Source organism: Variovorax paradoxus (assembly GCF_030811855.1).
Lineage (GTDB): Bacteria > Pseudomonadota > Gammaproteobacteria > Burkholderiales > Burkholderiaceae_C > Variovorax > Variovorax paradoxus_L.
Genome location: NZ_JAUSRN010000019.1, coordinates 1 through 56145, shown reverse-complemented (window position 1 = coordinate 56145; position 56145 = coordinate 1). Strand labels below are relative to the sequence as shown.

Genomic DNA, 56145 nt, shown 5'->3' with positions numbered 1-56145 from the left:
GTTCGGACGTTTCAAGGACTTCATCGTGGGGAACTTCTAACCATGAATCACTCCCCACTCTGGCTCGCACGCGGCGGTCCGCCCTTGCATTTCAACGAGCGATGGCGGCGCACAGGTCCACCACCGCGACGACAGCCTCGTTGAACTCGTCAAGACACTAAAAAGATTCACAGATACACAACGGCAACTGCAAATTCAAGGAGTTAGTAATGACCATCGAAATGATCGAAGTCGAAGAATTCAATCAAGGCACTCAGATCAAGGTGATCGGAGTCGGCGGCGGCGGCGGCAATGCCGTCGCGCACATGATGGAGCGTGGCGTGCAGGGTGTGCAGTTCGTTTGCGCCAATACCGACGCGCAGGCGCTCCAGCGCAGCAATGCCCACAAGATCATCCAGCTTGGCACCAGCGGCCTCGGCGCGGGCAGCAAGCCCGACAAGGGTCGTGACGCAGCCGAGGCCGCGGTGGACGACATCCGCGCCGCCATCGACGGCGCGCACATGCTGTTCATCACCGCCGGCATGGGCGGCGGCACCGGCACCGGCGCCGCACCCGTGATTGCGCGCGTTGCCAAGGAGATGGGCATCCTCACCGTGGGCGTGGTGACCAAGCCCTTCGACTGGGAAGGCGGCCGCCGCATGACCAACGCCGACAACGGCCTGGCCGAACTCGAGGCGAATGTCGATTCGCTGATCGTGGTGCTCAACGAGAAGCTGCTCGACGTGCTGGGCGAAGACATCACCCAGGACGAAGCCTTCGCACATGCGAACGACGTGCTCAAGAACGCAGTGGGCGGCATCTCGGAAATCATCAACGAGTACGGCGGCGTGAACGTCGACTTCGAAGACGTGCGCACCGTGATGGGCGAGCCCGGCAAGGCCATGATGGGCACGGCCGCCGCCGCCGGCCCGGACCGTGCGCGCATCGCCGCCGAACAGGCCGTGGCCTGCCCGCTGCTCGAAGGCATCGACCTCTCGGGCGCCAAGGGCGTGCTGGTGCTGGTGACCGCCTCGAAGGGTTCGCTGAAGCTGAACGAGTCGAAGCTGGCGATGAACACCATCCGCGCCTATGCCTCGCCCGACGCGCACGTGATCTACGGCGCCGCCTACGACGAAAGCCTGGGCGACCAGATGCGCGTGACGGTGGTCGCCACCGGCCTCTCGCGCGCCGATGCGCGCCGCCAGGCACCGACGCTCGAAGTGATCCGTACCGGCACCGACAACATCCCGTTCAACGTGCCGACGCTTGGCACGGGCCATGCAGGCCACGGCGGCCACAGCGTGAGCCAGCCGAACTACGACGGCATGGCGGTGCCCAGCGTGTGGCGCACCAACCGCACGATGGCTGCCGCCAAGGTAGACGCGCTGTCTTCGGGCGGCATGGACGACTTCGAGATTCCCGCATTCCTGCGCCGTCAAGCTGATTGACGCCAGGCCACCGAACGCAGAGGGCACGAAGGTTCGCAAGGGGTACGGGGAAGACCTGAAAGGGACTTCTGCCGGCTCTAGGCGCTGCGTCCGCTTCGTGCCCTTTGCGTCCATCATCGGGCGCTTGAAATAGAACCTATGTCTATCGGTGCCATAGCGAGGGGAATAGGCCGCCATTCGCGTGGCGCGCCTAAAATCCTTCGCGTGCTGCAACAACGAACCCTCAAGTCGATCAGCCGCGCCGTGGGCGTGGGGCTTCACAGCGGACAACGCGTGGAGCTGACGCTGCGCCCCGCTCCCGCGGACACTGGCATCGTGTTCCGGCGCGTCGACCTGTCCGAGCCGGTCGACATCCGCATGACCGCCGAAGCGGTGACCGACACGCGCCTGGCTTCCACGGTCTCGACCGGCGGCGCAAAGGTGCAGACAGTCGAACACCTGATGTCGGCCTGCGCGGGCCTGGGCATCGACAACCTCTACATCGACATCACGGCCGACGAAGTGCCGATCCTCGACGGATCGGCCTCGTCCTTCGTATTCCTGCTCCAAAGCGCGGGCATCGAGCTGCAGAAGGCACCCCGCCGCTTCATCCGCGTGACCCGCAAGGTCGAGGTGCGCGAGGGCGAAGGCGCCAACGAGAAGTGGGCGAGCCTGGAGCCGTACCACGGCTACAAGCTGAGCTTCGAGATCGACTTCGATCATCGCGTGGTCAATTCCACCGGCCAGCGCGTGGAGTTCGATCTCGGCAAGGATTCCTACAGCCGCGACATTGCACGCGCGCGCACCTTCGGCTTCACCAAAGAGGTCGAGTACATGCGCAGCAAGGGCCTGGCGCTCGGCGGCGGGCTCGACAACGCCATCGTGATGGACGACACCAAGGTGCTCAATGCCGGGGGCTTGCGCTACGACGACGAGTTCGTGAAGCACAAGATCCTGGACGCCATGGGCGACCTGTACATCATCGGCAAGCCGCTGCTGGCGGCCTACACCGCCTTTCGCTCGGGCCATGCGCTCAACAACAAGCTGTTGCGCGAACTGCTGGCGAACAGCGACGCCTACGAGGTCGTGACCTTCGAAGACGAGAAGCGCGCACCGCGCGGTTTCGGCGAAGTCGCGCGGGCCTGGTAGGGCGCGTTCGGCCGATGCTTCTTTTTCGCTGGGCCATCCTGCTGCTTCTGCTGGTGGCGGGCGTGTCGTTCGCGTTCTATGCGGGAACCGGCCAGGTCAAGTACCGGCGCTTCGGCTGGATCGTGCTCAAGTGGACGCTGCTGGCGGCGTTCGGCTTCTTCGCGGTGCTGATTGCGGAGCGGGTGGTTTAGCAGCCAGGCTTCTCCGCCGAGAGCCTGGGGGCTCTCACTACCTCGAACGTCCCTGCCGGTAGGTGCCGGCGTGCGTCTTCGATAGCTCCGCAGCCTCGGCCAACCGGGCCATCGAGCGGCCCACCTGCGCATGCGTGATGGCAATGCCCAGTGCGTCGGCCGCATCGGCGCCGGGCAGCCCCGGCAGGTCGAGCAGCCGCTTCACCATCTCCTGCACCTGTGCCTTGGCGGCCTGGCCGTGGCCGGCGACCGCCTTCTTCATCTGCAGGGCCGTGTATTCGGCCACCGTGAGATTGCTGTTCACCAGCGAGGTCACGCAGGCGCCGCGCGCCTGGCCCAGCAGCAGCGTCGATTGCGGGTTGACGTTGACGAAGATGATCTCGACCGCCGAGGCATCGGGCTGGTAGCGCGCGGCGATTTCGGCGATGCCGTCGAACAGCACCTTGAGGCGCGCCGGAAGATTTCCGCTGCCCAGGTGCCGCGTGCTGATGGTGCCGCTCGCGACATAGCGCAGCGCATGGCCGTCCGCATCCACCACGCCGAAGCCGGTGGTCAGAAGGCCGGGGTCGATGCCGAGAATGCGCATGTCAGACGTTGAAGTACCAGCGGATCGAGTGAAAGAAAATGGGTGCCGCGAAGCACAGCGCATCGACACGGTCGAGCAGGCCGTTCGCACCCGTGACGCCCACGCCCTTCTTGCCCCAGTTGGGAATGCCGCGGTCACGCTTGAGCGCCTTCATCACCAAGTGGCCCATCGAGCCCGCGATGCAGGCGATGACGGACACCGCGAGGGCCTGGCCAAACTTGAAAGGCGTGATGAACGAGAACAGCGCGCCCACCAGGCTGGCCACCCCGATGCCGATGCCCCAGCTGGTCCAGTTGAAGCTGCGGCTCACGTTGGGCGCAAATGGCTTGCGCTGTGAGCGGCGCGAGATCACGTGCTGCACCAGCACCGAGGTCTGCACCACGAACACCAGGAAGAACACGAGAAAGGCGCTCTTGCCCTCGTAGCCCGGAAAGCTCAGGAGCAGCAGCGCCGGCACGTGGCTCATGCCGTAGACGCAGACCATGATGCCCCACTGCAGCTTGGCATTGCGCTCGAGAAAATGGCTGGGATCGTCGGCCAGCGCGCTCGCGACCGGGATCGCGAGGAAGACGTAGACCGGAATGAACACGGTGAACAGGTCGAAGCGCGCGGTGGCCACGAGCCAGAACTGGATCGGCAGCACCACGAAGAACGCCAGGATCAGGCTGCGGTGGTCGCCGCGCCGCGTGGGCGAGAGCGTGATGAATTCGCGCAGCGCAAAGAATGCGATGAGTGCGAACAGCACGGTGGCCACCGTTTCGCCCAGGGCCCAGCCGACCCAGAACACGATCACCATGAACCAGGTGGTGCCCAGCAGTTTGCGGTAGTGCGCCAGTTCAGCCTGCCACGCCGCGTCGTGCACGGGGTTGCGCCGCTCCCTGAAGGTCAGGAAGAAGGCGGTGGTGCTCACGATCACGAGCAGGCCGAAGACAATGAGAAAGAGGGCCGCGACCTGCTGGGTCGGGGTGAGGCTGCGCAGGAACTGGTTCATCGCAAGGTTTCGCTCAGACGTCGCGCAATGCGATCACCGCGGCACGCGCGCGATCGAGAAATGGGCGGCGTTCTTCGGCTTCTTCGACGCGGATCGGCGCACCGAAAGTGACGGAGCACAAGATCGGCACCGGCACGATCTCGCCCTTGGGCATGACGCGCTGCACGTTGTCGATCCACGCGGGCACCAGCACCACCTCGGGAAACATCGTCGCGAGCGTATAGAGGCCCGACTTGAACTTCTGCGGCTCCCCGGTGTGGCCGCGCGTGCCTTCGGGAAAGATGATGATCGAGTCGCCGCTGCGCAGCGCCTCCACCAGCGGTGCGAGTGGATCGGGCGGAGACGGCTCTGCACCCTCCATCGCGGGCGGCTGTACCGGCGGGGGAGGCATTGGTGGTGGAGGCGGCGGCGGAGCGGGAAGATCGAGCCGGCCCTGCACCTCGTCCACGGCTTCAGGGGTCACGTCGACGATCAATGTGGACAGCGGTATCAAGGGTTCCATCGAAGGCTCGATGCGCTCGGCGTGCGGTGCCGCGGCATTTCTCACGGTTGGTGGAGGCACCTCGGGCTCTGCGCGGGCCGCCGAAGCCGCGGCCGGCGCCGTGGCCGCACGCTCCACATACACCGCGTTGAACACCTCGGTCGTGATCCAGCGCTTGAACGGCGTGTTGGCCCAGTAGTCGCGCGCCGCAATCGGCCGCGTGATGCTGCGCAGCTCCTCGGGCAGCGCGGCCCAGATCATCACGAGGTCGGCGTGGCTCTGGTGGTTGGCGAAATAGATGCGCTGCTCGGCCTTCGGCGGACAGCCGTACCAGCGTGCCTGGGCCCCCGTGAGCAAGCGGACGACTCCCAACAACAACCAACCCGTGAGCTTTGCCAGCATGGGCGCGATGATACGGGGCATGCGATGGCGTTTCGATCCTCTTTCTCTGGTGTGGGCGGTGGCCCTGTTGTTTGTTCTCGTGCTGCTGGCCACCGTCGGCGCGCGCTGGGGCTGGTTGCGGAGTTTCTTCGGCGACGTGCTGGCCGTGGTGTGGGTCTATCTTCTCTTCAAGAGCTTCGTTGCCGCGCGCGTGTTGCCGCTGGCGCTGGCGGCGCTCGGCGTGGGCCTGGCGGTCGAGTTGGGGCAGTTCCTGGCATCGGCCTGGCACCTGCACATTCCGAACCGCGCGCTGCGCATCGTCCTCGGCAGCACGGCCGACTGGTGGGACGTGCTGGCCTACGTGATCGGCTTTGCGGCGGTGCTGGCCATCGAGGCGGCGTGTGGCGCCGTCAGGGCAGCTCGGCCGCAGGCATCCGCGCCACGATGGTCGAAGCCCGCCCGCTGAGATAGGACGAGCCGACCCTGCGCTCGAAGAACTTGGGGCTTGGCAGCATCACGGCCAGGCGCGCGGCCTCGGCGGCGCCGAGGCGCGAGGCGGGTTTTCTGAAGTAGTACTGCGACGCCGCCTCCGCGCCGAACACGCCTTCGCCCCATTCGACGTTGTTGAGATAGATCTCGAGAATGCGGCGCTTGTCGAGCAGCACCTCGAGCAGCGTGGCGAGCACCAGCTCCTGGCCTTTGCGAAGCAGCGTGCGCTCGCCGGAGAGCAGCAGGTTCTTTGCGAGCTGCTGCGTGATGGTGGAGCCGCCTCGCAATTGCACCGGGCGCACCGGCTTGCCGCGGGCCATGGCTCGCGCCGCGCGACGGGCCGCGAGCTCCTCGGCCTTGGCGTTGCGCTGCCGCGCGCGCTCGATGGCTTCCCATTCCACCCCGTTGTGGTCGATGAAGTCGGCATCCTCGCTGGCGATGACGGCACGCTTGAGGTTGTCGCTGATCTGCGCGTAGGGCACCCACTCCTGGCGCCAAGCGCCTTTGCTGCCCTGGTGAATGGCGATCTGCCAGGCTTCGGAGCGCTGGAACGCGGTGCTTTGCGGAGCGACAACTGCCATGGCCGCGATGCGCGTCACGAAGAAAAGCTCCAGCGCCACGGCCGCCAGCAGCAGGCAGCCGACGAGTCGCAGCAGGCCCTTCATTGGCCTGCGGCGAGCGAGGCGCGCAGCTCGGCCAGCACCTGCGCGGCCGGCGGGCGCACGCCGCGCCAGATCTCGAAAGCCTCGGCCGCCTGCTCGACCAGCATGCCGAGCCCGTCGCGCGGCACGCCGCCGTGCGCTTCTGCCCAGGCCATGAAGCCGGCGGCCGCAGGCCCGTACATCAGGTCGACCGCGAGCGCACCCGTACGCAGTACCTGCGCGCGAACCGGCACCCCATCGCCTGCGAGGCTGGATGCCGTGGCGTTGACTACCACGTCGAAATTGCCCGGCACTTCGTCGAGCGCCCAAGCTTCGAGCGCGGCGCCGTGGCGCAGTGCCAGCGCGGCATGGCGCTGCACCAGGGCCATCGCCTTGCCGACGGTCCGGTTGGCCACCACGATGCGCGAGACGCCCGCATCGAGCAACGGCCCCAGCACGCCGGCAGCCGCGCCGCCCGCGCCGATGAGCAGCAGTTCGCAGCCTGCGAGTGGTACGGCCGCGTTGTGCACGATGTCGTTGACGAGACCGATGCCGTCGGTGTTGTCGGCGTGAATGCTGCCGTCGGGCTCGAAGCGCAGCGTGTTGACCGCTTGCGCGAGCAGCGCCCGCTCGCTGGTGTGCTGTGCAATGGCGGCGGCGTCGAACTTGAAAGGCACGGTGACGTTGCAGCCGCGTGCGGTGTCGCCGCGCTCGGCGGCCTCGCGCCTGAAGCTTGCAACGCTTTCGGCAAAAGCGCCAATCGGCACGAGCCGGCGGCTGTAATCCACCTGCTGGCCGCAGAGCTCGGCAAACCGGGCATGAATGCGGGGCGAGCGGCTGTGCTCGACGGGGTTGCCCATTACGCAGTACAGGTCCATGGCGCCGTGATTCGCTGTTGTCGCGGTTGCTTCTGCCGCTTATTGGGAGGAGAGTTCGATGGTCTCGTCGCGTGTGAACTTGAAGCGCGACTGCAGCACGATCTGGTCGGTTTCTTTTCGCATCGCGTCGGTGAACTTGCCGAAGTTGCCGATGCTGTGCACGATGGCCTTGGCGCGACGGTCCAGGGTGGTGTCGCCAGAGCTTTCATCCACCGCGGTGTCGAGCAGCTTGCCGTCGTGGTTGATGGTGATCGTCATCTTGAGTTCGCCGTAGAGCTTCTTGCCGGCCGCGGTGGGGAAGTTTTCGGTGCCTCGCAGCTCGATGCGGCGGCGCAGCGAGTCCACGTAGATGGCGTAGGCCGCTTCGCGCGTGGAGGGGCTCAGGTAGCGCTTCTTGGGGCGTGCGTTTTCTTCGTTCACGCGCCGTTCGATCTCTGCGAGCAGCTCCACCATCTGGCGCCGCTTTTCTTCGCGCGCCACGGCTTCCTTCGGATCACCCGAGGCGCGTGGGTCTGGCGCGGGCATGGCGGCGAGGTCGCGCTTGAGTTGCGCGAGCAATTGCATCTGCTGGGCCTGCATGGCCTCGACCTGGCGACGCGCGTCTTCGACGGAATCGCCCACGGCGGTGAAGCTCGACGGCGGCAGCGGGCTTGTGGCGCGCCCTCGTTCGAGGTCGCCGCCGCCCGCGAGCGAGGTCTGCGCCACCACGCGCGTCTTGGCGTCGGGCTTGTCGTGGGTCTTGCTGTTGACCAGGATCACCTCGAGCGGCGTTTCGCTGAAGACCCGGTTGAACGATTCAGGGTCGACAAAGCGCACCGCAAGAAGCGCGGCATGCACGATGACCGAAGCACCGAGCGCGATCTGCAGCGTGCTCAGATCCTTGAAGTTCATAGACGGCGCTCCTGCGGTCTCATTGGATGACCTTCGCCCTGCGGGCTTCGGTGCCAAGCACTTCGGGCGGCCGGGTGCTCATTGGGTAACCTCCGTGCTGCGCACTGCGGTGCGCGCCCCCTTCGGAACGGCCGGGCGGGGGCTCATGCCGGCGTGTTCTCGGGTGCCGCCTCGCTGTCGCTGAGGTCGACGGCAATGGCAATGGGGCCTGCAACTTCTTCGAGTTCTTCGTCGCCGCCTTCTTCTTCCTCTGCGGCGGTATCGGCCTTGGGTGCATCGAGGCGTTCGAGCACCGTGCCGTGCACGTCGAGGGCAATTTCATCAATCTCGCCGAGCTTCACGCGCAGGCGCGCGCCGCGCTCCTGCTGGCCCGCGACCGGAAACACCAGCGGCAGCGTGTCGGCACGCACCAGCGCGCCGTTCTGGATGTCCTTGATGACGGTGGCCTCGAGCTCGGTAATGCCTTGCTGCTGCAGGTACTTGAGCGTCCAGAAGCGTTCCATGCCGCCCTGGTAGGCGTTGTAGGTCGCGTACGCGGCGTCGAAGCCCGAGAGGATCGAGAACAGGTCGGCGTCCTTCGGCTTGAAGGGCGCGGCCAGCGCGGCAGTCTTGCCGTGGCGCGCGGCCGCAATGATCTGCCACTGGTTCACGAGATCGGTGTAGCGGCGCAGCGGCGAGGTGCTCCAGGCATAGCTCTTCACGCCAAGGCCCGCGTGCGGCAGGGCCCGCGTGCCCATGCGCACCTTGATGCCGGGCGCCAGGCTGGCCTGGCTGCGGTAAAGCCCGGGCACGCCGAGCTCGCCGAGCCAGCCGCCCCAGCTGCTGTTGGCCAGGATCATTGCTTCGGACACGATCAAGTCGAGCGGCGCGCCGCGCTGGCGCGTGGTGATCTGCACCTGCTCGCTGCCGTTCGGCTCGCCTTCGTTGCCGACGAGGCGGAAGTTGTAGTCGGGCCGGTTGAAATTTTCGGGCTTGCCGCGCACCACTTCGCGCTGGGCCTTGAGCTGCTTCGCGAGGCGGAACAGGAAAGAGAGCGGGGCGCGCAGCTTCGCGGCGGCTTCGGGCGTGTTCTCACTCGTGAACGAGGCGTCTTCGAGCCAGGGCTGCGTGACGACGCTGTCCAGCTGGTCGTGCCGCAGGTTGGCCACGATGGGCACGCGCTCGAGCTTCGTCTCGCTCGATTGCAGCTCCAGCGTGGCTTCGTCGAAGCGCACATAGAGCGACACCGCGGGCCGGTCCCCGCCTTCGAGCAGTGTGTAGGCGTTGACGACCTCGTCGGGCAGCATCGTGATCTTGTAGCCCGGCATGTAGACCGTGGACATGCGATTGCGCGCCACCTGGTCGATAGGGCTGCCCGGCGTCAGCGCCAGGCCGGGCGCCGCGATGTGGATGCCCACAGTGACGGTGCCGCTGCCCAGGCCTTGCACCGACAGCGCGTCGTCGATTTCAGTCGTTTGCGAATCGTCGATCGAGAATGCCTCGACACCCGCGGCAAGCGGCAGATCGTCCACGACGGCCGGAGCTGCGAGCGCCGGAAACCCGGTGCCCTTGGGGAAGTTCTCGAACAGGAACCGCCGCCAGTGGAACTGGTAGGGCGAATCGATGGCGCCGGCGCGCTCCAGCAAATCGAGCGGCGGGCGCTGCGTGGCGCGCGCGGCATCGACCACCGCCTTGTATTCGGGCGCGTTCTTGTCCGGCTTGAACAAGATCTTGTAGAGCTGTTCGCGGATTGGCGGCGGGCACACGCCCTCGGCCAGCTGACCGGCCCATTCGACGATCTGCGCCTGGATGACCTTTTTCTTCTCGATGGCGGCCAGCGCCTGCTGCAGGATCTCGGCGGGAGCCTTCTTGAAGCGCCCCTTGCCCGCGCGGCGAAAGTAGTGCGGCGCCTCGAAAAGCGCGAACAGTGCGGCCGCCTGCTGCGCGAGCGTGGGCTTGTCGCTGAAATAGTCGGATGCAAGATCGCCGAAGCCGAACTCCCCCTCCGGCGCAAATTCCCAGGCCAGGTCGAGGTCCATCGCGGCGGCGAGAGCGCGCGCTTCGACGATCAACTCGGCTGGCGCCGGCTTCTCGAAACGCAGGACGATGTTGGCGCCTTTGACCTTGACGCGCTTGCCGGTGTCGAGCTCGACCTGCGCCGATGCTTCGGCCTCCGACAGCACGCGGCCGCCGAGGTACTTGCCGGCTTCTTCAAACAATACAAACATGCCCGGATTGTCCCAGACTTGGACACCCCCAGGCCTGGCCGCTTACGCGGCGTCTCGCAGGGGCGTCAGATGGGATTGATGAACGCCATCACGTCGTCGAGGTGGTTTTCCTCGAAATCCGACAACGCATGGTCACCGCCCTCGAGCAGCTTGATGTTGCTGTCGGGGTAGCGCGCCGAGGTTTCATGCCAGTCGAGCGCTTCGTCGCCCTTGGCGATGATGGCCAGCACGCGCTCGGGTCGCGTGAGTGCGCCGACTTCCATGGTGCGCAGCTCCTGGATGTACTCGGGGCGGAAATAGAAATGCTCGGCCGGGTCTTGCCACGTGGTCTGGTCGCCGATGTAGAGGGCGAGGTCGCGCGCCGGATGTACCGCCGGATTCAGCAGCACGGTGCGGCATCGCGTCATGCCCGCCACGTAGGTGGCATAGAAGCCGCCCAGCGAGGAGCCCACCACCGCCATCGACTTGCGCGGCCAATCTGCAATGCCCTTCATGATCATGTCGATGGCTTCGCGCGGAGAAGGAGGCAGCTGCGGGCACCACCACTGCAGGTTGGGATGCTCCCGTGCCACGCGCTGCGCCATGAGCCGCGCCTTGGTCGAACGCGGCGAGGAGCGGAATCCGTGCAGGTACAACAGATGAGTGGTTTGCTGGTCCATGCGTGGTAGAGACTGAAGGTGGTGCAATCGACCCAACTCCGTCATTGAAGGAGCCGGGTAATTTTGCATGAGGTCCGTACGCGCAAAATGCCCTCCGGAGCCCAGGGCTCCGGAATGCGGGCTGCTTGCGGGAAGGTGACGGTGTACCACTGTGATCTCCGGATCGCCGAAATTTTCGCTGCTGAATTTGCTAGCAACCTGACCTCCAGAAATCGAAAGTATTAACTTGCGCCTGCATCAATTTCTGGGCCAAGCCGCATGCGTGGCGAGCCAGCCGCAGTTTCGCGGCCCGCAGTGGGCGGGGGCATCCCATGAAAACGGGAGGTTTCGGGGCTTTTTGAGCGTGCCCCTAAGCTTATGCTCACGCCAATGAACACAGAGGCTCTGGATGCGGGAACGACACGCCGTTGGGGCGTGCTCGTCGTCGAAGACGACAGCCGTGCGCGCGCCTTCTTCGAGGCCAGCGTGCAGCGCAGCCCGCATCTGTTCTGGCTTGGAAGCGCAGGCACGGTGCAGGAGGCGCTGACCTGGCTGGCCCAGACCGCCACCATTCCCGACGTGCTGCTGGTCGATCTCGGCATGCCCGACGGCAGCGGGCTGGACGTGATCCGCGAGGCCGTGGCTCGTTTTCCCGGCTGCGAGCCGCTGGTGATCTCCGTCTTCGGCGATGAGGAAAACGTGCTCTCCAGCATCGAGGCCGGGGCCGTGGGCTATATCCACAAGGACGCAGCGCCCGAGGACATTGCACAAACAATCGTCGAGATGAAGGCCGGCGCATCGCCCATCTCGCCCATGATCGCGCGCCGGGTGCTCGCCAAATACCGCAGCCTGCAGCTCGCGGGTGCGCCCACCGCCGTGGCGGCCATCGAGGCGGCCACCGAGGCGGCCGCCGACAGCGCGGCGCCGAGCCTGCTCTCGGCTCGCGAGCACGAGGTGCTCACGCTGATTGCGCGCGGCTTCTCCTATGCGGAAATTGCCCGGCTCAAGGGGCTGAGCGTTCACACGGTGCAGACGCACATCAAGAATCTCTACGGCAAGCTGGCGGTGCACTCCAAGAGCGAAGCCGTGTTCGAGGCCACGCGCCTCGGCCTGCTGTCTCACCCGGGCTGAACGGCGTGGCCGGGCGCATGTTCGCAGGCCCGGCGCGGGCGCTATTGGCCATGTGGCTCGCGCTGGTCGCGATGGCCGCGGCGGCTGCGCCGGCGGAAAACCCGATCGAACTGTGGCGCGGCACCGTCACCACCACCATCGACGCCGTCACGCACCAGGCGCCAGTCGAGCTGTCGTACCACTGGGATCGACGGCACGCCGGACGCCCCGGCCTGGCGGACTTCGAGCTGCCCTTCACCCTGGCAGGGGAGCCGTCGACACCCTGGGGCATCTTCATTCCCCGCGCCGGCAACGTTCTCGAGGTGCGGCTCAACGACGCCTTGCTGCAGGCCTATGGTGACCTGGCGCGCGGCAACGGCGCCGACTACGCGAAGGCGCCCACCTATGTGCCGGTGCCGGGGCACCTGCTGAAGGCGGGCGACAACCGCCTTCAGATCCGCATCCGCGCCGACAGCGCCCGCCGCGCAGGGTTGTCGCGCGTGACCATCGGACCTGCGATGCCGGTGCGAACCGAGCTTTTCGAGAGCGCTTATGCCTGGCGCTTCACGGGATCGGTGCTGCTGACGGCCTTCAGCCTCATCGTCGGCGGCATCGCGTTGGCCCTGTGGCTCACGCAAGTCGATCCCGATGCCAATGGACGGCGGCGGCGCGACGGCATCTATTTCTGGGCCGCATTGGCCGAATTCTGCTGGGCCTTGCGGGTGGCCGACAGCGTGATCGCCGAGCCGCCTCTTTCCTGGGGGCCCTGGGGCGTGTTCATGGCCACTTGCTATGCCGGCTGGGCCGCCTCCGCCATGATGTTCTGCTATCACCTGGCCGGCTGGAACGGCAATCCGCGCATGCGCTGGCTGCGCTGGCCGATGGCAACCGTGGTGGCCGGTACCTTCGCCTCGAGTGCGATGGCGCTGCACTGGGAGCAGCCCTATTGGCTCACCGGGTGGCTCGCGCTGGAAATCGTGTTCGTTGCGCTGTTCGTCGGCGCCTTCGCGGTAGCAACCTTCAAGCGCCCGACCCTCGGCCGCCTGCTGGTGGCCGCCGCCGCGCTGGTGACTCTGGGCTTCGGCACACGCGACTGGCTCGTGATCCGCTTGAGCGACGCCTACGGCGAAACCACCTGGGTGCGGTATTCGTCGGTGTTCTTCGGCATTGCGCTGCTCTTGATCGTGCTGCGGCGCTTCCGTGCCGCGAGCATCGAGGCGCGCGGATGGGTCACGACCCTGGCCGAGCGCGTGGCACAGCGCGAGCGCGAACTCGCGTCTACCTTCGCCGCGCTGGAGCAGGTGGCGCGCGACCAGGCGCGCACCCATGAGCGCGAGCGCATCCTGCGCGACATGCACGACGGCGTGGGTTCGCACATCAGCTCGGCCATCCGCCAGCTGCAATCGGGCCAGGCGAGTTCCGACGAACTGCTGCGCACGCTGCGCGACTCGCTCGACAAGCTCAAGCTGTCGATCGATTCCATCCATCTGCCGCCGGGCGACGTCGGCGCCCTGCTGGCGGCCTTGCGTTACAGGCTGGAGCCGCGGCTGGCGGCCGCTGGCATTGCGTTCGAATGGGCGGTGGACGAGGTGCCCACGGTGGAGCGGCTCGACGCGCAGGGCATGCGGCAGTTGCAGTTCCTGCTGTTCGAGGCCATTTCCAATGTGTTGCAGCACGCTCAGGCGAAAACGCTCCGGATCGAGGCCGAAAACGTGAACGGCGCCGTGCAACTGCGCGTGATCGATGACGGGCAGGGCTTCGACGCATCGCGCGTCCCTAGGGCGCTTTCGGAGCGCGCCGCCACGGTCGGCGCACAGCTCGCGCTTGAAAGCCGACTGGGGCGCACGGTCGTTCAGCTTGATTTCGGCTGAAACGCTCCGCGGGGCGCGGATAATCCGCCCCCATGTCCGCCGTGTTCAATCAGCCCTCCCTGGCGCGCCGCATCGCGCCCATCTTCCAGGGCTTCGACGGCTTTCTGGCCTTTGCCGTGCTGTTGCTGGCCTTCGCCGGACTGCTCACCATGTATTCGTCGGGCTATGACCATGGCTCGCGTTTTTCCGACCATGGCCGCAACATGCTGCTGGCCGGCTTCATCATGTTCGTGGTGGCCCAGGTGCCGCCGCAGCGGCTGATGATCTTCGCGGTGCCGCTCTATGCCACGGGGGTCGCGCTGCTGGTGGCGGTGGCGCTCTTCGGCATCACCAAGAAAGGCGCCACGCGCTGGATCAACATCGGCGTGGTGATTCAGCCCAGCGAAATCCTCAAGATCGCGATGCCGCTGATGCTGGCCTGGTGGTTCCAGCGGCGGGAAGGCCAGTTGCGGCCGCTCGACTTCGTGGTGGCCACGGTGCTGCTCGCAGTGCCGGTGGGGCTCATCATGAAACAGCCGGACCTGGGCACCTCGCTCCTGGTGCTCGCGGCCGGCATGGCGGTCATCTTTTTTGCCGGCTTGTCGTGGAAGCTGATCGTTCCACCAGTGGTGATCGGCGCCATTGCCGTAACGCTGATCGTCGGCTTCGAGTCGCAGCTGTGCGCCGACGGCGTTGATTGGCGCGTGCTGCACGACTACCAGAAGCAGCGCGTCTGCACGCTGCTCGACCCGAGCAAGGACCCGCTGGGCAAGGGCTTCCACATCATCCAGGGGATGATCGCCATCGGCTCGGGCGGCGTGGGTGGCAAGGGCTTCATGCAGGGCACGCAGACGCACCTCGAATTCATTCCCGAGCGCACCACCGACTTCATCTTTGCGGCTTATTCCGAGGAGTTCGGCCTGGTGGGCAACCTCACGCTGATTGCAGCCTTCATCCTGCTGATCTTCCGCGGGCTGGCCATCGCAGCCAACGCCACCACTTTGTTCTCGCGGCTCCTGGCCGGGGCGGTGACGATGATTTTCTTCACCTATGCCTTTGTGAACATGGGCATGGTGAGTGGCATCCTGCCCGTGGTGGGCGTGCCGCTGCCGTTCATCAGCTACGGCGGCACCGCCATGGTCACGCTAGGCCTGGGCCTGGGCATCCTGATGTCCGTCGCCAGGGCCCGCAAGCTCGCCCAGAACTAGCGCAGTACGCAAAGCGTGGGGGCGAGCAATAATCCCCTTCATGATCTCTCGCGAACCCACCATCGAGCGCCTTGCCACGGCGCAACAGCTTCTTCTCACGCCATTCGGCCTCGACGAATCGCACCTGGGCAAGGCCCTGGCCGAGATCACCGCGCACAAGGTGGACGACGCCGACCTGTACTTCCAGTACACGCGCAGCGAAGGCTGGAGCCTCGAAGAGGGCATCGTCAAGACCGGCAGCTTCAGCATCGACCAGGGCGTCGGCGTGCGTGCGGTCAGCGGCGAAAAAACGGCTTTCGCCTATTCGGACGACATTTCCGAGGCGTCGCTGCTCGATGCCGCGCGCACCGTGCGCTCCATTTCTTCGGCGGGCCGCACCGGCCGGGTGAAGACGGCCACGCGCAAGATCGCGTCGAGCCGGTCGCTCTACAGCGGCATCGACCCCATTTCCACGCTCGACAGCACGGCCAAGGTCAAGCTGCTCGAAAAGGTCGAGAAGCTCGCCCGTTCGCGCGATCCGCGCGTGGCGCAGGTCATGGCGGGCCTCGCGAGCGAGTACGACGTGGTGCTGGTGGCGCGCGCCGACGGCACCCTGGCGGCCGACGTGCGGCCGCTGGTGCGCCTGTCGGTCACCGTGATCGCCGAGCAGAACGGCCGGCGCGAAGTCGGTTCGGGCGGCGGCGGCGGGCGTTTCGGGCTGGCCTACTTCACCGACGAGCAGATCGCCGAATACGTCGACCATGCCGTGAAGGCCGCGCTGACCAACCTCGATGCCCGTCCGGCCCCGGCCGGCGAAATGACGGTGGTCCTCGGTTCCGGCTGGCCCGGCATCCTGCTGCACGAGGCCATCGGCCACGGCCTGGAGGGCGACTTCAACCGCAAGGGCTCGAGCGCGTTCTCGGGCCGCATCGGCCAGCGCGTGGCGGCCAAGGGCGTGACCGTGCTCGACGACGGCACCATTGCCGACCGCCGCGGTTCGCTCAATGTCGACGACGAAGGCAATGCGAGCCAGCGCAACGTGCTCATCGAGGACGGCATTCTCAAGGGCTACATCCAGGATTCGCTCAACGCGCGCCTCATGAAGGTCAAGCCCACGGGCAACGGCCGCCGCGAGAGCTACGCGCACGTGCCGATGCCGCGCATGACCAACACCTACATGCTGGGCGGCGATAAGGACCCGAAGGAAATCGTCGCGAGCATCAAGAAGGGCCTCTACGCCACCAACTTCGGCGGCGGGCAGGTCGACATCACGAGCGGCAAGTTCGTGTTCTCCGCAAGCGAAGCCTACTGGGTCGAGAACGGAAAGATCCAGTACCCGGTGAAGGGCGCGACCATCGTGGGCAATGGCCCGGACGCGCTCACCCGCGTGACGATGATCGGCAACGACATGGCACTCGATTCCGGCGTGGGCACCTGCGGCAAGGAAGGCCAGAGCGTGCCGGTCGGGGTGGGCCAGCCCACCTTGCGCATCGATGGTTTGACCGTAGGCGGCACGGCCTGAGAGCTTGCTAAGCTCCGCTCCTCAAATTTTTACAAAGAGGAGCATTCGATGAGGATCAGGATCAATTCGTCTGCGGCCCTGTGGGCTGCGACCGTTGCCGCGGCATTGCTGGCAACCGCCGGCTGCGCATCGCGCGGCGGTTCGGCCGCCACTCCATCCGCGGCCGCGCCTGCGCCTGCCGCCGCACCGGCGGCACCAGCCCGTGGCGGCGCGAAGGCTGGCATGGATGCCCAGGGCAACGTGATCGATTCTTCCAAGGTCGAAGCCGGCAGCGGCCGCACCATCAAAGGCCTGAACGGCTACGAAGGCGAGATCACCGGCAACCCGACGCGCAACAGCAGGTTCAATCGGCTGCAGATCGGCATGAGCGCCAGGCAGGTCACCGACATTGCCGGCCAGCCGACCGGCCAGGGCGCCTACGTCACGGGCAAGGCCTTCATCCCGTTCTATTTCGGAGGCGACCGCCACCGCTACGAGATGACCTACAAGGGCCAGGGCCGGCTGGTTTTCGCGGGTGGCGGCATGGGCGACTACTCGGGCGGCAACCTGATCTGGATCATCCACAACCCCAACGAATCCGGCTACCGCTGACCTTCGGAAGCCCTGGCTTTTGCCGGGCTTCCTGTTTTCCATGCTACATTTCGCCCACATGTCCGCCCTCCGCGCTTATTTTTTTGCCTTCTTTTGGTTCCCGGTTTCCGGCGGACGAGAGGCGAGCGCGTAAAGCAAACGAACACCCTCCCAAAACCGCCGGCGCCTCCAGCCCCGGCGGTTTTTTTATGCCCTGACGATCTTCACACCCACAAGGAAAACACCATGAGCACGAACACTGCCCCGACCAGCGACAGCTGGTATGCGAGCGTCGAAAAAACCAGCAAGACCGACGACGAACGCATCAAGGACATCAACGTGCTGCCCCCTCCTGAACACCTGATCCGCTTCTTCCCGATTCGCGGCACGCCGGTCGAAACGCTGATCGAAGGCACCCGTCGCAGCATCCACAACATCATGGCCGGCAAGGACGACCGGTTGCTGGTGGTCATGGGACCCTGCTCGATCCACGACCCGGCCGCGGCGCTCGAATATGCCCGCCGCCTGAAGGTCGAGCGCGAAAAATACGCCGGCACGCTCGAGATCGTGATGCGCGTGTATTTCGAGAAGCCACGCACCACGGTCGGCTGGAAGGGCCTCATCAACGACCCGTACCTCGACGAGAGCTTTCGCATCGACGAGGGCCTGCGCATCGCGCGCCAGCTGTTGATTGACATCAACCGCCTGGGCCTGCCGGCGGGCAGCGAGTTTCTCGACGTGATCTCGCCGCAATACATCGGCGACCTGATCGCCTGGGGCGCCATCGGCGCGCGCACCACCGAAAGCCAGGTGCACCGCGAGCTGGCCTCTGGCCTCTCGGCCCCGATCGGCTTCAAGAACGGCACCGATGGCAACATTCGCATCGCGACCGACGCCATCCAGGCGGCGGCACGCGGGCACCACTTCCTGTCGGTGCACAAGAACGGCCAGGTCGCGATCGTGCAGACCAACGGCAACCGTGACTGCCACGTGATCCTGCGCGGCGGCAAGGCGCCGAACTACGACGCCGCGAGTGTCGAAGCTGCCTGCAAGGATCTCGAAGCCGCCAAGCTGCCGCCCACGCTGATGGTCGATTGCAGCCATGCGAACAGCTCCAAGCAGCACCAGAAGCAGATCGACGTAGCGAAGGACATCGCCAACCAGATCGCCGGGGGCTCGAACCGCGTCTTCGGCGTGATGGTCGAAAGCCATCTGCAGGCCGGCGCCCAGAAGTTCTCGCCGGGCAAGGACCAGCTCTCGGGCCTCGAATACGGCAAGAGCATCACCGATGCATGCATCGGCTGGGATGATTCAGTGCAGGTGCTCGACACCCTGTCGCAGGCCATCAAGCAGCGCAGGGGTTAAACGGGGTCAAAGCATCCCGGCCAGCTCGGGCCAGTGGTGCCGCATGGCGGTGGCTTCATCGCTGTCGGGCGGCACCAGCGAAAAGTCGGCAAAGTCGAAGCCCGGCCCGACCATGCAGGCGACCAGCGTGTAGTCGCCGCTGGTATGGCCCTGGATCGGGCGGGCAGCCTGCCATTGGCCGGCCGACACCACGTGCTGCGGCCGCGTGCCGTGCGCATCGAGCGGGCCCAGCCGCACGTGGGCCGGCGCGGTGCGCAGCGCGGCATCGCAGGTCCACAGCGCCAGCGGTACGCCTTCCAGGTGCACCCAGACTTCGTCCGACAGCACCCGGTGCCAGCGCGAATGCTGCCCCGCTTCGAGCAGAAAGTAGATGCTGGTGAGCGCGCTGCGCGGCGCGCGGCCGTCGGTGGGGACCACGGTCGCCGCGGAACGGAACACCTCGCTGTACCAGCCACCCTCGGGGTGGGGCTGCAGCTTCAGGCTCTCGATCAGTTCCCGCGCGCGCATGGCGGTCATGATGCCGGCGCGCTGCGAAGTGCCGCAAGCAATTTGTCGTGCACGCCGCCGAAGCCTCCGTTGCTCATGCAGACGATGTGGTCGCCGGGCCGGGCCGCAGCGACGATCTGCGCGACCAGCGGCTCGATGGCACCGGCCACCTGAGCGCGGTCACCCATCGGCGCCAGGGCCGCGGCGGCGTCCCAGTCGAGCCCGGCCGTGTGGCAGAACGACCGGTCGGCCGACTCCAGGCTCCACGGCAGCTGCGCGGCCATGACACCCAGCTTCATCGTGTTGCTGCGCGGCTCGAAGGCGGCCAGGATGCGTTCGTCCTGTTTGCCGCCGGCATCGAGCTTCTTGCGCAGGCCGTCCAGCGTGGTGCGGATAGCGGTCGGGTGATGGGCGAAATCGTCATAGACGGTGATTGCGCCGCCGCTGCGTTCGATGGTGCCGCGCAGTTCCATCCGGCGGCGCACGTTCCTGAAGGTGCCGAGCGCTCGGGCCGCGTCGGCCGGCGCCACGCCCACATGCTCGGCGGCCGCGATGGCGGCCAGCGCGTTCATCTGGTTGTGCAGGCCTGAGAGTTCCCATTCGACCCGTCCGACCGTTTCGCCCCGGCGACGCACGTCGAACGCATCGTGCGAACCGGCGGCCTGCCATTCGCCGCCCGCGCCAAAGCGCGCGAGCTCGCTCCAGCAGCCCTGGGCCAGTACGCGCTGCAGGCTTTCTTCGGTGGCGTTCACCACCAGCCGGCCGGTGCCCGGCACTGTACGCACCAAATGGTGAAACTGGCGTTCGATGGCGGCAAGGTCGTCGAAGATGTCTGCGTGGTCGAACTCGAGGTTGTTGAGAATCGCGGTGCGCGGGCGGTAGTGGACGAACTTGCTGCGCTTGTCGAAGAAAGCGGTGTCGTATTCGTCCGCCTCGATGACGAAGGCCTGCCCGCCGCCAAGCCGCGCCGAGACGCCGAAGTCGAGCGGAACGCCGCCCACGAGGAAACCCGGCGCCTTGCCGCCCTGTTCGAGCACCCAGGCCAGCATCGAGGTGGTGGTCGTCTTGCCGTGGGTTCCGGCCACCGCCATGACGTGGCGGCCCAGCAGCACGTGCTCGGCCAGCCACTGCGGACCGCTGGTGTATGGCTTGCCGGCATCGAGGATGGCTTCCATCAGCGGAAACTTGGGCGTGCCGTCGGGAAGCCGCGCCCTCGACACCACGTTGCCAACCACGAACATGTCAGGCGAAAGTGCGAGCTGGTCGGCTGCGAAGCCTTCGATCAGGTCGATGCCGAGCGAGCGAAGCTGGTCGCTCATGGGCGGGTACACGCCGGCGTCGCAGCCGGTGACCCGGTGGCCTGCTTCGCGCGCCAGGGCGGCCAATCCGCCCATGAACGTGCCGCAGATGCCAAGAATATGAATGTGCATCCGGCGATTCTAGGGAGGCGGCCTGCGCCGCCTCGGGCTGAGGCCTGTGCTTTGTACCAATGGTCGTGTGAAGCACGCCATCTGCGGGCAAAATGTGTCGATGGACACGTCCAAGCGTGAGATTGCCGCTGCAGCAGCCCGCCTCGTGGTTGAAGAGGGGCTGGAGTATGGCCCGGCCAAGCGCAGGGCGCTGCGCGACCTGGGGCTGTCGTCGCGCACTTCGCTGCCCAACAACGACGAGGTGGAAGCCGAGGTCCGCGACTACATCGCGCTCTATTGCGCCGACACACAGCCGCAGGAACTGCATGCCTTGAGGCTGTTGGCGCTGGAGTGGATGGAGCGCATGGCTGCGTTCCGACCGCACATCGGAGGCGCCGTCTGGCACGGTACCGCCACCCGGTTGTCAGACATTTATATTCAGTTGTTCTGCGATGATTCCAAGTCGGCCGAGATTGCCCTGATCGACCATCACGTGGACTACGAGCCGCGGATGGTTACCGGCTTTCATGGCGAGCAGGTCGAAGCCCTCAGCGTGCACGCCGCTAGCCGAGCACTCGGCGAAGAGATCGGAGTGCATCTTCTGGTGTACGACCTCGACGACTTGCGCGGAGCGCTCCGGCCCGACGCCCAGGGCCGCGTGCCGCGCGGCGACCTGGCAGCGTTGCGACGGCTGATTGAAAAAGAAAAGGACAAGTGAATGATTTCTTCGCCCACTCGGCGCCGCCTTCTTTACGGCGGCGTGGCAGTCGCGGCCGCCGCGGCGGGCCTGGGCGGTGCATGGTGGCGTGAGCGCGGCAGCAGCAGCAAGGGGGAAGCGCTGGATGCGGCCTTCTGGGCCCAGCGCTTCGAACGTCCCGAAGGTGGCGAACTGGTGTTTGCCGATCTGCGCGGCAAGCCGCTGCTGCTGAATTTCTGGGCGACCTGGTGCCCTCCCTGCGTGGAGGAAATGCCGATGATCGACCGCTTCTTTCGCGAAAATGGCGGCAACGGGTGGCAAGTGATCGGTTTGGCCATCGACCAGCCCAGCGCCGTTCGCAAATTCCTGCAGAAAACGCCCGTCAGTTACCCGACCGGATTGGCTGGCCTGCAAGGAACTGAACTGGTGAAAAGTCTGGGAAATACCGCGGGCGGGCTCCCCTTTACGCTGGTTTTGAACGGCAGCGGGACTGTGGCGGCACGTAAAATGGGCAAGCTTGAATCCGCTGATCTGGACACTTGGCGGCGTGAACTGGTTCACGGTTAGAATCAGATACACCTCGGCATTCGCCGCCAATCGCTAAAGATCACCGATTTTTAGCCCAGTTACATCCTAATGACCGGCAAAGTCGGCACTGGAGCCTCATGGATCTGCGCAAACTCAAGACACTGATCGATTTGGTGTCTGAATCCAATATTTCCGAACTGGAAATTACCGAAACCGAAGGCAAGGTTCGCATTGTCAAGGGCGGCGGCGCTGCCCCCGTGCAATATGTGCAGACCGTCGCCGCACCGGCTGCAGCAGCACCCGCCGCCGGTGCCCCGGCAGTTCCCGCAATTGCCAGCGCACCGGCACCCGAGGCTGCGCCCGCAGGGCACGCCGTCAAGTCCCCCATGGTGGGTACTTTCTATCGCTCGTCCAGCCCGGGCGCGCCCGCTTTTGTCGAGATCGGCAGCAAAGTGAACGAGGGCGACACCATCTGCATCATCGAAGCGATGAAGATCCTCAACGAAATCGAAGCTGACAAGTCCGGCACGATCACCCAGATCCTCGGCGAAAACGGCCAGGCGGTCGAATACGGCCAGCCGCTGTTCATCATCGAGTGACCATGTTCAAGAAGATCCTGGTTGCAAACCGGGGGGAAATCGCCCTCCGGATCCAGCGCGCTTGCAGTGAGCTCGGCATCAAGGCCGTGATGGTCTATTCGGAAGCCGACCGCGACGCGAAGTACGTCAAGCTCGCGCAAGAGGCCGTTTGCATCGGCCCGGCGCCGTCGTCGCTCAGCTATCTCAATATGCCGGCGATCATCTCGGCGGCCGAAGTGACCGACGCCGAGGCGATTCATCCCGGCTATGGTTTCCTGAGCGAGAACGCCAACTTCGCCGAGCGGGTGGAGCAGAGCGGTTTCCAGTTCATCGGCCCCACGCCGGACAACATCCGCACGATGGGCGACAAGGTCTCGGCCAAGCAGGCGATGATCAAGGCCGGCGTGCCTTGCGTGCCCGGCTCGGAAGGCGAACTCTCCGACGATGCCGCCACCAACAAGCGCATTGCCCGCGCGATCGGCTACCCGGTCATCATCAAGGCGGCGGGCGGCGGCGGTGGCCGCGGCATGCGTGTGGTGCACACCGAAGCAGCGCTGATCAACGCGATCCAGATGACCAAGGCGGAGGCCGGCGCTGCGTTCAACAATCCGGCCGTGTACATGGAGAAGTTTCTCCAGAACCCCCGCCACGTCGAGATCCAGATCCTGGCCGACAAGCACAAGAATGCGGTCTACCTGGGCGAGCGCGACTGCTCCATGCAGCGGCGTCACCAGAAGGTCATCGAGGAATCGCCGGCGCCCGGCATTCCGCGCAAACTGATCGAGAAGATCGGCGAGCGCTGCGCCGCGGCCTGCAAGAAAATCGGCTACCGCGGCGCCGGCACCTTCGAGTTCCTCTACGAAAACGGCGAGTTCTATTTCATCGAAATGAACACGCGCGTGCAGGTGGAGCACCCGGTGACCGAGTTCACCACCGGCATCGACATCGTAAAGACGCAGATCATGGTGGCGGCGGGCGAGAAGCTGCCGTTCACGCAGCGCCAGATCGAGATGCGCGGCCACGCCATCGAGTGCCGAATCAACGCCGAAGACGCCTGGAAGTTCACCCCGTCGCCGGGCCGCATCACCATGTGGCACCCGCCGGGCGGCCCTGGCGTGCGCGTCGATTCGCATGCGTACACCAACTACTTCGTGCCGCCGAATTACGACTCGATGATCGGCAAGATCATTGTCTACGGCGACACGCGTGAGCAGGCCATGGCGCGCATGCGCACGGCGCTCAATGAAACCGTCATCGAAGGCATTCAGACCAATATTCCGCTGCACCGCGAACTGATGGTTGACGCCAAGTTCATGAGCGGCGGCACCAATATCCACTATCTCGAAGAGTGGCTGGCCGCGCATAAGCGCTGAACGGCACCACGGCATGTTTGAACTACGCCTCATGGCGCCGGAAGACCGGGTCGAAATGCTCGGCGATGCGCTCGACGCACTCGATGCGCTGAGCGTGTCGGTCGAAGACGCCGATGCGCAGACAGATGCCGAGCAGGCGTTGTTCGGCGAGCCCGGCATGCCGCCGCCCAAGGAAGGCTGGCAGCGTTCGCGCGTGATCGCGCTGTTTGCCGACGAAGCGCTTGCCAACGAGGCCGCGTCGGTGCTCGCGCTGCAGGACTTCTTTGACGGCTGCGAAGTGCTCGGCGTGGCGCCGGTTCCCGAGCAAGACTGGGTGCGGCTCACGCAGTCGCAGTTTGCGCCGGTCGAAATAACGCCCGAGTTCTGGATCGTCCCCACGTGGCACGAGCCGCCCGAACAGGCGAAGCAGGTGATCCGCCTGGACCCGGGGCTCGCCTTCGGTACCGGCACGCACCCCACCACGCGCATGTGCCTGCGCTGGATCGCGAAGCAGGGCGCGTTCGCCGGCCAGCGTGTGCTCGACTACGGCTGCGGCTCCGGCATCCTTGCGATTGGCGCGGCGAAGTTCGGCGCGCCCGACGTCGATGCGGTCGACATCGACGAAGCGGCCGTTTCGTCGACTCGTCTCAACGCCGAAGCCAACGGCGTGCGCCTGAACGCAGGCCTGCCCGAAGCAGCCAAGGGCCGCTACGAAACGGTGCTGGCCAACATCCTGGCCACGCCGCTCAAGGTGCTTGCGCCGCTTTTGTGCAGCCACGTGGCGCCCGGTGGGTCGCTGGTCCTGGCCGGCATCCTCGAGCGCCAGGCCGACGAGCTGAAGCAGGCCTATGCGCCGTATGCCACGCTCGAGGTCAGCGACAGCGAGGACGGCTGGATCCTCATGACGGCGCGCTGCTGAGGACGCAGCAGGCCTTTCGTGTCGCTCTGATTCCCCTGGCGCGGCGAGGGCCCAACCCTACAATCGCCCGGTCATGAGCCTTGTCACGCGCTGCCCCGCCTGCACCACCACCTTCAAGGTGGTTCGCGACCAGCTCCGCATCTCGGATGGCTGGGTGCGTTGCGGTCGTTGCAGCCACGTGTTCGACGCCACGCTCGATCTGCACGAGGCACCCGACTCCAGTCCCACGACCGGCAAGGTGTCATCGTCGGCCGCCGCGGCTACGGCTACGGCAGCGCCCCTCGCCAAAGCCGAGCCACCTGCAGAGGAGTCCCGGCAGGCAGCCGATGACGCGGACTTCTTCGACGACGAGCCCGAGCAACGAGAGACACCCGAAGCTTCCGCCCCCGAGCCGGCCCGCGAGGAGATCGAGGCCCTGTCGACCGCGCCTGTGCCCGAGCCCGAATCACTTCCGGCATCTGCTTCCGTATCCACGTCCGCTACGGTCCTGCCGTCACACGGCATCGTCGCGGACGAGCTGTGGTCCGACTTCGAGGCCAACGAGCCCGAGTGGCGGCCGCCGCCGAGTTCGCTGCCGCCCTTTCCGAACATCGACCTGAATCTTGCGGCTCCGCCTTCGCCCCCGCCGCCGCCGGCGCCTCCCTTGCCGGCCCTGCGCCTCAAGGCCCGCGAGCTGGTGGCCTCGGCCAGCGACGAGAACGAGAAGCACGAGCCGGCGCTGGACCGCGACCAGGTGCAGATGCAGAAGGCGCTGCGCCGGGCGCGAATCAAGTCTGCCAAGATCGCGGGCGCCAAGGCGCGGGACGAGCGCAGCGCCGCCAAGGCATCGGCGTTGGTTGTGCGCGAGGCGAGCGAGGCCGATCCAAGTCTCCTGCCGCTCCCCTCGGTTCGCGACGACGCCGACGATTCCGAGCGGCTTCCTCTTTTCGATGGCGAGAAGCCGATCTCCGATGCCGCGGGATTCTGGCAGCGCGGCGCGGTGCGGCGCTGGCTCTGGATTTTTGCGGCGCTTGCCGTCCTGCTGCTGATCGTTCAGGTATTGCGCCACGAGCGCGATGGCATCGTGGCCCGCCAGCCGAACCTGCGCCCGGCCCTTGCCGCGCTGTGCGGGTTTACCGGCTGCGAGCTCACGGCGCTTCGCCAGATCGGGGACATCGTCATCGAGGGCGCGGCCTTCGCGCGCGAGAAGACCGGCAACAACGACTACCGGCTCAGCTTCACCCTTCGCAACGGCGCTACTGTTCCCCTGGCCATGCCGGCGGTCGAGCTTTCGCTGCTCGACACGCAGGAGCGCGCCGTCGTGCGCCGCGTGTTGACGGCCACGGACTATGGCGCGCCCGCGGTGCTTCCGGCGCGCGCCGACCAGGCCGCGTCATTGCCGCTGACCTTGTCAGCAACCGAGGCCGCGACGCTGCCGCCCATTGCCGGCTATCGCGTCGAAGCGTTCTATCCCTAGGTCGAACTCACGTTCGGCCTCTTATCCATTCCCAACCTACGGTCCACCCATGGCAGCAGTGATTTGCGGTTCTCTCGCGTTCGACACCATCATGACTTTCGAGGGCCGGTTCGCCGACCAGATTCTTCCGGACCAGCTGCATATCCTCAATGTGTCGTTCCTGGTGCCGGGGCTTCGGCGTGACTTTGGCGGCTGCGCCGGCAACATTGCCTACAGCCTGAACGCGCTGGGCGGCACGGCGCTGCCGATGGCAACGCTCGGCAGCGATGGCGCGGACTACCTGGAGCGCATGCGCGCGCTGGGAATCAGCACCGAGTTCGTGCGCCAGCTCGACGACACCTTCACGGCGCAGGCAATGATCATGAACGACGTCGACAACAACCAGATCACGGCGTTCCACCCCGGCGCGATGCAGCAGGCGCACCTCACGAAGATCGTCGCCCGCGAAGACATCCGCGTCGGCATCATCGCGCCCGACGGCCGCGAAGCGATGCTGCAGCACGCGGAACAGTTTGCGGCCGCTGGCATTCCGTTCGTGTTCGATCCGGGCCAGGGCCTGCCGATGTTCGACGGCGATGCGCTCAAGCATTTCGTCGAACTGGCAAGCTGGGTCGTCGTGAACGACTACGAAGGAAAGATGCTCTCGCAGCGCACCGGCTGGAGCCTGGCCGAGATCTCGAAGCGAGTGCGCGGCCTGGTGGTCACGCTGGCGGCGGAGGGCTGCGAGGTCTGGACCAACGGCGAACGCGAGCATGTGCCGGGCGTGACGCCCACCGCAGTGGTCGAGCCCACCGGTTGCGGCGATGCCTGGCGCGGCGCGCTGCTGTTCGGCCTGGAAAAGGAATGGCCGCTCGCGCAGTGCGCGGCATTGGGCAACCGCATTGGCGCGCTCAAGATCGCGCAGCGCGGGCCGCAAAACTACCAGATCGACAGGCAGGCGCTCGGCCTCTGAGCCGCTGGTTCAGGCGGCCATAAAAAAAGCCCGACACCGTGAGGTGCCGGGCTTTTTGCCGTCAAGGCCGCTGAGAGACTCAGGGCTTGCTGGCCGTCGGAAACGGCCAAGCTGCCTGCGGGTTCAGCGTCGTTTGCGCAGCAGGAGCAGGCGCTGCGGCAGGGGCTGCCTTGGCAGCCTTCTTTGCAGCAGGCTTCTTGGCAGCGGCAGGCTTGGCAGCGGGCTTTTTCGCGGCTTTCTTGGCCGCAGCCTTTTTGGCAGGAGCCTTCTTGGCGGCAGCCTTCTTCGCAGGGGCCTTCTTGGCAGCGGCCTTCTTCGCCGGAGCCTTCTTCGCCGCCGCCTTCTTGGCAGGAGCCTTCTTCGCTGCGGCCTTCTTCGCCGGCGCCTTCTTGGCAGCGGCCTTCTTTGCCGGAGCTGCCTTCTTGGCGGCTACCTTCTTCGCAGGCGCCTTCTTGGCGGCTACCTTCTTGGCTGCGACCTTCTTGGCCGGAGCCTTCTTCGCAGCTACCTTCTTGGCGGGAGCCTTCTTAGCGGCCGCGACCTTCTTTGCCGGAGCCTTCTTTGCAGCGGCTTTCTTAGCCGGCGCTTTCTTTGCAGTTGCCATTTCTATTTCTCCTTGATCAAGTTGAAAAAATCAACCTATTGAAGCACTCCGCGCACGTTGGTAGCGCAAAGCGATTCATGGCGTTGGAATCTGTGCTCCAGCACCATGAACACCTGAGCCCTCATCCATGCCGCGCTCTTCGGCGCGATCGGTGGCAAGGGCAATTCTTGAATTCATTAATTCTTGTCGGAAAGATTCAATCCCAGGAGAGCGCGCCGCCCGATTGGTACTCGATCACGCGGGTCTCGAAGAAGTTGCGCTCTTTTTTCAGGTCAATCATTTCGCTCATCCATGGGAACGGGTTTTCCTCGTTCGGGAAGAGCGTTTCGAGGCCGATCTGCTGTGCCCGCCGATTGGCGATGTAGCGCAGGTAGCCCTTGAACATGGAGGCGTTCATGCCGAGCACACCACGGGGCATGGTGTCTTCGGCGTATTTGTATTCGAGCTCGACGGCCTTCATGAAGAGGGCCTTGATTTCCGCCTTGAACTCTGGGGTCCAGAGGCCGGGGTTCTCGAGCTTGAGCTGGTTGATCAGGTCGATGCCGAAATTGCAGTGCATCGACTCGTCGCGCAGGATGTACTGGTACTGCTCGGCGGCGCCGGTCATCTTGTTCTGGCGGCCGAGCGCAAGGATCTGCGTGAAGCCGACGTAGAAGAAGAGGCCCTCCATCAGGCAGGCGAACACGATCAGCGACTTGAGCAGCGTCTGGTCGGTTTCGTGCGTGCCGGTCTTGAAGAGCGGGTCGCTGATGGCGTCGATGAACGGAATCAGGAACTGGTCCTTCTCGCGGATCGACGGCACTTCGTTGTATGCGTTGAAGATCTCGCTCTCGTCCAGGCCGAGCGACTCGACGATGTACTGGTACGCGTGCGTGTGGATCGCTTCTTCGAAAGCCTGGCGCAGCAGGAACTGGCGGCATTCAGGCGCCGTGATGTGGCGATAGGTGCCCAGCACGATGTTGTTGGCGGCCAGCGAATCGGCGGTCACGAAGAAGCCGAGGTTGCGCTTGACGATGCGGCGCTCGTCTTCGGTCAGGCCGTTCGGGTCTTTCCACAACGCGATGTCGCGCGTCATGTTCACTTCTTGCGGCATCCAGTGGTTGGCGCAAGTGGCGAGATATTTTTCCCAGGCCCACTTGTACTTGAACGGCACCAGCTGGTTGACGTCGGTCTGACCGTTGATGATGCGCTTGTCGGAAGCCTTGACGCGCTGTGCGGCGACGGGGGCTGCTGTGGGCTGCTGTGCAATCGACGAAGTCGGAGCGTCCACCGATCGGCCTGCGGTGATGCCGCTGGTCGATGCGTGGTGTTGCTGCAATCCTTGTTGCATATCCTTTGGCAAGGAGGGCTTGACTTCTTCGTCCCAGGTCAACATAGAAAAATCCAATGCTCAATTATCGGAGCAACGATGTGAGTTGCAAAGTGCTCGTTCACGTCGCGCTCCATTTATGTGGTTGTTATGTTGCTCTCATGCATCGCGCGATGTCAGTCGATGCCGTGATCGACTGAGAGTTCGCGCGTCGTGCATGCACCTCTCTGACTTCACTCACGCGTCATTGGCATGCTTCGCAAGTCGGATCGTCGACGCCGCAGAACGCGATGTCGGTCGCAGGCATCGCACTCATCTGTGCCTTCGCTGCGGCCGCTGCAGCCTCGAGCGCACTCATGCCCGACGATGCATCGCTGCCCGACGACACTGCGTTGAGGCGGCCCGATTGCACGGTCGACTTTTCGGCGTGCGTCGCACTCTGCGTGCGCAGGTAGTAGGTGGTCTTCAAGCCGCGCAGCCATGCGAGCTTGTAGGTGTCGTCGAGCTTCTTGCCCGATGCGCCGGCCATGTAGATGTTGAGCGACTGCGCCTGGTCGATCCACTTCTGGCGGCGCGCCGCGGCTTCGACCAGCCACGTCGTCTCGACTTCGAACGCGGTGGCGTAGAGCGCCTTCACGTCTTGCGGCACGCGGTCGATCGGGCGCAGCGAACCGTCGAAGTGCTTCAGGTCCATCACCATGACGTCGTCCCACAGGCCCAGGCGCTTCAGGTCGCGCACCAGGTAGTGGTTGATCACGGTGAACTCGCCCGACAGGTTCGACTTGACCGAGAGGTTGCCGAAGCAGGGCTCGATGGAGGCGTCGACGCCGATGATGTTGGAGATGGTCGCGGTCGGTGCGATGGCCACGCAGTTCGAATTGCGCATGCCGTCGGCCTTGATCTTCTGGCGCAGCGCGTCCCAGTCCAGCGTGGCCGAGCGGTCCACTTCCACGTAGCCGCCGCGGGCCTTCTCGAGCAGTTCGAGCGTGTCGATCGGCAGGATGCCCTTGTCCCAGAGCGAACCCTTGTAGCTCGAGTACTTGCCGCGTTCCTTGGCCAGCTCGGTCGATGCCCAGTAGGCGTGGTAGCAGATGGCTTCCATCGACTCATCGGCAAACTGAACGGCTTCTTGCGAGGCGTAGGGAATGCGCAGTTCGTACAGCGCGTCCTGGAAGCCCATCAGGCCCAGGCCGACCGGACGGTGGCGCAGGTTCGAGTCGCGCGCCTTCTTCACGGCGTAGTAGTTGATGTCGATCACGTTGTCGAGCATGCGCATCGCGGTGGCGATGGTCTTCTTGAGCTTGTCGTGGTCGACCTTGCCGTCCTTCAAGTGCTGCAGCAGGTTCACGGAACCCAAGTTGCAGACGGCGGTTTCGGTGTCGCTGGTGTTCAGCGTGATCTCGGTGCACAGGTTCGACGAGTGAACCACGCCGGCGTGCTGCTGCGGCGAGCGCACGTTGCAGGCGTCCTTGAAGGTGATCCAGGGATGGCCGGTCTCGAACAGCATCGTGAGCATCTTGCGCCAGAGGTCCGACGCCTGGATGGTGCGAGCGGGCTTGATCTCGCCGCGCGCGGCCTTTTCTTCGTAGGCCACGTAGGCCTTCTCGAAGTCGGCGCCGAACAGGTCGTGCAGGTCAGGCACGTTCGAGGGCGAGAACAGGGTCCAGGTGCCCTTTTCCATCACGCGGCGCATGAACAGGTCGGGGATCCAGTTGGCCGTGTTCATGTCGTGCGTGCGGCGGCGGTCGTCGCCGGTGTTCTTGCGCAGCTCCAGGAACTCCTCGATGTCGAGGTGCCAGGTTTCGAGGTACGTGCAGACGGCGCCCTTGCGCTTGCCGCCCTGGTTCACCGCCACGGCCGTGTCGTTCACCACCTTGAGGAACGGCACCACGCCCTGCGATTCGCCGTTCGTGCCCTTGATGTGGCTGCCGAGCGCGCGCACGCGGGTCCAGTCGTTGCCCAGGCCGCCGGCGAACTTCGACAGCAGCGCGTTTTCCTTGATCGACTCGTAGATGCCGTCGAGGTCGTCGGGCACGGTGGTCAGGTAGCAGCTGGACAGCTGCGAGCGCAGCGTGCCGGCGTTGAACAGCGTGGGCGTGCTCGACATGAAATCGAAGGACGACAGCACTTCGTAGAACTCGATGGCGCGCGCTTCGCGGTCGATTTCGCCGAGCGAGAGGCCCATGGCCACGCGCATGAAGAAAGCCTGCGGCAGCTCGATGCGCGACTTGCGCACGTGCAGGAAGTAGCGGTCGTACAGCGTCTGCAGGCCGAGGTAGTCGAACTGGTTGTCGCGCTCGGCCTTGAGCGCAGCGCCCAGGCGGGGCAGGTCGTACTGCAACAGCTTCTCGTCGAGCAACTCGTTCTCGACGCCCTTCTTGATGAACTGCGGGAAGTAGTCGGCGTAGGTCTGGGCGCGCTCGGCGGGCATGACTTCGCGGCCGATGATCTCCTTGAAGATCGTGTGCAGCAGCAGGCGGGCAGTCGCGAAGGTGTAGTCGGGGTCCTTCTCGATCAGCGTGCGCGCTGCCAGGATCGAGGCCTTGTAGACCTCGTCGAGCGGCACGCCGTCATACAGGTTGCGCATCGTCTCGGCGACGATGGGTGCGGCGGTGATGCCGTCGCCCAGGCCTTCGCAGGCCGATTCGATCAGGCCCTTGAGTTCGTTCAGGTCGAGCGCGATGCGTTCGCCGCCGTCCAGCACGTGGAGCAGCGGCGTGGCTGGCGCTTCCTGCGCGCCCTGCTTGGAGCGCTCTTGCGTGCGGCGTTCGCGGTACAGCACGTAGGCACGCGCGATTTCATGGTGGCCGCCACGCATCAGGCCGAGTTCGACCTGGTCTTGCACGTCTTCGATGTGGAAGGTGCCGCCGCCCGGACGCGAGCGGACCATCGCGCGAATCACGCCTTGCGTGAGGGTGTCGACCGTTTCGCGCACGCTGGCCGAAGCCGCGCCCTGGGTGCCGTGCACCGCCAGGAAGGCTTTCATCATCGCGATGGCGATCTTGTTGGGCTCGAAGGGAACCACGGCGCCGTTGCGGCGAATGATCTGGTAGTTAGCGAGGTTCTGGGCGGTGGTGGAGCCCGCGGTGTCGCGCTGCTGCTGCGGCGTGGAGGGAACGGCGCGCGGGGTCGATGGGGTGTTCAGGGCTGTTTGCATTCGCTTCCTCTCGGTATGGCAATTCTTGTTGGGTGGCAGCGCCCTGGTCGGGCGTTGCGCCGGCGTTGTTGGCCGGACGGAGGACACTATATCTAGGGTCTGGTGGGTCTACAAGCCACTACAGGTAGTGTTTCGACGAAGTTTAACCCCTACGGGTATTTCTCTACCGATCACGCACGGCCATCGGTGCCCCATGAATACTGGCCTATGGTCGCGCAGGCCGCACGGGGCGTGGCTTGCAAGCCGATTTGGGCCTGCAAGGCGCATGGTTGCTACGCTGCGCAACTGCATCGGCCGTATCGAGGCGGCGCAAACGCATCGCATCGCAGGGCGCCGCGCGATAAAAAAAAATTAGCGTGGGATCGCCTGTTCGGGAAACATTCGCGAGTCCCAGCCGAGTTGCGCGCGCAGCAAGTGCCAATCGAAGCCGGCGCCAGGGTCCTGCTTGCGGCCCGGCGCGATGTGTTCATGGCCGGCGATGTGGGCAATGGCGTAGTGCTGCGCAATGGCGGCCGAGAGGCTGGCCAGCGTCTCGTATTGCGCGTCTTCGAAACGCTCGCCTTCGAGCCCTTCAAGTTCGATGCCGATGGAATCGTCGTTGCAGTTCTGGCGGCCGCGCCATGACGACGCGCCGGCATGCCAGGCCCGGTCATCGCAGCTCACGAACTGCCACAGCTCGCCGTTGCGCCGCACATAGAAATGCGAGGAAACCTCGAGGCCACGAATGGATTGGAAGTAGGGGTGCGCATCCCAGTCGAGCTGGTTGGCAAAGAGCTGTTGCACCGCGTCGCCGCCGTATTCGCCGGGCGGCAGGCTGATCGAATGCAGCACGATCAGGTCGGTCTGCGCGCCCGCGGGCCGAAGGCCGAAATTCGGCGAGCGCAGCGCCTTGGCAAAACGATACCAGCCGGCTTGCCAGAGGCCGTCGTCGCCGCTTACCGCGCTGGCGGTTTCGTCACTCGTCGGCATGGCTGGCAGCACCTTCGTCGCCGTTGGGCGTGGTGATGCCCAGCCGCGCGATGCGGTAGCGGATCTGGCGCAGGCTCATGCCGAGCCGCGCCGCGGCCGCCGTTCGGTTGAAGCCGCTTTCGCGCAGCGCACGCACGAGAATCTCGCGCTCCTGCTGGTCCAGATAGGCCTGCAGATCGGAGGGAAGGGCGGCGGGCTTGGGCTCCGCAACCGCGCTTGCGGCCGGAGCGGGTGCGGGAGGCGATTCGCCATCGGCCACTGAAGAAGAAGACAGGGGCGAAGGCGCGGTGGCCGCAGCGGTCGAATCTGTGGGCGCCGCGGCAGGCTGCCCGCCCGCCGTCAGATCGAGGTGCAGCTCGTCGCCGTCGTTGAGTGCCACGGCGCGATGCAGCAAATTCTCGAGTTCCCGCACGTTGCCGTCGAGCGGGTGCTGCGCCAAGCGGCGCAGCAGATCGGCGGAAAGGTGGGGCACCGGCAATCCGCCGTCGTGCGCAATGCGCGCGAGCAGCGCGGCGCACAGCGCGGGCAGGTCTTCGCGCCGATCGCGCAGCGCGGGCACCGCAATCTCGATCACGTTCAGCCGGTAGAACAAATCTTGCCGGAAGCGGCCGGCCTGGACTTCGGCGTGCAGATCCTTGTGTGTGGCGCTCACGATACGCACGTCCACCGCATCTTCTTGCGTGGAACCGATCGATCGCACGCTGCGCTCCTGGATGGCGCGCAGCAGCTTGGACTGCATGGCCAGCGGCAGGTCGCCGATCTCGTCGAGGAACAGCGTACCGCCGCGCGCGGCCTGGAAATAACCGTCGCGGTCTTGCGACGATCCGGTGTAGGAGCCTTTTCGGGCGCCGAAGAATTCGGCCTCGAGCAGGTTCTCGGGAATGGCGCCGCAGTTGACCGCAATGAAAGGGCCTTCGCTGCGCTGGCTGCAGGCGTGCACGGCGCGCGCCACGAGTTCCTTGCCGGTGCCCGATTCGCCGCGCACCAGCACTGGCGCCATGCCGCGCGCCACCTTGGCGATGCGCGACTTGACGAGCCGCATCGGCTCGGAGTCGCCCACCAGCCGCTGGAGCGCCGCAATGCCGCTGCCTGGAACGGCGGGCGCATCGGTGCGTTCGCCCGTTTCCGCAGGCGCCGCGCGCACGGCCTTGGTTGGGGGCGCCTGCTGCGCCTGCACGGCGGAAGCAACAACCGCGCGGAACTGCTTCAGGTCGACCGGCTTGGTCAGGTAGTCGAAGGCGCCGGCCTTCAGCGCCTCGACCGCGTTCTCGGCCGAGCCATACGCCGTCATCACGACGCAGCGCTCGCTGCGCTGGTTCTTCTGGATGCGATGGATGATTTCCATGCCCTGCCCATCGGGCAGCCGCATGTCGGTGATCACCGCATCGAAGTGCGCGGCTTCGAGGTGCTGCCAGGCTTCCGAGACGCTGCCGGCGGCCTCGACGCGATAGCCCTCGCGCAGCAAGGTCAGCTCGTACAGCGTGCGCAAGTCGGGTTCGTCGTCAATGACCAGGATGTTGGCCGGACGCTGCAGGTTAGAAGGAGGAGTGCTCACGGCGCTATTGTGTCAGCCGGTTTTCGCTCGGTGCAAAGCTGACGAAGAATTCGTTGCCTTCGGGGCCGCCCGCCACCAGCGCACGCCGTTCGTAGCCAATGGTGGCGCCATGGCGCCGGCACAGCTCCCGGCACAGGAAAAGGCCGAGCCCGCTTGAGCGGCTCTCGGATGAGAAAAAAGGTTCAAACAGGTGGCGCTGCACGGCGGGCTCCAGCGGCGCGCCGTCGCTCCACACCTGCAGGCTGGGTCGTCCGGATGTGCCGCGCTGCATGGTGGTGACGACCTGGATCGAGCCTTCCCGGTTGCCGGCGTAGCGCGCCGCGTTGTCCAGCAGGTTCACAAGCAGGCGGCGCAGGTGCTCGACGTCGAAGCGCACTTCGCTGTCGACGGCATCGAGCGTGATCAGCACGCCCTGGCGGTGCGTCTGGCGCACCCATTCTTCGGCCAGCGCACGCACCGCAGGGTCGAGCGCGACCTGCTCGCCGAGCGAGAGCACGCGCTGCTGGCGCGCGCGTGAAACATCGAGCACGTCGTCCACGATGCGGGCGAGCCGCTGCGCGTTGTGCTGGACCATGCTGGTCAACTTGCGGTGCGCGGGATCGGTGAGGTCTTCGTTGAGCAGGGCGCTGGCCTGCGTGATCGCGGCCAGCGGGTTGCGGATTTCGTGCGCCACGGCGGCCGACATGCGGCCCATTGCGGCGAGCTTCTCGGTTCGGATGCGGGCTTCGAGTTCGCGCAGGTCCTGCAGGAACATCACGCACAGGCTGTCGACGCGCTGGTCGCTGGTAGGCGTGAGCCGCGTGCGCACCCGCACTTCACGCGCGGCGCCGCGCGCTTGCGCCACTGGAATTTCTTCGCTTTGCGGCGCGCGGCGCGCAAAGGTTTGGCGTGCAAGTGCCCCCAGGGCATGCCAGGCTGGCTGCGCATGCAGCGCAAAGGGCAGGGTGAGGCGGGCCAGGCCTTGTCCGAGGATGGCGTCGGCCGCCGGATTGGCCGCATGCACCATGCCTTCGGCGTCGATCACCAGCACGCCCTCGCTCAGCGTCTCGATCACCAGGTCGTTGACCTGCGCCTGCATCTGCGCGCTGCTGCGGTTGCGCAGCGCGGTTTCTTCTTCGCGCGCAAGCCGGCGAGCCAGCTCATGCGCCAGCAGGGCCACCACGAAGAGGCCGGTTCCCGTGAGCGCCGCCTGCACGAAGCGGGTGGAGGAATCGCCGGGCTGCTGCAGCCAGTGCCAGCCCGCATCGGCGAGCAACAACAGCGTGACAGTGGCGGTGGTGCCCAGGCCCACGGTCACCGTGCCGAGCACAGCGCTCATCAGCACGGGAAGCGCGAACAGCGGCGTGTAGTTGATGTTGCCGCCCTGGAGCACCTGGAGCGCGGTGAAGGTGCCAAGGTCAATGCCGATGGTGACGAACCACAGCGCAGCGAAGCCACGGATGGGAGGCGTGAAATGCGCGTAGCGGGCGCCCAGCCAGCTCGCGACCAGGTAGCCGGCCGACAGCGCGATGGCCAGCGGCTGCATCGTCTGGCCAAGCGCCATGGCGATGCCTTGCAGCAGCACCAGAATGAGCGCAACGAAGCAGCGTGCCGCCATGAAGCCGCGCCACAACCGCAGCAGCGCGGCGCTCTCGCTGCCGCCCGGCTCGAGCGCGTCCCAGTCGGTGGCGGCCTCGCCTCGCGGCCAGAGGGAAGAGCTCATGGATGCGCGGTGTTCCGTCAGCCGCGCTCGGCGGCCTGGCGGTGCGCGGCGCTGCAGTAGACCGTCTCGCCCGGACCTGCGATGGCATCGCTTGCGGGCAGGTGCACGCCGCAATGGGCACAGCGCAGCATGGCCTGCGGAGCCGAGGGCGCGGCGGTCGGGCGCTGGGCGCGGGCCGCTGCCTGCTCGCGCTCGGCCTCGCGCATTTCCTCCCGGCGGTTCTTGCGCCAGAGCCAGATGGCCACCCAGAGCACCGCCAAAACGAGCAGGTATTTCATGACGTGCCGCGCGCCAGCACCACTTCGAGTACGAAGCGCGAGCCCACATAGGCCAGCAGCAATAGAACGGAGCCGGCGTAGAGCACGCGCCGCGCTGTGCGGCCGCGCCAGCCGAAGCGCACACGGCCGATCAGCAGCACCGCAAAGCTGATCCAGGCCAGCACCGAGAACACCGTCTTGTGATCCCACTTCCAGCCGCGGAACGACGCGCCATAAAGCGTTTCGCTGAACAGCAAGCCAGCGAGCAGCGTGGCCGAAAGCAGTACGAAGCCCGCCATTACGAAGCGGAAGGTGAGCCGCTCGAGCGTGAGCAGCGGAAGGCCGGCCTGCGGTTCGGTGGCCAGGCGGATCTGCTTTTCGGCCCGCGTGATCAGCCACGCATGGACCACGGCGGCGCCGAACAAGCCATAGGACGCAATGCCGAGCGCAAGGTGCAGCGGCAGCCACGGCGATGCCGAGACATGCAGCGGCGTGCCCGGAAACAGCACGCCGAGCAACACGGCGGCCGCGCCCAGCAAGGCCAACGCACGGCGCACCTTCATCTGCGGGTACATGCTGCTTTCGACCGCATAGACGGTGAGCACCAGCCAGGCGGTGACGGAGAGCGCGGGCGCAAAGCCGAAGTGCGGCTGGCTGCCGACCAGGCCGTGGCCCAGCACCGCGGCATGCAGCAGCCACGCCAGCCCGAGGGCCCATTGGGTTGTTTTTCGGCTCAGCCGGGCACCTGCGGCAGCGGCAAATCCGTAGGCAGCCGCGGTGGCGATGCCCAGCGCCACCGCGAGGGGGGAGGGGATCGCTAAAATCATCGGTAGAGTTTATCTCCCCCAGGCGTGCGCACTTTCTCCGTGTCGCAGTAACCGGCCGATCTCCAGTTTCCGACTTTCCAATGACCCGCCCCGGCGGGCAGCAAGGCATCTCTTTCATGGCCACCGCCCTCACAGAAAAGTTTTCCCGCCTCGTCAAGACGATGAGCGGCCAGGCGCGCATCACCGAAAGCAATGTGCAAGACATGCTGCGCGAAGTGCGCATGGCGCTGCTCGAGGCCGACGTGGCGCTGCCCGTGGTGCGCGACTTCGTGGCGCGAGTAAAAGAGAAGTCGCTCGGCCAGGAAGTGCTGGGCTCCCTCAAGCCGGGCCAGGCGCTGGTCGGCATCGTGAACCGCGAACTCGCCGCCACCATGGGCGAGGGCGTGTCCGACATCAACCTCGCAGCCCAGCCGCCCGCCGTGATCCTCATGGCCGGCCTGCAGGGCGCGGGCAAGACCACCACCACCGCCAAGCTGGCCAAGCACCTGATCGAGAAGCGCAAGAAAAAGGTACTCACCGTGTCGGGCGACGTCTATCGTCCCGCCGCCATCGAGCAGCTGAAGATGGTCACGAAGCAGGCCGGCGCCGAATGGTTCCCGAGTACGCCGGACCAGAAGCCGCTCGACATCGCACGCGCCGCGCTCGACCACGCCAAGCGCCACTTCTTCGACGTGCTGCTGGTCGACACCGCAGGCCGCCTGGCCATCGACGAGGTGCTGATGACCGAAATCAAGCAGCTGCACGGAGCGCTCGATCCGGTCGAAACCCTGTTCGTGGTCGATGCGATGCAAGGCCAGGACGCGATCAACACCGCCAAGGCCTTCAAGGACGCGCTGCCGCTCACCGGCATCATCCTGACCAAGACCGATGGCGATTCGCGCGGTGGCGCGGCGCTGTCGGTGCGGCAGGTCACGGGCGTGCCGATCAAGTTTGCCGGCACCAGCGAGAAGATCGACGGTCTCGAGGTGTTCGACGCCGAGCGCCATGCGGGCCGCATCCTGGGCATGGGCGACATCGTCGCGTTGGTCGAGCAGGTCACGGCCGGTGTCGACGTGGCGGCGGCGCAGAAGCTCGCGGCCAAGGTCAAGAGCGGCGCGGGCTTCGACCTGAACGACTTTCTCGGTCAGCTGCAGCAGATGAAGCAGATGGGCGGGCTCTCCAGCCTCATGGACAAGCTGCCGCAGCAGATGGCCGCCAAGGCCACCGAAGCCGACATGACCCGCGCCGAGCGCGACATCCGCCGCAAGGAAGGGATCATCCAGAGCATGACGCCGCTGGAGCGCCGCAAGCCCGAACTGCTCAAGGCCACGCGCAAGCGCCGCATCGCGGCCGGCGCTGGCGTGCAGGTTCAGGAAGTGAACCGCCTGCTCAACGAATTCGAGCAGATGCAGGGCATGATGAAGAAGATGAAGGGCGGCGGCCTCATGAAGATGATGAAGCGCATGGGTGGCATGAAGGGGATGGGCGGCATGGGTGGCCCAGGCGGACCGAAGCTGCCGTTCTAGTTATATATAGAGGGATGGCTGCTGCCTGGCAGCCGCTCCATTAAAAAAGCCGGCCCAGTGGCCGGCTTTTTTATTGCGACGCGCTTCTGCGCATCAGTGAATCATCAGGCCGTTGCCAGCGCTGCGGGGCGCGCCAGGCGCAGCGCATGCATCCAGGCGCGGCGCAGCACGGCGGGCGAACGCGATTCCTCGGGAATCAGCAGGAACCCGCGGTCACGCAGCGACGTGCCCAGAGCGATCTGGCTGGTCAGCACCGTGAGCGGAATGGCCAGCAGCAGCGGCAGGCCGACGGGCATGAGCCAGATCAGCGCGCTCGGGTCGATCATTGCAACGCCCAGGGCCAGCGCACCGACCACGACGCTCATGGGAGCGAGCTGCGACACGGCAACCTTCCAAGGCACGGCAGCGGCCTCGCGCGGGGGCGACTTCCAGTCGAGCTTGATGCCGGTGAGGGCGACCAGCACGAACAGCGAGTGGGCCAGCATGCGAACGGGTGCTTGCACGATGGCCAGGCCGCTTTCGAGCATCGAGCTCTTCACCAGGCCCCAGAGGCCGCCGTACTGACGTTGCTCGCCGCGCATGAGCACGGCGGCAATGCCGAGCACGCGGGGGAGGAACAAGAGGCACAGCGTCCAGACCCACAGGCCGGCCAGTTCCGCCGGCAGCACGCTCCAGCTGGAGATCAGGCTCGAGCCGCTCAGCCACAGCGCGGTGCCGAGCGTCAGGAATGCGAGCCACAGCGGTGCCGAGACATACGCCATGGTGCCGGTCACGAACATCGCGCGGTGCACCGGGTGAATGCCGGGCTCGGCCATCAGGCGGGCGTTCTGCAGGTTGCCCTGGCACCAGCGGCGGTCGCGCTGCAGTTCGGCCAGCAGGTCCGGCGGTTGCTGTTCGTAGCTGCCAACCAGGTCGGCGCAGAGCCACACGTTGTAGCCGGCGCGGCGCATCAGCGCGGCTTCCACGAAGTCGTGCGACATGATGCCGCCCGACATGCCGCCGGTGCCCTTGATGGGCGCCAGTGCGCAATGCTTCATGAAGGGCTCGACGCGGATGATCGCGTTGTGGCCCCAGTAGTGCGATTCGCCCAGTTGCCAGAACTGCATGCCCAGCGTGAACAGGCGGCCCGTCACGCGGGAGGCGAATTGCTGAGCGCGGGCATGCAGCGTCACGTGGCCGATGGCCTGGGTGGCGGTCTGGATGATGCCGGCGGTCGGGTTGGCTTCCATCAGCTTGACCATCGAGGTCAGGCAGTCGCCGCTCATCACGGAGTCGGCATCGAGCACGACCATGTAGCGGTAGTCCTTGCCCCAGCGGCGGCAGAAGTCGGCCACGTTGCCGGCCTTGCGGTGCGTGCGGCGGGTGCGCAGGCGGTAGTAGACCTCGACCTGCGGCTGGTTCGGGCTGTCGGCCAGTGCGGCGCGCAGATCTTCCCAGGCAGCGCGCTCGGCGGCGGCGGTCTCGGGGTTGTAGCTGTCGGACAGCACGAACACGTCGAACTGCTTCGCGTGGCCGGTGGAGGCTACCGATTCGCAGGTGGCGCGCAGGCCGGCGAACACCGTGGCAACGTCTTCGTTGCAGATCGGCATGATGATCGCGGTGCGTGCCTCGGGGTTCATCGGGTGGTGGGCTACCTGCTTGACCGAGAGCGCGTGCTTGTCACCGCGTACCGAGACGTAGAAGCCCATCAGTGCCGTGACGAAGCCGGTGACGACCCAGCCCGAAAGCAGGCCGTACAGGCCGATCTGGCCGTATTCGAGCCAGACGTTGTCGTAGTCGGGTTGCACGCCGGCAAACAGCGCGGACGCGATCACGGTGCTCAGCAGCGTGAGCGCCATGAACGCGAAGCGGCGCTGCGCCGCGGCACGCTGCCATGGCTGCTTGACCTGTGCGCCGGCTTCGGCGCTTTCGGTTTCGGGCTTGCCGCCGGCACCGAGCTTGACCAGCACGGCGGTGCCCAGGCTGTTCCAGAAGCCGCGCCAGGGGCGGGGCGCCATGGAACCGCGGTTGACCGGCGGAGCGGTCACGGCATTGGGATGGCGTTCTTCGCGCACCGGGCTGCGATGCGAAAAGTCGGCTTCGGTCAGCACGTTCAGTTGGGAGAAGTCGTTTGGCTTCATGTGTGATTTACCAACGTTGCTTGTCGAGGGAAGGGGTGTCGCCAATGGCAGGAAAGCGCTTGATGACGCAATCCGGTTCGGCGCCGCCTGCACTTGCGAGCGCGGCCGCCGAATGACCCGCGGCACGGGGCCGCGAGAGGGAAAACTGCTTTTGACGCAGGCCGTCGCGCTGCTGGCGCAGTGCGAAAGATGGGCTGGTGAGTGCTGTCATGCCATTACAGGGGCAAACCCTGTGCCAGCATGGAAAAACGCTTTCAGATCAATGACTTACGTAGATCTGGATGCAGTTTTGGCGGCTGGGGCCGTTTGGAAGGCCCCGAAACCCCTGTTTTTGTCGCCGAATCCCGACAGGCGCCGGAGGTCGATGAAAAATATCGTTATTAATCAAAGACTTAGGGGCGTCGCTACTCGGCGACAGGCTCACTGCCCGGAGCGACAGCGTCGGCCTTGAAATGCCCCGGCGTGAGCTCGTGCTTCTGCAGCAGTCGATAGAACTCGGTGCGGTTGCGGTCCGCCAGCCGGGCGGCATCGGCCACGTTGCCGTCGGTCAGTTTGAGCAGGCCGACCAGGTAGTCGCGCTCGAAGCGCTGCTTGGCCTCGGCATAGGTCTGGACCTCGACCGTCGGCACGCGCAGCGCCCGCTGGACGAGCGCCAGCGGAATCAGGGGCGAGCTTGAAAGCGCGCAGACCTGCTCCACCACGTTGTAGAGCTGGCGCACGTTGCCGGGCCAGGCCGCGGTGGCCAGTGCCTTGAGCGCCTCGGGCGCGAAGCCGGACAGCCGCTTGCCGTATTTGGTCGACAGCTTCTGCAAGAAGTGGTTGGCCAAAAGCGGAATGTCTTCGCGCCTGGCTGAAAGCGGCGGCAGCGTGAGCGTGACGACGTTGAGCCGGTAATACAAGTCTTCGCGGAACTGGCCTGCCGCCATGGCCGCGTCCAGGTCGCGGTGGGTGGCCGAGATGATGCGCACGTCGACCTCGATCGACTGGCTGGCGCCGAGCGGACGCACCGCGCGCTCCTGCAGCACGCGCAGCAGCTTGACCTGAAGGGCGGGCGGCATGTCCCCGATTTCGTCCAGCAGCAGCGTGCCGCCGTCGGCCTGTTGGAACAGCCCCTTGTGGTTGGCATGGGCGTCGGTGAAGGCGCCCTTCATGTGGCCGAACAGTTCCGATTCGAGCAGGGCCTCCGGAATGGCGCCGCAATTGACGGCCACGAAGGGCTTGTCGGCGCGGGAGCTGGCCTTGTGGATGGCACGCGCAAGCATTTCCTTGCCGGCGCCGCTGTCGCCGCGCAGCAGCACCGAGGCGTCCGACTTGGCGACCATGCGCGCCTCAGCCAGCAGCTCGGACATGCGGTTGCTGCGGCTCACAATATCGGAGCGCCAGCTTTCGTCGCCGCCCTTGGCGGGCGTGCTGGCCGGAGCGCCGAGCGCCAGCGCCTGGGCGATCTTGTCCAGCAGCTCGCGGCCGTCATAGGGCTTGGTGAGATAGGTGAACACACCGCGGGCCGTGGCCTCGACCGCGTCGGGAATGGTGCCGTGGGCCGTGAGCAGGATCACCGGAAGCGAGGGATGGCGCTTCCTGATTTCGTCGAACAGCTGGAGCCCGTCGCGTCCGGGCAGCCGCACGTCGCTGAGCACCAGCTGCGGATGCTCGATCTCGAGCTGCGTGAGCGCGGTCTCGGCCGAGGTCACAGCGGTGACCTGGTAGCCGGCCGAACTCAGCCGCATCGAGAGCAGCCGCAGCATGTCCGGATCATCGTCGACCACCAGCAGGCGCGCGCCGGTCGTGCTCATCGGAGGGACTCTTTCCGCGATCGCTGGATTTTCATGGGCTTGGCTTGGCTCCGCCGGGTGCCGGCAGGGTCGGCACCGGCGCGTTGTTGGGGCGCGCAAAGCTGCGCTCGATGGCGCGCAGTGCTTCGATGCGGTCGTTGAGCTGGTCGATGCGGCGCTGGCTCTCGCGCAGCTGCTGCACCTGCTTGTCGCGGTCGTCCTCGACGCGGCGCTGCTCCACGTAGCGCGCGGCCAGCGCGCGCGCGAGCGGCTGCAGCGGCTGCGCTTCGGGCGAGGGGTTGGACATCACGCGCTGCAGCAGGCCCAGGGCGCGCGCCAGGTCGGCCGGAACGCGCGTCTGCGCCAGCAGCAACGCGAGCTGCATCTGCGCGCTGGGCGAATCGCCCGGATCGCCGGCACGGGTGATTTCAGCAGTCAGCTCGGCGCCGCCCAGCGGTCGCACCTTGTCGGCGTAAGCCAGCATGGCCGCCACGGGCCCCTGGGTCATCAGAGTGAAGAGCGATGCCGGCTGGGTGGCCGGGGCCTTGGGTTCGGCCTCGACCGGTACCACGCGCGGTGCCGGGGGCGGCGGTGGCAGGGCATCGACCTCGGCGGGTGGCTTGGGCTGCGTCGTGCAGGCGGCCAGCAGCAGGACGAAGGGCATGGCCACCGCCCCGGACAGGGTCGAACTGCGGACGAACGAAAAAAACATGGGTCGAAAAAAAGACAAGAGGCGGTGTTTCAGTGGATGCCCGGGATCGCGGAGCTTCAGGAAGGGATCAGGCCGTGCGCGGCAGTTCGATGCGAAAGCGCGCGCCGGGCCCGCCTGGCTGCAGGGAGATGCGGCCTCCATGGGCAGCAATGTACTCCTGCACGATGGAAAGACCGATGCCCGTACCCTTGACGGCATGCTCGGGTTGGCGCTCGCCCCTGTAGAAAGGCTCGAAAATCCGGTCGCGGTCGCTTTCGGCAATACCCGGACCGGCGTCGTTGACATCGATGCAGGCCGAATCCGCCGTGCTCGACACCGTGATGTTGATCACGCCGCCCGGCGCCGAATAACGGATGGCATTCGACAGCAGATTGGCCACCGCGGTACCCAGCTTGACGCGGTCCACCGTGAGCGCAAGCGGCTCGCCTTCGGCGCGAACGCGCAGCCCGTGGGCCTGCCATTGCAGCCGCTGGGCTTCGATCTGCTCTTCGATAAGCGGCAGCAGCTCGGTGCGTTCGCGGCGCAGCTCGCGCGCCTCGAAGGCGGCCGCATTGAAGCGCAGCAGCGCCTCGATCTGCCCCTGCAGCGACACGGTGTTCTGGTTGAGGATTTGCGCCACTTCGAGCTGGGCCGGATTCAGCGGGCCCGTCACGCCGTCTTCGAGCAGCGAAACGCCTTCCCGCAGCGCGGCTAGCGGCGTCTTGAGCTCGTGCGACACATGGCGCAGGAAGCGGGCCTTGTCGGCGTCCAGTTCGGTCAGCCGCAGGCGCAGCCACTCGAGTTGCTGCGACACGCGTCGGACGTCGGCCGGGCCGCGGATGTCGATTGGTTCGTCCAGCCGGTTTTGGCCGAGCCCGACGATGGCGTGCTCGAGCCGCTTGAACGGCCGTGCGAGCCAGATGCCGAAAGCCAGTGCCAGCGACACCGCAAGCACGCTCGCTGCCACCACTTCGCGCATCAGCCGGCGGCGCGCGTCCTCGATGCGCTTGGCGAGCGCGTTGTTCTGCATTTCGATGAGGAACTGGGCCTGCTGCGCGATGTTGGTGTTGAGCGTATCGAGATCGCGGAACTGGATCGCCATGCTGTTCTCGCGCGACAGCGCGGTATCGGGGCTGCCGCTCATCAAGCCCTCGATCAGGCCGAGCTGGCTGCGCCACATCTCGATGCCCGTAGGCGCAAGGCCGTTTCTTTCAAGCCGTTCGAGCACCTGGTGCGCCTCGCGCGCGGCATCGTCGAAACGGCGCCGCAGCACGGCGTCGTTCAGCACCAGCGACTGGCGCCCGGCACGCTCCATGGCCGCACTGCGCTCGGCCAGCGACTGGGCCGCGCCCGAAAGCCGCAGCGCACGCGCGGCCGCGTCGCGGCTTTGCGTCATGAGCACGTCGTACTGGAACACCGAGCGCAACGCCACGCCCACCAGGAGCGCGGTGATCAAGAGGAAAGCGAAAAGAAGGAGCTGCTGGAACGAGCCCCGCGTCGACGGCCGTTTCGCCATCAGGCGGCGAGCGCGGCGGGAGCCGGCACCGTCGACGATTCGCGCGTGGCCACTTCGCCGCGCAGCGTGTAGGCCAGCGAGCGCGTGATGCGCAGGTCGGCCATCTGTCCGACGAGGCGCGCATCGCCTTCGAAGTTGACGACCCGGTTGCACGCGGTGCGGCCCATCAGTTCGTTCGCGTCCTTGCGGGAAGCCCCTTCGACCAGCACGCGCTGCGTGGTGCCGACCAGCGCGTCGCCGAAGCGGCGCACGTTGCCGTCGATCACGCGCTGCAGCGTCTGCAGGCGAGCCAGCTTCACCGCATGGGGCGTGTCGTCGTGCAGCGCGGCGGCCGGCGTGCCGGGACGCGGGCTGAAGATGAAGCTGAAGCTGTTGTCGAACTGGCAGTCGTCGATCAGCTTCATCATCTTGGCGAAGTCTTCGTCGGTCTCGCCCGGAAAGCCGACGATGAAGTCGCTCGACAGCGCGAGTTCGGGCCGGATGGCGCGCAGCTTGCGCACCGTGCTCTTGTATTCCATGGCCGTGTAGCCGCGCTTCATGGCCATCAGGATGCGGTCGCTGCCGTGCTGCACCGGCAAGTGCAGATGCGACACCAGCTGTGGCACCTTGGCATAGGCCTCGATCAGCCGCGGCGTGAACTCGTTGGGGTGGCTGGTGGTGTAGCGGATGCGCTCGATGCCCGGGATCTCGGCCACGTATTCGATCAAGAGCGCGAAGTCGGCGATCTCGGCCGTGTCGCCCATGCGCCCGCGGTAGGCATTCACGTTCTGCCCCAGCAGCGTGACCTCGCGCACGCCCTGGTCGGCAAGGCCCGCAATCTCCACCAGCACGTCGTCCAGCGGCCGGTTCACTTCCTCGCCGCGCGTGTAGGGCACCACGCAGTAGCTGCAATATTTGGAGCAGCCTTCCATGATCGATACGAACGCGGTCACGCCTTCGACGCGCGCGGGGGGCAGGTGGTCGAACTTCTCGATTTCGGGAAAGCTGATGTCCACCTGCGGTCGTTCCAGCCGCTCGCGGTCCTTCAGCATTTCGGGCAGGCGGTGCAGTGTCTGCGGGCCGAACACGATGTCGACGTAAGGCGCGCGCGCGATGATGGCTTCGCCCTCCTGGCTGGCCACGCAGCCGCCCACGCCGATCTTCACGCCCTTTGCCTTCAGGTGCTTCACGCGGCCGAGGTCGGAGAACACCTTTTCCTGCGCCTTCTCGCGTACCGAGCAGGTGTTGAACAGGATGAGGTCGGCCTCGTCCACGTTCTGCGTCGGCTCGTAGCCCTCGGCGGCGTTCAGCACGTCGGCCATCTTGTCCGAGTCGTACTCGTTCATCTGGCAGCCGAAGGTTTTGATAAAGACTTTTTTGCTCATGGGGTGCTCTCCAGGCCTTCCGCTGCGGAAAGGCCAAATGCAGCGCGCGCTATTGCTCGCTGCGGCGCGGCGGGCAACGGCCCGCCGGCTTCTTCATTGCGTGTTGACGGTGTCGTTCGAAGTGAACGGCCAGATGTTCAGGAACGGCTTGTTCAGCGACTCGCGGCTGGCCGTCGCCTCGCTGGGCGTGAGGATCCACACCTCGCGCAGCAGGCCGGCGGCATCCCGCGTGTAGTTCACGAGGTATTTCTGGCCGACGATGGCGCCCGCCATCACCAGCATGTTCTGTTCGCTGCGGATGCGGGCACCAGGCGCCAGGCGGTCTGCGTGGCCGTCGAGCTCGACGTCGGGCGCACTCGTCACCATGAACTTGCCGCGCAGGGTGCCGATGGGGAAGGTGCGTCCACCCACCAGCGACTCGTTTTGCGTCTGCGGCCGGGGAACGTCGGCCTGGGCCGCTGCGTCAACGGAAAAAAGGGTTGCAGCTACTGTGCAAAGCGCTATGAAAGTGAGAGCATTCATGGGATTCTTGCAGCGGTTCATGGGGTATATCCAGAGGCTGTGGAGCGCCGATTTTAGCGAGGGGGTGAAATCCCCCTTGGCGCGTGCCACGGTGGGTGGTGCATGGGCCTTGCATGGCGGCTTTACTTATCTTTACGGCACTCGTGGACACTCCGAGCCGACCGCTGCTCCAATAGCCGCTGTCAGCCCAAAGTGCTCAAAAACCCATGAAGAAAAAACTCGTTCTCGGCCTTGCAAGTGTGTTGATCGTAGCTGTCGCGGGATGGTGGTGGAACGGGGCTGGCGAGCGCATGGCGGCAAAGAACGCAAAGCCGGCCAACGCTACCGCTGGAGCACCCGCGGGCAATGCGCCGCCCGCTCTCGTCACACTAGCCACGGCCGAGCGGCAAGACGTGCCGGTGACGGTCCAGGTCAACGGGAGCGTGGTGTCGCTCAACAGTGTCGACCTGCGGCCGCAGGTGACCAACACGGTGGCGGCGGTGCACGTGAAGGAAGGGCAGTTCGTCAAGGAGGGCCAACTGCTCTTCACGCTCGACGACCGCAACGACCAGGCCAACCTGGCTCGCGCCCGCGCCCAGCAAAAGCGCGACGAGGCCACCATGGCCGACCTCGAGCGCCAATACAAGCGCAGCCAGGAACTGCTGGCACAGAACTTCATTTCCAAGAGCGCCACGGACGCGACGCTGTCGCAGCTCGAGGCGCAGCGCGCCGCCGTGGCGGCCGACCGCGCCGCCGTGCAGTCGGCACAAGTGGCGCTGGGCTATGCCACGCTGCGCGCCCCCATTGCGGGGCGCATCGGCGCCGTCAACATCTACCCCGGCACGCTGGTGCAGCCCACGCTGTCGCTAGTCACCATCACGCAGCTCGACCCCATCGCGGTGAGCTTCCCGGTGCCTGAAGCCAACCTGCAAGACCTGCTGGCGGCGGCGCGCAGCCGGTCCAAGGTCGAGGCGCTCGTCAGCGGACGCAAGGAGCCGCTGACCGGCGTGCTGAATTTCGTCGACAACACGGTCGATCCGCAAATCGGCACCGTGCGTGCCAAGGCGGTGTTCGACAACGCCGACCAGAGCCTCTGGCCGGGACAGTTCGTCGGCACGCGCATCACGGTGCGCACCCTGTCCGGCGCCACGGTGGTGCCGGCGGCGGCGCTCATGATGCTGTCCGACGGCGCCTCGCTCTACGTGGTCGACGAGGCGAAAGAGGCCAAGCGCCGCAAGGTGCAGGTGCTCTACACCTTCGGCACCAAGGTGGCGGTGAGCGGTGTCGCGCCGGGCGAGCAGGTCGTCATCGAAGGCAGCCAGAACGTCCGCCCGGGCGGCAAGGTCCGCGTCGACAAGAAGCCCGCACCGGCCGGCACGACCGGGGTCACGCCGGGGAGCGCGGCCTCGTCAGACTCACAGACTCCGCGGGAACGCGCATGAACATCTCGGAGCTCTGCATCCGTCGTCCCGCGATGACGGTGCTGTTGTCCGCCGCGGTGGTGGTGGCGGGCATCTTTGCTTACTTCAGCATCCCCGTCGCGGCGCTGCCGAGCTACAACACGCCGGTCATCAACGTGAACGCCCAGCTGCCGGGCGCAAGCCCGGACACCATGGCATCGTCGGTCGCGCTGCCGCTCGAGAAGCAGTTCTCGACCATTCCGGGCCTGCAGACCATCAGTTCGGTCAACACGCAGGGCGTGAGTTCGATCACGCTGGAATTCGTGAGCAGCCGCGACATCGACGCCGCTGCCGTCGACGTGCAGGCCGCGCTGCTGCGCGCCCAGCGCCAGTTGCCGCAGGAACTCACCCAGCTGCCTTCGTACCGCAAGGTGAATCCGGCCGATGCGCCGGTGCTGTTCATCGCGCTGATTTCTCCGTCGATGAACCCGTCCGAACTCAACGACTATGCCGAGAACCTGATCTCGCCCACGCTCTCCACCATCGACGGCGTGGCGCAGGTGGGCGTGTACGGCCGCAAGGCCTTCGCGGTGCGCATCAAGGCCAATGCCGACCTGCTCAATGCGCGCAACATCACACTCGACGAGCTGGCGAAGGCCGTGAACTCGGCCAACGCCAACACGCCGGTCGGCACACTCGACGGGCCGCGCCAGACGCTCACCATCCAGGCCAACCGGCAGCTCACCAAGGCGGAAGATTTCGCCAAGCTGATCGTCGGGCAGCGCAACGGCGCGCCGGTGCGACTCGACGAAGTAGCCACCATCGAGGACAGCTTCGAGTCGGTCAAGACCGCGAGCAGCTTCAACGGCCAGAGCTCCATTTCGCTGGCCGTGCAGCGCCAGCCGAATGCCAACACCGTGGAGGTGGTGGACGCGGTGCGCGCGCTCATTCCGCGCTTCAAGGCCGAGCTGCCGCAGTCGGTCGAGATCCACATGGTGAACGACCGCTCGCTGTCCATCCGCGAGGCCGTGCACGACGTGCAACTCACGCTGCTGGGCACTATCGCGCTGGTGGTGCTGGTGATCTTTTTGTTCCTGCACCGGCTGGTGGCCACGCTGATTCCGGCTGCGACCATTCCCATCTCGCTGATCGGCGCGGTGGCGCTGCTCTACGCTTTCGGCTACAGCCTGGACAACGTTTCGCTGCTGGGCATCACGCTGGCCGTGGGCCTGGTGGTGGACGACGCGATCGTCGTGCTCGAGAACATCATGCGCTATGTCGAGAAGGGTATGGAGCCCTTTGCCGCGGCGCTGCGCGGCGCGCGCGAGGTGGGCTTCACCATCATCTCGATATCGATCTCGCTGGTGGCGGTGTTCATTCCCATCTTCTTCATGCCGGGTGTGATCGGCCTGCTGTTCCACGAGTTCGCGGTGGTGGTGGCGCTGGCGGTGCTGGTGTCGGCCGTCGTCTCGCTCACGCTGGTGCCCATGCTCGCGAGCCGGCTGCTCAAGCACGTGCCCCGCAAGGAAGGCGTGCTCGACCATGAAGAGGAGCATCCGGAGCCCGGCACCGCCATCGGCCGCGCCTTCGAGCGCGGCTACCGCTGGGTGCATGGCAGCTACATGCGAACGCTCGATTGGACGTTGGCCCACCGCATGGTGATGCTGCTGATCGCCGGCGGCACCTTCATCGTCACCGCGTGGCTGTTCGTCTCCATTCCGAAGGGCTTCTTTCCCGAGGAAGACATCGGCCAGATCCAGATCACCACCGAAGCGGCTGAGGACATCTCCTTCACTGCCATGAATGCGCTGCAGGAACGCGTGGCCGCCTCGCTTCAGGCGGACCCGAGCGTGGCCTACGTGAGCTCGTTTGTCGGCGTGGGCGGACCCACGGCCACGCAGAACTCCGGCCGACTGTTCGCCGTGCTCAAGCCGCGCAGCCAGCGTCCCAAGATGGCCGTGGTGCTGGAGTCGCTGCGCCAGCGCTTCCGCGAGATTCCGGGCATCGCGGTCTACATGCAGCCGGTGCAGAACCTGCGCCTGGGCGGCCGTCAGAGCAAGGCGCGCTTCCAGTACACGCTGCAAAGCGTGAACGCGGGCGAGATGGTGCCCTGGGCCACGCGGCTCATGGAGCGCATGCGCGCCGATCCGGCGTTCCGCGACGTCACCAGCGACTCGCAGAACCGCGGCCTGCAGGCCACGCTCGAGATCGACCGCGACAAGGCCGGCGTGCTCGGCGTGGCCGTGGGCGACTTGCGCACCGCGCTCTACAACGCTTATGGCGATCGGCAGATCGGCAGCATCTACGGCGCGAGCAACACCTACCAGGTGATTCTCTCGGCCTCCGACAACGACCGCCAGTTCGAGGACGACATGTCGCGCCTCTCGGTGCGCAGCACCACGGGCCGGCTGGTGCCGCTCTCGGCCTTCTCGACCGTCAAGCGCACGGTGGGACCCACCTCGGTCAACCACCAGGGCCAGCTGCAGGCGGTCACGGTGTCGTTCAACCTCGCGCCCGACGTGCCGCTGGGCAACGCGACCGCGAAGATCGATCAGTTCAAGGAAGCGCTGAAGATGCCGCCGTCGATCATCACCACTTACGGCGGCGATGCGGCGGTGTTCCAGAGCTCACAGTCGAGCCAGGCCGTGCTGCTGGTGCTGGCCGTGCTGGTGATCTACGTGCTCCTGGGCGTGCTGTACGAAAGCTACATCCATCCGCTGACCATCCTGGCCGGCCTGCCGTCCGCGGCCGTGGGCGCGCTGCTCTCGCTCAAGCTCTTCAACTTCGACCTGACGCTGATCGCCACCATCGGCATCCTGCTCTTGATCGGCATCGTGAAGAAAAACGCGATCATGATGATCGACTTCGCGCTCGATGCGCAGCGCACCGAAGGCATGAAGCCGGTCGATGCGATCCGCGAGGCCTGCCGGTTGCGCTTCCGCCCCATCTTGATGACCACGCTGGCCGCGCTGATGGGTGCGCTGCCGCTGGCATTGGGGCTGGGCGCCGGCGCCGAACTGCGCCAGCCGCTGGGTGTGGCGGTGGTGGGCGGGCTCATCTTCTCGCAGGTGATCACGCTCTACATCACGCCCGCGATTTACCTTGCGCTCGACCGCTACAGCGGCACCGGGCCCATGGTCGACTTGCCGGGCGAGGCCCAAAGCGAAGCGGGTGGAGCCGCGGCAACGCACGCGGCGTCGCACGCCTAGGTCGTCGTTTCGTCGAGGATGTCGTCGTCCTCGTCCGTCACCAGGTGGGCGGTGTCGCTCCAGCCCACCAGGCTGAAGCCCTCGGGCGTCCAGAGCATGCGGTTGATGGCCGCGTTGCCGAGCTGCCAGGTGCGCGGCGCTTGCAGCTCCTGGCGCGTGGCGGCGCGGTAGAGCACGTCCATTACGCCGCCATGCGCCACCAGCGCCACCAGCTGGCCCGGATGGCGCGCGGCCAGTTTCGAGGCGACGCGCGTCACGCGCTCGCGAAACACCAGCAGGCTTTCGCCGCCCTCGGGTTCGAACTCGGGATCGCGCTCGCGCCAGCGCCTGGCCTGGTCGGGCAGGGTGGCTTCGATCTCCGCGAAGCTCAATCCCTCGAAGCGGCCGAACGCGCGTTCGCGCAGGCCGGGCTCGGGGTGCACTGTGAGGCCATGGGGGCGCGCGATCTCCTGCGCGGTCTGCCAGGCGCGCGACAGGTCGCTCGCATAGATCGCGCCGATGTCTTCGTGCGCCAGAGCCTGCCCTACGCGCTGGGCCTGCCAGCAGCCGGTGGCGTTGAGTCCGACGTCGAGCTGGCCCTGGATGCGGGTGTCGACATTCCAGGCGGTCTCGCCATGGCGAACAGCAATCAGGCGGGTGATTTCTTCCATTGGCCGGATTCTAGAAGCGGCTCATTTCTTCGCAGCCGAGAGTTCGATGTTCACGCGGCGCTCGCCCTGCGGCGGATTCGGGAATCCCTGCAGCGCGGCCTGGAACATCACTGGCAGGATGGTCGCGCTCACGTTGTACGGCCCGTCATTGCGGGCCCGCGTTTCGTAGACCACACGGTTCGAGCCAACGTCGCGAAGCACGATGCTCACTTCGCGCTCATACCAGGGGTTGGCCGCGGGCGGGATGAAGCCAGGCCCACCGTACCAGCCGCCGCCATACCAGCGGCGCGCATAGCCGTGGTAGCCATAGCCAGCGCCCCAGGGGCCGTCGAAGAGCCACGGGTCGGCCCAGGGCGAAAGGCCGACCGTCACGCGCGCGCCGATCTGCGCGCTGTACTGCGGCTTGGCATCGTCGCGGCGCAGGCCTACTTTTTCGAGAGCAGTGGCCGCCATCGCCTCCAGTGATTCCTGCCGGGCGGCGTCGGCCTGCTGCGACGGCAGCCGTTCGAAGCGGTAGGTGGCGCCGGGCGGCACCGCGGCGAGCGAGGAGAAGCTTTTCACATCGCTGTCGACCACCCACGAGGTGGCGCAGCCGCTCAATGATGCTGCCAAAAAGAGAGCAAAAAACGCACGTTTCATGAGGATCTCCGGGCTCCGCGGCCCAAAATTCCCCTGGGTTGCCCGCTCAGCCCTGGAGGATGCGCAGGGCTGCAGGTGCCTGGGAGAGCAGGTCGAAAGAAGGCGTGTCGAAGGCCTTGTCGCCGTCTTCGTCGGCCACGCCGGTGGCCCTCAGACCCTTGAAGTCGTGCCGCGTTCCGTCGAGCAGGTGCGATGGCACCACGTTCTGCAGCGCGGTGAACATGTTCTCCACGCGGCCGGGATGCTTTCTGTCCCACTCGCGCAGCATCTCGCCGACCTGCTTGCGCTGCAGGTTTTCCTGGCTGCCGCACAGCGTGCACGGAATGATCGGGAATTCGCGGTGCTGCGCCCAGCGCACCAGGTCTTTCTCGGCCACGTAGGCGAGCGGGCGAATCACGATGTGCTTGCCGTCGTCGCTCACCAACTTGGGCGGCATGCTCTTGAGCTTGCCCGCGAAGAACATGTTGAGGAAGAAGGTCTGCAGCATGTCGTCGCGGTGGTGGCCGAGCGCCACCTTGGTAGCGCCGAGTTCGTCCGCCACGCGGTACAGGATGCCGCGGCGCAGCCGGCTGCACAGGCCGCAGGTCGTCTTGCCCTCGGGAATCACGCGTCTGACGATGCTGTAGGTGTCCTGGTTCTCGATGTGGAAGTCCACGCCGAGTTCGCTCAAATACTTTGGCAGCACTTCTTCTGGAAAGCCGGGCTGCTTCTGGTCGAGGTTGACCGCGACGATGTCGAAGTGGATCGGTGCGCGGGCCCTGAGCTTGAGCAGGATGTCCAGCATGGCGTAGCTGTCCTTCCCGCCCGAGACGCACACCATGACCTTGTCGCCCTCTTCGATCATGTTGTAGTCGACGATGGCGCGGCCCACCTCGCGGCACAGGCGCTTTTCGAGCTTGTGCGTCTCGCGTTCGATCTTCAGCGAGTTGGTGGCGATGGGGGTGGCGCCGGCGACGGGCGCCTCGTCGATCCAGACGGCGTTCATGGGTAGGCTGCTTCAGGCAAATCGGGGGAGGAAGCCCCGATTTTGCCTTGGATCACCATTCCCCGGCTTCCATGCGGATAGCCACCTCGCAGTCGTCGAAGATTTCGAGCTTGGCGATCTTCACCCGCACGCCGACCACGCCGGGCAGCTGCAGCAGGCGCTGCGCGAGCTTGCCGATGAGGGTTTCGAGCAGGTTCACGTGCTCGGCCGTGCACTCGTCGATGATGATGCGGCGCACCTTGCGGTAGTCCAGCACGTGAAAGATCTCGTCGTCCTTCGGCATCAGCGGCTGCGCGCCCAGATGCAGCTCGGCATCGACCTGGATCGGCTGCGGCGCCGTCTTTTCCTGGTCGAGGATGCCCAGGTTGGCGTCGAAGCGAAGCCCTTGCAGGGTGAGAGTCTGGCGGCCGATGGGGGTAGAGGGCATGGTGGGACTCACATCAGCGAGAAGTCGCGGTCGAATTTCATGAGGTGCTGGCCCCCGTCCACCAAGAGCGTGGTGCCGGTGATCGAGTTGTTCTCCAGCGCGAACTTCACCGTCGCCGCCACGTCGGCTGGGGTCGAAGAACGGCCCAGCGGCGAGAGCTTGTGCAGCTGCGAAAACTTGGCCTCGTCCAGCATGTGGCTCGGCAGCGTGAGGCCGGGCGCCACACCCACCACCCGCACGCGTGGCGCCAGCGCCATGGCCAGCATGGGCGTGGCCGCTTCGAGTGCGGCCTTGGAAAGCGTGTAGCTGAGAAAGTCGGGGTTCGGGTTCCAGAGCTTCTGGTCGAGCAGGTGCACCACCGCGCCCTGCGCGTCACGCAGCGCCAGATGGTCGCGCAGCGCCTGCGCCAGCAGGATGGCCGCGCCTGCGTTGCTGCGCGCATGGCGCTCCATGAGCGCATAGCTGAAGCTGGCCGCATCGTCGTGCTCGAAGAGGGCCGCGCTGTGGACCACGGCATCGACTCCGCCGAAATGCGCCACCACGCGCGGCAGCAAGGCGCGGGTGGCGCCTTCGTCGAGCAGATCGGCCTCGAAGACAGCCGAACTGCCCGAGAGGCCCGTGCAATCGGCTGCCGTTTGCTCGGCCTCGGCGCGCGAGCTGCGGTAGTGCACCGCCACCTGCCAACCTCCTGCGGCCAGCGCCAGCGCAATCTCGCGGCCCAGCCGGCGTCCGGCACCCGTGACGAGGACGGTGCGGAGGCGGGTCGGCGTAACAGGAGATAGAGGCACTGTGCTCATGCGAAGAGAGAAGGGAGAATCGGGGCGTGACGACAAAGACGACGAACAGTTTACCCATCGCCCTCGATACCCTGATTGCCCGCGCCGTGGAACGCGCCGGCGGATGGATCGGCTTCGATCGCTTCATGGCGCTGGCCTTGTACGCGCCGGGGCTGGGCTACTACGCCAACAGCTCCGCCAAGTTCGGCCACATGCCGTCTTCGGGCAGCGACTTCGTGACGGCTCCCGAGCTCACGCCCATGTTCGGCCAAGCGCTCGCGGCCCAGGTGGCCGAAGCGCTGGAGAAGACCGGAACCGACACGGTCTGGGAATTCGGCGCGGGCACAGGGGCGCTCGCCGTGCAGTTGCTGCACGCGCTCGACGAGATGGGCCGCGGCGACGTGCGCTACCGCATCGTCGACCTGTCGGGCACCTTGCGCGAGCGGCAGCAGCAGGCGCTGGTGCGTTACGCCGACCGCGTCGATTGGCTCGGCGAGCTGCCTGAATCGATGCAGGGCGTGGTGGTCGGCAACGAGGTGCTCGATGCAATGCCGGTGCAACTGCTGGCGCGCGTGGGCGGCCAATGGCAAGAGCGCGGCGTGGTTCGCAATGCAAGCGCCGATGGCTGGACCTGGGCCGATCGCACCACCGAACTCCGGCCACCGTTCGAGGTGCTTGGTGAGCACGACTACCTGACCGAAATTCATCCGCAGGCCGAGGCCTTCGTCGCCACGCTGGCGGACCGCCTGAAGGAAGGTGCGGCCTTCTTCATCGACTATGGTTTTCCGGAGCGCGAGTTCTACCACCCGCAGCGCCACATGGGTACGGTGATGTGCCACCGGGCGCATCAGGCCGATGGCGATCCGCTGTCCGACGTGGGCTACAAGGACATCACGGCGCACGTCAATTTCACGGGCATTGCGCTGGCGGGGCAGGAAGCGGGGCTCGAGGTGCTGGGCTACACGAGCCAGGCGCGGTTTCTGCTGAACTGCGGGTTGCTTGCGAGGATGGAGCAGGGCTCTACTGCGGAGAGGGGAATGGCGGCTCGGCTCATTCATGAGCATGAGATGGGGGAACTCTTCAAGGTGGTGGGGTTTGCTGTTGGGGAGCCTTGGGATGCAATGGGGTTTGTGGAGGGGGATCGGAGTCATACCCTCTGACTCCTTTAGCTCTTTAGCTCTTTAGCTCTTTAGCTTGTTTGCTTCCCGAGGCCGGGACTCGCCCCGGCGGGCGACCTACTTTTCTTTGCTTCGCCAAAGAAACGTAGGCAAAAGAAAGGCGACCCCACTGTCTGCGACCC

At 66.0% G+C, this 56145-nt stretch carries 52 protein-coding genes (1 of these 52 only partly in view); 22 read left to right on the top strand and 30 right to left on the bottom strand.

The window, feature by feature from the left end; translation table 11 throughout:
* From ftsA to J2X92_RS26435, 4 genes are all read left to right on the top strand, one after another.
* Positions 1–40, top strand: partial view of a cell division protein FtsA gene (gene ftsA / locus J2X92_RS26450; protein ID WP_007832444.1) — the end only. 1190 nt of this gene lie to the left of the window's left edge; only the last 40 of its 1230 coding nucleotides appear in the window; its start codon lies beyond the left edge, outside the window; it ends in the stop codon at positions 38–40.
* Between the two features lie 169 nt (positions 41–209).
* A complete protein-coding gene (gene ftsZ / locus J2X92_RS26445; RefSeq protein ID WP_307580317.1) occupies positions 210–1427 on the top strand; it encodes a cell division protein FtsZ in 1218 nt (405 codons plus the stop codon).
* Positions 1428–1631: 204 nt separating this feature from the next.
* Positions 1632–2555 carry a UDP-3-O-acyl-N-acetylglucosamine deacetylase gene (gene lpxC / locus J2X92_RS26440; protein WP_175543340.1) on the top strand — a complete coding sequence of 308 codons (924 nt, stop codon included), beginning with the start codon at positions 1632–1634 and terminating at the stop codon, positions 2553–2555.
* A gap of 14 nt (positions 2556–2569) precedes the next feature.
* On the top strand, positions 2570–2746 hold the full coding sequence (locus tag J2X92_RS26435; RefSeq protein WP_164547854.1) for a hypothetical protein: 177 nt from the start codon (positions 2570–2572) through the stop codon (positions 2744–2746).
* Positions 2747–2783: 37 nt separating this feature from the next.
* Here J2X92_RS26435 and ruvC read toward each other — a convergent pair whose 3' ends face one another.
* Genes ruvC through J2X92_RS26420 form a run of 3 tightly spaced genes read right to left on the bottom strand, consistent with a single transcriptional unit; the run spans position 2784 to position 5206 of the window.
* Positions 2784–3332, bottom strand: a complete 549-nt coding sequence (ruvC, locus tag J2X92_RS26430) for a crossover junction endodeoxyribonuclease RuvC (protein WP_124960408.1) — start codon at positions 3330–3332, stop codon at positions 2784–2786.
* A gap of 1 nt (position 3333) precedes the next feature.
* Positions 3334–4323, bottom strand: coding sequence for a phosphatidate cytidylyltransferase (locus J2X92_RS26425; RefSeq protein ID WP_307580311.1), 990 nt, complete (start codon positions 4321–4323; stop codon positions 3334–3336).
* 13 nt (positions 4324–4336) lie between these two features.
* Positions 4337–5206, bottom strand: a complete 870-nt coding sequence (locus J2X92_RS26420) for a lysophospholipid acyltransferase family protein (protein WP_307580424.1) — start codon at positions 5204–5206, stop codon at positions 4337–4339.
* Between the two features lie 7 nt (positions 5207–5213).
* Here J2X92_RS26420 and J2X92_RS26415 point away from each other — a divergent pair, with 7 nt between their 5' ends.
* Complete coding sequence (locus J2X92_RS26415) at positions 5214–5651, top strand: ribosomal maturation YjgA family protein (protein WP_307580422.1); 438 nt, start codon at positions 5214–5216, stop codon at positions 5649–5651.
* Here the strand turns inward: J2X92_RS26415 and mtgA are convergent.
* The 5 genes from mtgA to J2X92_RS26390 all read right to left on the bottom strand — a co-directional run bounded on the left by mtgA (position 5596) and on the right by J2X92_RS26390 (position 10950).
* Positions 5596–6339, bottom strand: a complete 744-nt coding sequence (gene mtgA, locus J2X92_RS26410; RefSeq protein WP_307580309.1) for a monofunctional biosynthetic peptidoglycan transglycosylase — start codon at positions 6337–6339, stop codon at positions 5596–5598. The genes J2X92_RS26415 and mtgA overlap by 56 nt on opposite strands.
* Positions 6336–7193 carry a shikimate dehydrogenase gene (gene aroE / locus J2X92_RS26405; protein WP_307580307.1) on the bottom strand — a complete coding sequence of 286 codons (858 nt, stop codon included), beginning with the start codon at positions 7191–7193 and terminating at the stop codon, positions 6336–6338. Before aroE ends, mtgA begins: the two co-directional genes overlap by 4 nt.
* 39 nt (positions 7194–7232) lie before the next feature.
* Positions 7233–8084 carry an energy transducer TonB gene (locus tag J2X92_RS26400; RefSeq protein WP_307580305.1) on the bottom strand — a complete coding sequence of 284 codons (852 nt, stop codon included), beginning with the start codon at positions 8082–8084 and terminating at the stop codon, positions 7233–7235.
* 143 nt (positions 8085–8227) lie between these two features.
* Positions 8228–10291 carry a ribonuclease catalytic domain-containing protein gene (locus tag J2X92_RS26395; protein WP_307580303.1) on the bottom strand — a complete coding sequence of 688 codons (2064 nt, stop codon included), beginning with the start codon at positions 10289–10291 and terminating at the stop codon, positions 8228–8230.
* 65 nt (positions 10292–10356) lie between these two features.
* Positions 10357–10950: a YqiA/YcfP family alpha/beta fold hydrolase gene (locus J2X92_RS26390; protein WP_307580301.1), complete on the bottom strand. Its 594-nt coding sequence runs from the start codon at positions 10948–10950 to the stop codon at positions 10357–10359.
* A gap of 357 nt (positions 10951–11307) precedes the next feature.
* On the opposite strand from J2X92_RS26390, the gene J2X92_RS26385 reads away from it, so the two are divergent.
* The 6 genes from J2X92_RS26385 (at position 11308) to J2X92_RS26360 (ending at position 18533) form a co-directional block, all read left to right on the top strand.
* On the top strand, positions 11308–12060 hold the full coding sequence (locus J2X92_RS26385) for a response regulator transcription factor (RefSeq protein ID WP_307580299.1): 753 nt from the start codon (positions 11308–11310) through the stop codon (positions 12058–12060).
* Between the two features lie 17 nt (positions 12061–12077).
* A complete protein-coding gene (locus J2X92_RS26380) occupies positions 12078–13910 on the top strand; it encodes a sensor histidine kinase (protein WP_307580297.1) in 1833 nt (610 codons plus the stop codon).
* A 32-nt stretch (positions 13911–13942) separates the two neighbouring features.
* Positions 13943–15097, top strand: a complete 1155-nt coding sequence (gene rodA / locus J2X92_RS26375; protein ID WP_307580295.1) for a rod shape-determining protein RodA — start codon at positions 13943–13945, stop codon at positions 15095–15097.
* Positions 15098–15137: 40 nt separating this feature from the next.
* Entirely contained in the window at positions 15138–16598 is a 1461-nt protein-coding gene (tldD, locus tag J2X92_RS26370) for a metalloprotease TldD (RefSeq protein ID WP_055801721.1), read from the top strand.
* Positions 16599–16646: 48 nt separating this feature from the next.
* A complete protein-coding gene (locus J2X92_RS26365; protein ID WP_307580292.1) occupies positions 16647–17189 on the top strand; it encodes a hypothetical protein in 543 nt (180 codons plus the stop codon).
* A 225-nt stretch (positions 17190–17414) separates the two neighbouring features.
* A complete protein-coding gene (locus tag J2X92_RS26360; protein WP_307580290.1) occupies positions 17415–18533 on the top strand; it encodes a 3-deoxy-7-phosphoheptulonate synthase in 1119 nt (372 codons plus the stop codon).
* 6 nt (positions 18534–18539) lie between these two features.
* Here J2X92_RS26360 and J2X92_RS26355 read toward each other — a convergent pair whose 3' ends face one another.
* Together J2X92_RS26355 and mpl are read right to left on the bottom strand one after the other, a co-directional pair.
* Positions 18540–19049, bottom strand: coding sequence for a cupin domain-containing protein (locus tag J2X92_RS26355; protein WP_307580288.1), 510 nt, complete (start codon positions 19047–19049; stop codon positions 18540–18542).
* Positions 19046–20449: a UDP-N-acetylmuramate:L-alanyl-gamma-D-glutamyl-meso-diaminopimelate ligase gene (gene mpl / locus J2X92_RS26350; RefSeq protein WP_307580286.1), complete on the bottom strand. Its 1404-nt coding sequence runs from the start codon at positions 20447–20449 to the stop codon at positions 19046–19048. The genes J2X92_RS26355 and mpl overlap by 4 nt, the downstream gene beginning before the upstream one ends.
* Positions 20450–20549: 100 nt before the next feature.
* On the opposite strand from mpl, the gene J2X92_RS26345 reads away from it, so the two are divergent.
* The 7 genes from J2X92_RS26345 to J2X92_RS26315 all read left to right on the top strand — a co-directional run bounded on the left by J2X92_RS26345 (position 20550) and on the right by J2X92_RS26315 (position 26910).
* Entirely contained in the window at positions 20550–21146 is a 597-nt protein-coding gene (locus J2X92_RS26345; RefSeq protein WP_307580284.1) for a hypothetical protein, read from the top strand.
* Complete coding sequence (locus J2X92_RS26340; RefSeq protein ID WP_307580282.1) at positions 21147–21692, top strand: TlpA family protein disulfide reductase; 546 nt, start codon at positions 21147–21149, stop codon at positions 21690–21692.
* A gap of 98 nt (positions 21693–21790) precedes the next feature.
* On the top strand, positions 21791–22252 hold the full coding sequence (gene accB, locus J2X92_RS26335; protein ID WP_307580280.1) for an acetyl-CoA carboxylase biotin carboxyl carrier protein: 462 nt from the start codon (positions 21791–21793) through the stop codon (positions 22250–22252).
* A 2-nt stretch (positions 22253–22254) separates the two neighbouring features.
* Positions 22255–23604, top strand: coding sequence for an acetyl-CoA carboxylase biotin carboxylase subunit (gene accC / locus J2X92_RS26330; RefSeq protein ID WP_055801743.1), 1350 nt, complete (start codon positions 22255–22257; stop codon positions 23602–23604).
* A gap of 13 nt (positions 23605–23617) precedes the next feature.
* Positions 23618–24502, top strand: coding sequence for a 50S ribosomal protein L11 methyltransferase (gene prmA / locus J2X92_RS26325; RefSeq protein WP_307580277.1), 885 nt, complete (start codon positions 23618–23620; stop codon positions 24500–24502).
* Between the two features lie 73 nt (positions 24503–24575).
* A complete protein-coding gene (locus J2X92_RS26320; protein WP_307580276.1) occupies positions 24576–25958 on the top strand; it encodes a zinc-ribbon and DUF3426 domain-containing protein in 1383 nt (460 codons plus the stop codon).
* Positions 25959–26007: 49 nt separating this feature from the next.
* The gene (locus J2X92_RS26315) at positions 26008–26910 is read left to right on the top strand and encodes a carbohydrate kinase family protein (protein WP_307580273.1); all 903 of its coding nucleotides are present in this window, start codon (positions 26008–26010) and stop codon (positions 26908–26910) included.
* Positions 26911–26989: 79 nt separating this feature from the next.
* Here J2X92_RS26315 and J2X92_RS26310 read toward each other — a convergent pair whose 3' ends face one another.
* From J2X92_RS26310 to J2X92_RS26275, 8 genes are all read right to left on the bottom strand, one after another.
* Positions 26990–27514, bottom strand: coding sequence for a histone H1-like DNA-binding protein (locus J2X92_RS26310; protein WP_307580272.1), 525 nt, complete (start codon positions 27512–27514; stop codon positions 26990–26992).
* 196 nt (positions 27515–27710) lie between these two features.
* Positions 27711–28889: a ribonucleotide-diphosphate reductase subunit beta gene (locus J2X92_RS26305; protein WP_055801759.1), complete on the bottom strand. Its 1179-nt coding sequence runs from the start codon at positions 28887–28889 to the stop codon at positions 27711–27713.
* Between the two features lie 178 nt (positions 28890–29067).
* Positions 29068–31980: a ribonucleoside-diphosphate reductase subunit alpha gene (locus tag J2X92_RS26300; RefSeq protein ID WP_307580269.1), complete on the bottom strand. Its 2913-nt coding sequence runs from the start codon at positions 31978–31980 to the stop codon at positions 29068–29070.
* Between the two features lie 351 nt (positions 31981–32331).
* Complete coding sequence (gene ampD, locus J2X92_RS26295; RefSeq protein ID WP_307580267.1) at positions 32332–32949, bottom strand: 1,6-anhydro-N-acetylmuramyl-L-alanine amidase AmpD; 618 nt, start codon at positions 32947–32949, stop codon at positions 32332–32334.
* Positions 32936–34504, bottom strand: a complete 1569-nt coding sequence (locus J2X92_RS26290; protein WP_370878294.1) for a sigma-54-dependent transcriptional regulator — start codon at positions 34502–34504, stop codon at positions 32936–32938. Before J2X92_RS26290 ends, ampD begins: the two co-directional genes overlap by 14 nt.
* A gap of 4 nt (positions 34505–34508) precedes the next feature.
* Entirely contained in the window at positions 34509–36206 is a 1698-nt protein-coding gene (locus J2X92_RS26285) for a two-component system sensor histidine kinase NtrB (RefSeq protein ID WP_307580264.1), read from the bottom strand.
* A 17-nt stretch (positions 36207–36223) separates the two neighbouring features.
* Positions 36224–36484 (bottom strand): PP0621 family protein, encoded by a 261-nt coding sequence (locus J2X92_RS26280; protein ID WP_307580262.1) that lies wholly within the window; start codon positions 36482–36484, stop codon positions 36224–36226.
* The gene (locus tag J2X92_RS26275) at positions 36481–37290 is read right to left on the bottom strand and encodes a cytochrome C assembly family protein (protein ID WP_307580260.1); all 810 of its coding nucleotides are present in this window, start codon (positions 37288–37290) and stop codon (positions 36481–36483) included. The genes J2X92_RS26280 and J2X92_RS26275 overlap by 4 nt, the downstream gene beginning before the upstream one ends.
* A 116-nt stretch (positions 37291–37406) precedes the next feature.
* Here J2X92_RS26275 and ffh point away from each other — a divergent pair, with 116 nt between their 5' ends.
* Positions 37407–38795, top strand: coding sequence for a signal recognition particle protein (gene ffh / locus J2X92_RS26270; RefSeq protein WP_021005679.1), 1389 nt, complete (start codon positions 37407–37409; stop codon positions 38793–38795).
* A gap of 104 nt (positions 38796–38899) precedes the next feature.
* Here the strand turns inward: ffh and mdoH are convergent, their stop codons facing one another.
* The 7 genes from mdoH to J2X92_RS26235 all read right to left on the bottom strand — a co-directional run bounded on the left by mdoH (position 38900) and on the right by J2X92_RS26235 (position 46780).
* The gene (gene mdoH, locus J2X92_RS26265; RefSeq protein WP_307580257.1) at positions 38900–40915 is read right to left on the bottom strand and encodes a glucans biosynthesis glucosyltransferase MdoH; all 2016 of its coding nucleotides are present in this window, start codon (positions 40913–40915) and stop codon (positions 38900–38902) included.
* Between the two features lie 7 nt (positions 40916–40922).
* Positions 40923–41126 carry a hypothetical protein gene (locus J2X92_RS26260; protein ID WP_055801774.1) on the bottom strand — a complete coding sequence of 68 codons (204 nt, stop codon included), beginning with the start codon at positions 41124–41126 and terminating at the stop codon, positions 40923–40925.
* Positions 41127–41319: 193 nt separating this feature from the next.
* Positions 41320–42708 carry a sigma 54-interacting transcriptional regulator gene (locus tag J2X92_RS26255; protein WP_307580255.1) on the bottom strand — a complete coding sequence of 463 codons (1389 nt, stop codon included), beginning with the start codon at positions 42706–42708 and terminating at the stop codon, positions 41320–41322.
* A gap of 31 nt (positions 42709–42739) precedes the next feature.
* The gene (locus J2X92_RS26250) at positions 42740–43399 is read right to left on the bottom strand and encodes a hypothetical protein (RefSeq protein ID WP_307580253.1); all 660 of its coding nucleotides are present in this window, start codon (positions 43397–43399) and stop codon (positions 42740–42742) included.
* Between the two features lie 67 nt (positions 43400–43466).
* Positions 43467–44894 carry a sensor histidine kinase gene (locus tag J2X92_RS26245; protein WP_307580252.1) on the bottom strand — a complete coding sequence of 476 codons (1428 nt, stop codon included), beginning with the start codon at positions 44892–44894 and terminating at the stop codon, positions 43467–43469.
* Complete coding sequence (gene miaB / locus J2X92_RS26240) at positions 44894–46258, bottom strand: tRNA (N6-isopentenyl adenosine(37)-C2)-methylthiotransferase MiaB (RefSeq protein ID WP_307580251.1); 1365 nt, start codon at positions 46256–46258, stop codon at positions 44894–44896. Before miaB ends, J2X92_RS26245 begins: the two co-directional genes overlap by 1 nt.
* Positions 46259–46351: 93 nt before the next feature.
* Positions 46352–46780: a hypothetical protein gene (locus J2X92_RS26235; RefSeq protein ID WP_307580249.1), complete on the bottom strand. Its 429-nt coding sequence runs from the start codon at positions 46778–46780 to the stop codon at positions 46352–46354.
* A 290-nt stretch (positions 46781–47070) separates the two neighbouring features.
* Here J2X92_RS26235 and J2X92_RS26230 point away from each other — a divergent pair, with 290 nt between their 5' ends.
* Positions 47071–48201 carry an efflux RND transporter periplasmic adaptor subunit gene (locus J2X92_RS26230; protein ID WP_307580418.1) on the top strand — a complete coding sequence of 377 codons (1131 nt, stop codon included), beginning with the start codon at positions 47071–47073 and terminating at the stop codon, positions 48199–48201.
* On the top strand, positions 48198–51368 hold the full coding sequence (locus J2X92_RS26225; protein ID WP_307580247.1) for an efflux RND transporter permease subunit: 3171 nt from the start codon (positions 48198–48200) through the stop codon (positions 51366–51368). The genes J2X92_RS26230 and J2X92_RS26225 overlap by 4 nt, the downstream gene beginning before the upstream one ends.
* Here J2X92_RS26225 and J2X92_RS26220 read toward each other — a convergent pair.
* From J2X92_RS26220 to J2X92_RS26200, 5 genes are read right to left on the bottom strand one after another with little or no spacing between them, the layout of a single operon-like run.
* Positions 51365–52018, bottom strand: coding sequence for a histidine phosphatase family protein (locus tag J2X92_RS26220; RefSeq protein WP_307580245.1), 654 nt, complete (start codon positions 52016–52018; stop codon positions 51365–51367). The two genes, J2X92_RS26225 and J2X92_RS26220, sit on opposite strands and share 4 nt — an antisense overlap.
* A 21-nt stretch (positions 52019–52039) precedes the next feature.
* Complete coding sequence (locus J2X92_RS26215) at positions 52040–52657, bottom strand: DUF4136 domain-containing protein (protein ID WP_307580243.1); 618 nt, start codon at positions 52655–52657, stop codon at positions 52040–52042.
* 46 nt (positions 52658–52703) lie between these two features.
* The gene (ttcA, locus tag J2X92_RS26210; RefSeq protein WP_307580242.1) at positions 52704–53642 is read right to left on the bottom strand and encodes a tRNA 2-thiocytidine(32) synthetase TtcA; all 939 of its coding nucleotides are present in this window, start codon (positions 53640–53642) and stop codon (positions 52704–52706) included.
* Between the two features lie 52 nt (positions 53643–53694).
* Positions 53695–54069, bottom strand: a complete 375-nt coding sequence (locus J2X92_RS26205; RefSeq protein WP_307580240.1) for a dihydroneopterin aldolase — start codon at positions 54067–54069, stop codon at positions 53695–53697.
* A gap of 8 nt (positions 54070–54077) precedes the next feature.
* The gene (locus J2X92_RS26200) at positions 54078–54866 is read right to left on the bottom strand and encodes an SDR family oxidoreductase (RefSeq protein WP_307580238.1); all 789 of its coding nucleotides are present in this window, start codon (positions 54864–54866) and stop codon (positions 54078–54080) included.
* Between the two features lie 26 nt (positions 54867–54892).
* Here J2X92_RS26200 and J2X92_RS26195 point away from each other — a divergent pair, with 26 nt between their 5' ends.
* Positions 54893–56005 (top strand): class I SAM-dependent methyltransferase, encoded by a 1113-nt coding sequence (locus J2X92_RS26195; RefSeq protein ID WP_307580237.1) that lies wholly within the window; start codon positions 54893–54895, stop codon positions 56003–56005.
* The last annotated feature ends 140 nt before the right edge of the window (positions 56006–56145 follow it).

Bases quoted from the DNA above. Each gene is read 5' to 3' on its own strand.
- ftsZ (WP_307580317.1), top strand. From the start codon at position 210: ATGACCATCGAAATGATCGAAGTCGAAGAATTCAATCAAGGCACTCAG.
- J2X92_RS26435 (WP_164547854.1), top strand. From the start codon at position 2,570: ATGCTTCTTTTTCGCTGGGCCATCCTGCTGCTTCTGCTGGTGGCGGGC.
- ruvC (WP_124960408.1), bottom strand. From the start codon at position 3,332: ATGCGCATTCTCGGCATCGACCCCGGCCTTCTGACCACCGGCTTCGGC.
- J2X92_RS26425 (WP_307580311.1), bottom strand. From the start codon at position 4,323: ATGAACCAGTTCCTGCGCAGCCTCACCCCGACCCAGCAGGTCGCGGCC.
- J2X92_RS26420 (WP_307580424.1), bottom strand. From the start codon at position 5,206: ATGCTGGCAAAGCTCACGGGTTGGTTGTTGTTGGGAGTCGTCCGCTTG.
- J2X92_RS26415 (WP_307580422.1), top strand. From the start codon at position 5,214: ATGATACGGGGCATGCGATGGCGTTTCGATCCTCTTTCTCTGGTGTGG.
- mtgA (WP_307580309.1), bottom strand. From the start codon at position 6,339: ATGAAGGGCCTGCTGCGACTCGTCGGCTGCCTGCTGCTGGCGGCCGTG.
- aroE (WP_307580307.1), bottom strand. From the start codon at position 7,193: ATGGACCTGTACTGCGTAATGGGCAACCCCGTCGAGCACAGCCGCTCG.
- J2X92_RS26400 (WP_307580305.1), bottom strand. From the start codon at position 8,084: ATGAACTTCAAGGATCTGAGCACGCTGCAGATCGCGCTCGGTGCTTCG.
- J2X92_RS26395 (WP_307580303.1), bottom strand. From the start codon at position 10,291: ATGTTTGTATTGTTTGAAGAAGCCGGCAAGTACCTCGGCGGCCGCGTG.
- J2X92_RS26390 (WP_307580301.1), bottom strand. From the start codon at position 10,950: ATGGACCAGCAAACCACTCATCTGTTGTACCTGCACGGATTCCGCTCC.
- J2X92_RS26385 (WP_307580299.1), top strand. From the start codon at position 11,308: ATGCTCACGCCAATGAACACAGAGGCTCTGGATGCGGGAACGACACGC.
- J2X92_RS26380 (WP_307580297.1), top strand. From the start codon at position 12,078: ATGTTCGCAGGCCCGGCGCGGGCGCTATTGGCCATGTGGCTCGCGCTG.
- rodA (WP_307580295.1), top strand. From the start codon at position 13,943: ATGTCCGCCGTGTTCAATCAGCCCTCCCTGGCGCGCCGCATCGCGCCC.
- tldD (WP_055801721.1), top strand. From the start codon at position 15,138: ATGATCTCTCGCGAACCCACCATCGAGCGCCTTGCCACGGCGCAACAG.
- J2X92_RS26365 (WP_307580292.1), top strand. From the start codon at position 16,647: ATGAGGATCAGGATCAATTCGTCTGCGGCCCTGTGGGCTGCGACCGTT.
- J2X92_RS26360 (WP_307580290.1), top strand. From the start codon at position 17,415: ATGAGCACGAACACTGCCCCGACCAGCGACAGCTGGTATGCGAGCGTC.
- J2X92_RS26355 (WP_307580288.1), bottom strand. From the start codon at position 19,049: ATGACCGCCATGCGCGCGCGGGAACTGATCGAGAGCCTGAAGCTGCAG.
- mpl (WP_307580286.1), bottom strand. From the start codon at position 20,449: ATGCACATTCATATTCTTGGCATCTGCGGCACGTTCATGGGCGGATTG.
- J2X92_RS26345 (WP_307580284.1), top strand. From the start codon at position 20,550: ATGGACACGTCCAAGCGTGAGATTGCCGCTGCAGCAGCCCGCCTCGTG.
- J2X92_RS26340 (WP_307580282.1), top strand. From the start codon at position 21,147: ATGATTTCTTCGCCCACTCGGCGCCGCCTTCTTTACGGCGGCGTGGCA.
- accB (WP_307580280.1), top strand. From the start codon at position 21,791: ATGGATCTGCGCAAACTCAAGACACTGATCGATTTGGTGTCTGAATCC.
- accC (WP_055801743.1), top strand. From the start codon at position 22,255: ATGTTCAAGAAGATCCTGGTTGCAAACCGGGGGGAAATCGCCCTCCGG.
- prmA (WP_307580277.1), top strand. From the start codon at position 23,618: ATGTTTGAACTACGCCTCATGGCGCCGGAAGACCGGGTCGAAATGCTC.
- J2X92_RS26320 (WP_307580276.1), top strand. From the start codon at position 24,576: ATGAGCCTTGTCACGCGCTGCCCCGCCTGCACCACCACCTTCAAGGTG.
- J2X92_RS26315 (WP_307580273.1), top strand. From the start codon at position 26,008: ATGGCAGCAGTGATTTGCGGTTCTCTCGCGTTCGACACCATCATGACT.
- J2X92_RS26310 (WP_307580272.1), bottom strand. From the start codon at position 27,514: ATGGCAACTGCAAAGAAAGCGCCGGCTAAGAAAGCCGCTGCAAAGAAG.
- J2X92_RS26305 (WP_055801759.1), bottom strand. From the start codon at position 28,889: ATGTTGACCTGGGACGAAGAAGTCAAGCCCTCCTTGCCAAAGGATATG.
- J2X92_RS26300 (WP_307580269.1), bottom strand. From the start codon at position 31,980: ATGCAAACAGCCCTGAACACCCCATCGACCCCGCGCGCCGTTCCCTCC.
- ampD (WP_307580267.1), bottom strand. From the start codon at position 32,949: ATGCCGACGAGTGACGAAACCGCCAGCGCGGTAAGCGGCGACGACGGC.
- J2X92_RS26285 (WP_307580264.1), bottom strand. From the start codon at position 36,206: ATGAGCTCTTCCCTCTGGCCGCGAGGCGAGGCCGCCACCGACTGGGAC.
- J2X92_RS26280 (WP_307580262.1), bottom strand. From the start codon at position 36,484: ATGAAATACCTGCTCGTTTTGGCGGTGCTCTGGGTGGCCATCTGGCTC.
- J2X92_RS26275 (WP_307580260.1), bottom strand. From the start codon at position 37,290: ATGATTTTAGCGATCCCCTCCCCCCTCGCGGTGGCGCTGGGCATCGCC.
- ffh (WP_021005679.1), top strand. From the start codon at position 37,407: ATGGCCACCGCCCTCACAGAAAAGTTTTCCCGCCTCGTCAAGACGATG.
- mdoH (WP_307580257.1), bottom strand. From the start codon at position 40,915: ATGAAGCCAAACGACTTCTCCCAACTGAACGTGCTGACCGAAGCCGAC.
- J2X92_RS26260 (WP_055801774.1), bottom strand. From the start codon at position 41,126: ATGACAGCACTCACCAGCCCATCTTTCGCACTGCGCCAGCAGCGCGAC.
- J2X92_RS26255 (WP_307580255.1), bottom strand. From the start codon at position 42,708: ATGAGCACGACCGGCGCGCGCCTGCTGGTGGTCGACGATGATCCGGAC.
- J2X92_RS26250 (WP_307580253.1), bottom strand. From the start codon at position 43,399: ATGTTTTTTTCGTTCGTCCGCAGTTCGACCCTGTCCGGGGCGGTGGCC.
- J2X92_RS26245 (WP_307580252.1), bottom strand. From the start codon at position 44,894: ATGGCGAAACGGCCGTCGACGCGGGGCTCGTTCCAGCAGCTCCTTCTT.
- miaB (WP_307580251.1), bottom strand. From the start codon at position 46,258: ATGAGCAAAAAAGTCTTTATCAAAACCTTCGGCTGCCAGATGAACGAG.
- J2X92_RS26235 (WP_307580249.1), bottom strand. From the start codon at position 46,780: ATGAATGCTCTCACTTTCATAGCGCTTTGCACAGTAGCTGCAACCCTT.
- J2X92_RS26230 (WP_307580418.1), top strand. From the start codon at position 47,071: ATGGCGGCAAAGAACGCAAAGCCGGCCAACGCTACCGCTGGAGCACCC.
- J2X92_RS26225 (WP_307580247.1), top strand. From the start codon at position 48,198: ATGAACATCTCGGAGCTCTGCATCCGTCGTCCCGCGATGACGGTGCTG.
- J2X92_RS26220 (WP_307580245.1), bottom strand. From the start codon at position 52,018: ATGGAAGAAATCACCCGCCTGATTGCTGTTCGCCATGGCGAGACCGCC.
- J2X92_RS26215 (WP_307580243.1), bottom strand. From the start codon at position 52,657: ATGAAACGTGCGTTTTTTGCTCTCTTTTTGGCAGCATCATTGAGCGGC.
- ttcA (WP_307580242.1), bottom strand. From the start codon at position 53,642: ATGAACGCCGTCTGGATCGACGAGGCGCCCGTCGCCGGCGCCACCCCC.
- J2X92_RS26205 (WP_307580240.1), bottom strand. From the start codon at position 54,069: ATGCCCTCTACCCCCATCGGCCGCCAGACTCTCACCCTGCAAGGGCTT.
- J2X92_RS26200 (WP_307580238.1), bottom strand. From the start codon at position 54,866: ATGAGCACAGTGCCTCTATCTCCTGTTACGCCGACCCGCCTCCGCACC.